The organism is Elizabethkingia occulta (genome assembly GCF_002023715.1).
GTDB lineage: Bacteria > Bacteroidota > Bacteroidia > Flavobacteriales > Weeksellaceae > Elizabethkingia > Elizabethkingia occulta.
Map to the genome: position 1 here is coordinate 115,343 of NZ_MAHX01000016.1, position 57,671 is coordinate 173,013.

The 57,671-nt window shown below is 37.1% G+C and carries 49 protein-coding genes and 4 tRNA genes (1 of these 53 cut by a window edge); 24 read left to right on the plus strand and 29 right to left on the minus strand.

The window, feature by feature from the left end:
- Positions 1 to 125: 125 nt before the first annotated feature.
- The 4 genes from BAZ10_RS11235 to BAZ10_RS11250 all read right to left on the minus strand — a co-directional run bounded on the left by BAZ10_RS11235 (position 126) and on the right by BAZ10_RS11250 (position 2,493).
- Positions 126 to 686, minus strand: coding sequence for a Maf family nucleotide pyrophosphatase (locus BAZ10_RS11235; RefSeq protein ID WP_078772133.1), 561 nt, complete (start codon positions 684 to 686; stop codon positions 126 to 128).
- 135 nt (positions 687 to 821) lie between these two features.
- The gene (locus tag BAZ10_RS11240; protein WP_078772134.1) at positions 822 to 1,340 is read right to left on the minus strand and encodes a KdsC family phosphatase; all 519 of its coding nucleotides are present in this window, start codon (positions 1,338 to 1,340) and stop codon (positions 822 to 824) included.
- The gene (locus tag BAZ10_RS11245) at positions 1,330 to 2,082 is read right to left on the minus strand and encodes a Rossmann-like and DUF2520 domain-containing protein (protein ID WP_078772135.1); all 753 of its coding nucleotides are present in this window, start codon (positions 2,080 to 2,082) and stop codon (positions 1,330 to 1,332) included. The genes BAZ10_RS11240 and BAZ10_RS11245 overlap by 11 nt, the downstream gene beginning before the upstream one ends.
- A gap of 36 nt (positions 2,083 to 2,118) precedes the next feature.
- Positions 2,119 to 2,493 (minus strand): winged helix-turn-helix transcriptional regulator, encoded by a 375-nt coding sequence (locus BAZ10_RS11250; protein ID WP_078772136.1) that lies wholly within the window; start codon positions 2,491 to 2,493, stop codon positions 2,119 to 2,121.
- Positions 2,494 to 2,578: 85 nt separating this feature from the next.
- Here BAZ10_RS11250 and BAZ10_RS11255 point away from each other — a divergent pair, with 85 nt between their 5' ends.
- The 8 genes from BAZ10_RS11255 to BAZ10_RS11290 all read left to right on the plus strand — a co-directional run bounded on the left by BAZ10_RS11255 (position 2,579) and on the right by BAZ10_RS11290 (position 10,726).
- Positions 2,579 to 3,775, plus strand: a complete 1,197-nt coding sequence (locus BAZ10_RS11255; protein WP_078772137.1) for an MFS transporter — start codon at positions 2,579 to 2,581, stop codon at positions 3,773 to 3,775.
- 142 nt (positions 3,776 to 3,917) lie between these two features.
- Entirely contained in the window at positions 3,918 to 4,475 is a 558-nt protein-coding gene (locus BAZ10_RS11260) for an RNA polymerase sigma factor (RefSeq protein WP_078772138.1), read from the plus strand.
- Between the two features lie 18 nt (positions 4,476 to 4,493).
- On the plus strand, positions 4,494 to 5,054 hold the full coding sequence (locus tag BAZ10_RS11265) for a hypothetical protein (RefSeq protein ID WP_078772139.1): 561 nt from the start codon (positions 4,494 to 4,496) through the stop codon (positions 5,052 to 5,054).
- Positions 5,055 to 5,056: 2 nt separating this feature from the next.
- Positions 5,057 to 5,530 (plus strand): hypothetical protein, encoded by a 474-nt coding sequence (locus BAZ10_RS11270; RefSeq protein ID WP_245803804.1) that lies wholly within the window; start codon positions 5,057 to 5,059, stop codon positions 5,528 to 5,530.
- A gap of 177 nt (positions 5,531 to 5,707) precedes the next feature.
- Positions 5,708 to 7,504 (plus strand): translation elongation factor 4, encoded by a 1,797-nt coding sequence (lepA, locus tag BAZ10_RS11275; RefSeq protein WP_059345794.1) that lies wholly within the window; start codon positions 5,708 to 5,710, stop codon positions 7,502 to 7,504.
- A gap of 166 nt (positions 7,505 to 7,670) precedes the next feature.
- A complete protein-coding gene (locus BAZ10_RS11280) occupies positions 7,671 to 8,213 on the plus strand; it encodes an RNA 2'-phosphotransferase (RefSeq protein ID WP_078772141.1) in 543 nt (180 codons plus the stop codon).
- Positions 8,214 to 8,945 (plus strand): metallophosphoesterase, encoded by a 732-nt coding sequence (locus tag BAZ10_RS11285; RefSeq protein WP_078772142.1) that lies wholly within the window; start codon positions 8,214 to 8,216, stop codon positions 8,943 to 8,945.
- Between the two features lie 59 nt (positions 8,946 to 9,004).
- Positions 9,005 to 10,726 carry a M14 family metallopeptidase gene (locus BAZ10_RS11290; protein WP_078772143.1) on the plus strand — a complete coding sequence of 574 codons (1,722 nt, stop codon included), beginning with the start codon at positions 9,005 to 9,007 and terminating at the stop codon, positions 10,724 to 10,726.
- A gap of 3 nt (positions 10,727 to 10,729) precedes the next feature.
- On the opposite strand, the gene BAZ10_RS19080 is transcribed toward BAZ10_RS11290, so the two are convergent.
- The 3 genes from BAZ10_RS19080 to BAZ10_RS11305 form a co-directional block, all read right to left on the minus strand.
- Positions 10,730 to 11,512 (minus strand): hypothetical protein, encoded by a 783-nt coding sequence (locus BAZ10_RS19080; RefSeq protein WP_078772144.1) that lies wholly within the window; start codon positions 11,510 to 11,512, stop codon positions 10,730 to 10,732.
- Positions 11,513 to 11,558: 46 nt separating this feature from the next.
- Positions 11,559 to 12,440, minus strand: a complete 882-nt coding sequence (locus BAZ10_RS11300) for a cupin-like domain-containing protein (protein WP_009089986.1) — start codon at positions 12,438 to 12,440, stop codon at positions 11,559 to 11,561.
- Positions 12,441 to 12,676: 236 nt separating this feature from the next.
- The gene (locus tag BAZ10_RS11305; RefSeq protein ID WP_078772145.1) at positions 12,677 to 13,441 is read right to left on the minus strand and encodes an amidohydrolase; all 765 of its coding nucleotides are present in this window, start codon (positions 13,439 to 13,441) and stop codon (positions 12,677 to 12,679) included.
- A gap of 74 nt (positions 13,442 to 13,515) precedes the next feature.
- Between BAZ10_RS11305 and BAZ10_RS11310 the strand changes: the two genes are divergently transcribed.
- The 6 genes from BAZ10_RS11310 (at position 13,516) to BAZ10_RS11335 (ending at position 19,421) form a co-directional block, all read left to right on the plus strand.
- A complete protein-coding gene (locus tag BAZ10_RS11310) occupies positions 13,516 to 13,965 on the plus strand; it encodes a DUF6646 family protein (RefSeq protein WP_078772146.1) in 450 nt (149 codons plus the stop codon).
- 41 nt (positions 13,966 to 14,006) lie between these two features.
- Positions 14,007 to 14,471, plus strand: coding sequence for a hypothetical protein (locus BAZ10_RS11315; RefSeq protein ID WP_078772147.1), 465 nt, complete (start codon positions 14,007 to 14,009; stop codon positions 14,469 to 14,471).
- A 105-nt stretch (positions 14,472 to 14,576) separates the two neighbouring features.
- Positions 14,577 to 15,911 (plus strand): RIP metalloprotease RseP, encoded by a 1,335-nt coding sequence (gene rseP, locus BAZ10_RS11320; RefSeq protein WP_078772148.1) that lies wholly within the window; start codon positions 14,577 to 14,579, stop codon positions 15,909 to 15,911.
- Between the two features lie 88 nt (positions 15,912 to 15,999).
- Positions 16,000 to 16,073: transfer RNA gene (locus BAZ10_RS11325), tRNA-Asn, on the plus strand.
- A gap of 231 nt (positions 16,074 to 16,304) precedes the next feature.
- Positions 16,305 to 18,527, plus strand: a complete 2,223-nt coding sequence (locus BAZ10_RS11330) for a TonB-dependent receptor (protein ID WP_078772149.1) — start codon at positions 16,305 to 16,307, stop codon at positions 18,525 to 18,527.
- 246 nt (positions 18,528 to 18,773) lie between these two features.
- Positions 18,774 to 19,421: a C40 family peptidase gene (locus BAZ10_RS11335; protein ID WP_078772150.1), complete on the plus strand. Its 648-nt coding sequence runs from the start codon at positions 18,774 to 18,776 to the stop codon at positions 19,419 to 19,421.
- A 325-nt stretch (positions 19,422 to 19,746) separates the two neighbouring features.
- On the opposite strand, the gene rodA is transcribed toward BAZ10_RS11335, so the two are convergent.
- Genes rodA through BAZ10_RS11360 form a run of 5 tightly spaced genes read right to left on the minus strand, consistent with a single transcriptional unit; the run spans position 19,747 to position 25,360 of the window.
- Positions 19,747 to 20,976: a rod shape-determining protein RodA gene (gene rodA / locus BAZ10_RS11340; protein WP_078772151.1), complete on the minus strand. Its 1,230-nt coding sequence runs from the start codon at positions 20,974 to 20,976 to the stop codon at positions 19,747 to 19,749.
- A 1-nt stretch (position 20,977) separates the two neighbouring features.
- The gene (locus BAZ10_RS11345) at positions 20,978 to 22,966 is read right to left on the minus strand and encodes a peptidoglycan D,D-transpeptidase FtsI family protein (protein WP_078772152.1); all 1,989 of its coding nucleotides are present in this window, start codon (positions 22,964 to 22,966) and stop codon (positions 20,978 to 20,980) included.
- On the minus strand, positions 22,963 to 23,466 hold the full coding sequence (gene mreD / locus BAZ10_RS11350) for a rod shape-determining protein MreD (protein ID WP_059156113.1): 504 nt from the start codon (positions 23,464 to 23,466) through the stop codon (positions 22,963 to 22,965). The genes BAZ10_RS11345 and mreD overlap by 4 nt, the downstream gene beginning before the upstream one ends.
- Positions 23,456 to 24,304: a rod shape-determining protein MreC gene (mreC, locus tag BAZ10_RS11355; protein WP_034871861.1), complete on the minus strand. Its 849-nt coding sequence runs from the start codon at positions 24,302 to 24,304 to the stop codon at positions 23,456 to 23,458. Before mreC ends, mreD begins: the two co-directional genes overlap by 11 nt.
- A 30-nt stretch (positions 24,305 to 24,334) precedes the next feature.
- A complete protein-coding gene (locus BAZ10_RS11360; RefSeq protein WP_009089961.1) occupies positions 24,335 to 25,360 on the minus strand; it encodes a rod shape-determining protein in 1,026 nt (341 codons plus the stop codon).
- A gap of 460 nt (positions 25,361 to 25,820) precedes the next feature.
- Here BAZ10_RS11360 and BAZ10_RS11365 point away from each other — a divergent pair, with 460 nt between their 5' ends.
- The 6 genes from BAZ10_RS11365 to BAZ10_RS11390 all read left to right on the plus strand — a co-directional run bounded on the left by BAZ10_RS11365 (position 25,821) and on the right by BAZ10_RS11390 (position 35,368).
- A complete protein-coding gene (locus tag BAZ10_RS11365) occupies positions 25,821 to 27,416 on the plus strand; it encodes a DNA/RNA non-specific endonuclease (RefSeq protein WP_078772153.1) in 1,596 nt (531 codons plus the stop codon).
- Between the two features lie 28 nt (positions 27,417 to 27,444).
- Positions 27,445 to 28,884: a fimbrillin family protein gene (locus BAZ10_RS11370; protein WP_078772154.1), complete on the plus strand. Its 1,440-nt coding sequence runs from the start codon at positions 27,445 to 27,447 to the stop codon at positions 28,882 to 28,884.
- A gap of 146 nt (positions 28,885 to 29,030) precedes the next feature.
- Entirely contained in the window at positions 29,031 to 31,781 is a 2,751-nt protein-coding gene (locus BAZ10_RS11375) for a TonB-dependent receptor (RefSeq protein ID WP_078772155.1), read from the plus strand.
- Between the two features lie 12 nt (positions 31,782 to 31,793).
- Positions 31,794 to 33,149, plus strand: coding sequence for a DUF5689 domain-containing protein (locus BAZ10_RS11380; RefSeq protein WP_236709524.1), 1,356 nt, complete (start codon positions 31,794 to 31,796; stop codon positions 33,147 to 33,149).
- A gap of 11 nt (positions 33,150 to 33,160) precedes the next feature.
- Entirely contained in the window at positions 33,161 to 34,207 is a 1,047-nt protein-coding gene (locus BAZ10_RS11385) for an endonuclease/exonuclease/phosphatase family protein (RefSeq protein ID WP_078772156.1), read from the plus strand.
- Between the two features lie 21 nt (positions 34,208 to 34,228).
- Positions 34,229 to 35,368 carry a clostripain-related cysteine peptidase gene (locus BAZ10_RS11390; protein ID WP_078772157.1) on the plus strand — a complete coding sequence of 380 codons (1,140 nt, stop codon included), beginning with the start codon at positions 34,229 to 34,231 and terminating at the stop codon, positions 35,366 to 35,368.
- A gap of 58 nt (positions 35,369 to 35,426) precedes the next feature.
- On the opposite strand, the gene BAZ10_RS11395 is transcribed toward BAZ10_RS11390, so the two are convergent.
- From BAZ10_RS11395 to BAZ10_RS11420, 6 genes are all read right to left on the minus strand, one after another.
- Positions 35,427 to 36,929, minus strand: coding sequence for a RagB/SusD family nutrient uptake outer membrane protein (locus BAZ10_RS11395; RefSeq protein WP_078772158.1), 1,503 nt, complete (start codon positions 36,927 to 36,929; stop codon positions 35,427 to 35,429).
- Positions 36,930 to 36,940: 11 nt separating this feature from the next.
- Positions 36,941 to 39,892 carry a SusC/RagA family TonB-linked outer membrane protein gene (locus BAZ10_RS11400; protein WP_078772159.1) on the minus strand — a complete coding sequence of 984 codons (2,952 nt, stop codon included), beginning with the start codon at positions 39,890 to 39,892 and terminating at the stop codon, positions 36,941 to 36,943.
- 411 nt (positions 39,893 to 40,303) lie between these two features.
- On the minus strand, positions 40,304 to 41,944 hold the full coding sequence (locus tag BAZ10_RS11405) for a glycoside hydrolase family 43 protein (RefSeq protein WP_078772160.1): 1,641 nt from the start codon (positions 41,942 to 41,944) through the stop codon (positions 40,304 to 40,306).
- 309 nt (positions 41,945 to 42,253) lie between these two features.
- A tRNA-Leu gene (locus tag BAZ10_RS11410) sits at positions 42,254 to 42,337 on the minus strand.
- Positions 42,338 to 42,343: 6 nt separating this feature from the next.
- A tRNA-Gly gene (locus tag BAZ10_RS11415) sits at positions 42,344 to 42,419 on the minus strand.
- 4 nt (positions 42,420 to 42,423) lie between these two features.
- Positions 42,424 to 42,505: transfer RNA gene (locus BAZ10_RS11420), tRNA-Leu, on the minus strand.
- Positions 42,506 to 42,681: 176 nt separating this feature from the next.
- Between BAZ10_RS11420 and BAZ10_RS11425 the strand changes: the two genes are divergently transcribed.
- The 3 genes from BAZ10_RS11425 to BAZ10_RS11435 all read left to right on the plus strand — a co-directional run bounded on the left by BAZ10_RS11425 (position 42,682) and on the right by BAZ10_RS11435 (position 44,639).
- On the plus strand, positions 42,682 to 43,065 hold the full coding sequence (locus BAZ10_RS11425; protein ID WP_009089942.1) for a DUF3127 domain-containing protein: 384 nt from the start codon (positions 42,682 to 42,684) through the stop codon (positions 43,063 to 43,065).
- A gap of 62 nt (positions 43,066 to 43,127) precedes the next feature.
- Entirely contained in the window at positions 43,128 to 43,763 is a 636-nt protein-coding gene (gene aat, locus BAZ10_RS11430) for a leucyl/phenylalanyl-tRNA--protein transferase (protein WP_078772161.1), read from the plus strand.
- Positions 43,764 to 44,639 carry a DMT family transporter gene (locus BAZ10_RS11435; protein WP_078772162.1) on the plus strand — a complete coding sequence of 292 codons (876 nt, stop codon included), beginning with the start codon at positions 43,764 to 43,766 and terminating at the stop codon, positions 44,637 to 44,639.
- A 319-nt stretch (positions 44,640 to 44,958) separates the two neighbouring features.
- Here BAZ10_RS11435 and BAZ10_RS11440 read toward each other — a convergent pair whose 3' ends face one another.
- The 7 genes from BAZ10_RS11440 to BAZ10_RS11470 all read right to left on the minus strand — a co-directional run bounded on the left by BAZ10_RS11440 (position 44,959) and on the right by BAZ10_RS11470 (position 53,892).
- Positions 44,959 to 45,348: a hypothetical protein gene (locus tag BAZ10_RS11440; RefSeq protein WP_078772163.1), complete on the minus strand. Its 390-nt coding sequence runs from the start codon at positions 45,346 to 45,348 to the stop codon at positions 44,959 to 44,961.
- 44 nt (positions 45,349 to 45,392) lie between these two features.
- The gene (locus tag BAZ10_RS11445; protein WP_078772164.1) at positions 45,393 to 45,917 is read right to left on the minus strand and encodes an NADPH-dependent FMN reductase; all 525 of its coding nucleotides are present in this window, start codon (positions 45,915 to 45,917) and stop codon (positions 45,393 to 45,395) included.
- 3 nt (positions 45,918 to 45,920) lie between these two features.
- The gene (mnmA, locus tag BAZ10_RS11450) at positions 45,921 to 47,105 is read right to left on the minus strand and encodes a tRNA 2-thiouridine(34) synthase MnmA (protein ID WP_078772165.1); all 1,185 of its coding nucleotides are present in this window, start codon (positions 47,103 to 47,105) and stop codon (positions 45,921 to 45,923) included.
- Between the two features lie 103 nt (positions 47,106 to 47,208).
- Positions 47,209 to 49,245, minus strand: coding sequence for a sulfatase-like hydrolase/transferase (locus tag BAZ10_RS11455; RefSeq protein ID WP_078772166.1), 2,037 nt, complete (start codon positions 49,243 to 49,245; stop codon positions 47,209 to 47,211).
- 87 nt (positions 49,246 to 49,332) lie between these two features.
- Complete coding sequence (locus tag BAZ10_RS11460) at positions 49,333 to 51,015, minus strand: sodium/sugar symporter (RefSeq protein WP_078772167.1); 1,683 nt, start codon at positions 51,013 to 51,015, stop codon at positions 49,333 to 49,335.
- 35 nt (positions 51,016 to 51,050) lie between these two features.
- Positions 51,051 to 52,379 (minus strand): xylose isomerase, encoded by a 1,329-nt coding sequence (gene xylA / locus BAZ10_RS11465; protein ID WP_078772168.1) that lies wholly within the window; start codon positions 52,377 to 52,379, stop codon positions 51,051 to 51,053.
- A gap of 31 nt (positions 52,380 to 52,410) precedes the next feature.
- Positions 52,411 to 53,892 (minus strand): xylulokinase, encoded by a 1,482-nt coding sequence (locus tag BAZ10_RS11470; RefSeq protein WP_078772474.1) that lies wholly within the window; start codon positions 53,890 to 53,892, stop codon positions 52,411 to 52,413.
- Positions 53,893 to 53,971: 79 nt separating this feature from the next.
- Here BAZ10_RS11470 and BAZ10_RS11475 point away from each other — a divergent pair, with 79 nt between their 5' ends.
- On the plus strand, positions 53,972 to 54,979 hold the full coding sequence (locus tag BAZ10_RS11475) for a LacI family DNA-binding transcriptional regulator (protein WP_078772169.1): 1,008 nt from the start codon (positions 53,972 to 53,974) through the stop codon (positions 54,977 to 54,979).
- Between the two features lie 80 nt (positions 54,980 to 55,059).
- On the opposite strand, the gene hemE is transcribed toward BAZ10_RS11475, so the two are convergent.
- The 4 genes in view from hemE to hemA are tightly spaced (at most 3 nt apart) and all read right to left on the minus strand, a layout consistent with a single transcriptional unit that may run on beyond the window.
- Positions 55,060 to 56,085, minus strand: coding sequence for a uroporphyrinogen decarboxylase (gene hemE / locus BAZ10_RS11480; protein ID WP_078772170.1), 1,026 nt, complete (start codon positions 56,083 to 56,085; stop codon positions 55,060 to 55,062).
- Entirely contained in the window at positions 56,078 to 56,740 is a 663-nt protein-coding gene (locus BAZ10_RS11485; RefSeq protein ID WP_078772171.1) for a uroporphyrinogen-III synthase, read from the minus strand. The genes hemE and BAZ10_RS11485 overlap by 8 nt, the downstream gene beginning before the upstream one ends.
- 3 nt (positions 56,741 to 56,743) lie before the next feature.
- Positions 56,744 to 57,646: a hydroxymethylbilane synthase gene (gene hemC, locus BAZ10_RS11490; protein ID WP_078772172.1), complete on the minus strand. Its 903-nt coding sequence runs from the start codon at positions 57,644 to 57,646 to the stop codon at positions 56,744 to 56,746.
- Positions 57,633 to 57,671, minus strand: the 3' portion of a protein-coding gene (hemA, locus tag BAZ10_RS11495; protein WP_078772475.1) for a glutamyl-tRNA reductase. The gene runs 1,233 nt beyond the window's last position; 39 of the gene's 1,272 nt are visible here — the last part of the coding sequence; its start codon lies off the right edge, out of view; the stop codon is at positions 57,633 to 57,635. Before hemA ends, hemC begins: the two co-directional genes overlap by 14 nt.

Consider the following 57,671-nt stretch of genomic DNA (forward strand, 5'->3'; position numbering starts at 1 on the left):
CTGATAAATTGTTCTTTTGCGTTGGATTATTGTAATTTTATAAATCGTTTTAAAACATAAAATCAAAACTACAATAGGTATTACAGAACCACTCCTTTGGAGAAGAACCTGTATAGAATTTTGAACTATAAACCGAATTCCTTCAGTCCTTTATAAACCAAATGTGTTGGAAGCCCCATTATGGTATAAAAACTTCCATTAATACGCTTTATTTTAGCCATACCTAACCATTCCTGTATTCCGTAGGCTCCGGCTTTATCCATTGGCTTGTAATTCCTGATATAGAAATCTATTTCCTCGTCCGAAATATCTTCCATTTCAACATCAGCAATATCTGTGTATGTAAAGAATTTTTCATTTGAAGAAATGCGGACAGCTGTAATTACCTGGTGTGTTTTTCCGGAAAGTTTTCTCAACATTTTTTTTGCACCCTCCTCTCCTTTTGGTTTTCCCAGTACTTCCCCATCTTGTACCACAATAGTATCTGCAGTAATCAGGATTTCGTCATTTTGTATGGCTGTATAAGCTTTAGCTTTTAATTCAGCCAAATAAGCGGGTATTTTAGTAACTGGTAAAGATTTCGGATAGATTTCCTCACAATATATTTTTACAGTGCTAAAATCGTAGCCAAGAGCCGAAATAAGCTCTTTTCTTCTCGGAGATTGTGAAGCTAATAAAATCTTCATATTTCTTATTCTCTATTTTTTCGTGTTTATTATTTCTGATTTAGTACTTCTAATTTTAAGTTAAATAGGTCAATCGCTGAATTGTTTATTTTACGTTTCGTATCTCTAACTTCATATTTCGTACTTCGCACTTTATCAGATGCTTTGGGTATTATCATCATGCCATTTTCCCTGGGCTTTCATCACCTGCTCTACAACATCACGGACACACCCTTTTCCTCCATGGATATTGGAAATATAATGAGAGATCTCTTTCACTTCCGGGACTGCATTGATTGGACATGCTGCAATTCCTACCTTTTCCATGACATATTTGTCTGGAATATCATCACCCATAAATAAAATTTCATGATTCTCAAACTGATATTTTGAGACAAAATCTTCAAAATCCTCCATTTTATTATGAGATTTCATATAAATATCTGTAACTCCAAGATATTGCATTCTGTTTTTTACCATAGGATCATTCCCACCGGTAATAATACCAATTACAAAGCCTTCTTTTATAGCTTTTACAATGGCATATCCATCCAGAACATTCATAATGCGGCTCATGCTTCCATCTGGTTGCAGGATGATTGATCCATCAGTGAAGACACCATCTACATCGAATACCAATGCTTTTATATTTTTCAGATTCTCTTTATAGCTCATACATTTTGGTTATAGATTCAGTAAGTATTTTGTAAATATTAAGCTGATTATCATTATCAATCAGGTTTTCCTGGAACCGGATTACATTCTGATCATTTCTTACGGCAGGACCCGTCTGTGCATCTTTAGGAGAAATTGTTTTTATTTTGTCAGCAGTTTCCTCTATTAGTGGTAAAAGGTAATTGAAAGGAATATCATTCTGTTTACAGATTATCTCGGCCTGAGCGTAAAGGTGGTTAACAAAGTTGCAGGCAAATACAGCAGAAAGATGCATCTGTTTTCTCTGTTCATGATTGATGCGCATCACATTAGTACTGATTTTATTTGCCAGATCAGTTAACAGAATATTGTCACTCTCCCACCCCGCATCTACAAAAAGCGGAATTTTTGAATAGTCTAATTTTCTGTTTTTAGAAAAGGTCTGCAATGGATAAAAACTAGCTTTTCGGTATGGCCCTTCAAGTACATCACGTGATAATGATCCTGATGTATGCGCTATAAGAGCTTGTTCATATGGTATTTTTTTAGAAACTTCAGCGATAGCTTTATCACTGGTACAGATAAGATAAAAATCTGCTTGTTTCAGATTCTCCGTAGAATATTCAACATTAATTTCTTCTGATAATTTTTTTAGGTCCTTTTCATTTCTTCCATAAAGCTGAATAAGATCTATTCCTGCTTCTTTAAAGGCTTTAGCCATGTGCCAGGCAACATTCCCTGAGCCTATTATTACTGTCGTCATACTACAAATATAGGTATAAGATTTTAGGATATGGTCTTAATCTTCTGAAGATTCTTCTTTAGTAACTTTACGAATTCTGGCGCCCCAACAGCCTAATTGCTTTAGAATAGGAACCAGCTCCAAGCCCATTTCAGTATATTCATATTCCACCCGTGGCGGAACTTCAGCATATACAGTTCTTTTTATAATACTACTTTTTTCCAGTTCACGAAGTTGTGTTGTTAGCATTCGTTCGGTAATATTACAAATACTCTTATGGAGCTCTCCGAAGCGCTTTTTTCCACCTTCTAACTGACACAAAATAAGAAGCTTCCATCGTCCTCCAATTTGTGAGATAGCATATGGTGTATCGCATTCAATAATGTATTGTTTATTTATATTATTGGTTGATGTTTCTTTTATTTTCCCCATTACTTACTTTTTTTACAGTAGCATACAATTTAATGTACTATATGCAAATTTAGACGTATAAATTTAATTTTGAAAAAAAATTGGAATGAAAAAAGCAGCTTATATAGGGTGCCTTACATTAATTGGAATTATTAGTACTGAGTTTGGAGTTATAAGTATACTTCCTCAGATCTCAGAATATTATGGAGTTTCTATAGATAAAGCCGGAAGTCTTTTGAGTATTTTTTCGATTACAATAGCAGTTACCGGATCTGTAATTACACTTCTTACCTCCGGATTTAATCGGAAAAAGATAATGTTAGTCGCGATGGTTTTATTTTTATTATCAGATATTTTGTCGATTATAGCTCCTCCGTTTGGGGTTTTACTCGTTGTAAGAATGTTACCTGCCTTTCTGCAACCTACCTGTATTGCTGCAGCTATTTATGCAGCAGTGGCTCTTGGAGACGATAAACATAAGAATGAACTTATAGGTATAGTTATAAGTGGAATTGCTGTTGCTTCAGTAGTTACAGTTCCACTTTCAGGCTATGTATCAGGTGTTTTTCAGCAATGGCAGGCTGCCTATGTTTTACAAGCAATTATTAGTCTTCTTACTATTGTTATTATTTATAAAATGCTGCCATCAGTTCCGGCACCTAAAGAAACAATCTCACGGAAGAAACAGCTGGTTATTCTTAAAGATCCCATATTTCTACTAAGTATGGCTTTTAACTTGTTTCTTATCACTGCCTGGTTCTGTACCTACAGTTATATTGCGGAATATCTTCAAAAAAGTCTGGCAATGGATGAAAAAACAACCAGCTATATGATCTTTTTATTCGGAGTAATGGGAGTTGCTTCTAATTGGGTTGCCAGAAAAATGCTTAACAAGAGAATGATGCCGGCAGTAGTCTTGTTTTCTTTAGGAACTATTGTACTTCCTTTTTTATTGAATTTCAATACCAATCCGGTACTTACAATTAGTATTATTTCTATCTGGGGATTCTGGTATGGTCCATGTGTAATGATAGCTGTTGTTTATATGGTCTCTAATGCACCTTCTTATGCATTGGAGTTTGCCAACAGTTTGCAAAACTCAACAGGTAATCTTGGTGTTGCATTGGGAACCTCGATAGGAGGGTGGATTATTGTTTCAAAGGGAATTTCTGTTACACCATGGATAGGAGCAGCGTTTGGTATTATTTCTCTGCTTATTCTTGCTATTAATTCTTATCTGAAGAAAAACAGAGAGCAAAATTGTCATCATAAAATTCAAGAGTCGGAACTTCTTACAGAGTAGGAATTTTATGCAATTATTATTAAAACTTTATATTGAATTTTTAGGCCCTGGTTAGACAATGACCGGGGCTTTTTTATAAAATAAAGCATCTGTAAGAAAAAAATAATTTAACTTTTCATAGAATTTGATATCCAATAGAGGAATGAAAATCGATGAGGGGCTCATTATTGAACAAATGAAGTCTCCGAAGACCCGTGAAGAGGGACTTCGGATGCTTATGAGTGCCTATCAGAGTCGATTATACTGGCATATTAGAAGGCTGGTAGTTCAGCATGATGATGCTCAGGACTTGTTGCAGGATACATTTGTAAAAGTTTATCATAATTTTGATAAATTTAAGGGAGGAAGCCAGTTATATACATGGCTTTATCGGATTGCTACAAACGAAGCTTTGCAACACCTGAATAAGATAAAAAAGATGCAGCTGACTGATGAGGGAGCTGAGTATTATTTGCAGAATGCTGTTGCAGAAAACACAAAGCACGATGCAGAAGAATTAGAAATTATGTTGCAGAAGGCAATCCATTGCCTGCCTGAAAAGCAAAGATTGGTTTTCACAATGAAGTACTATGACGACCTTCCTTATGAAGAGATGTCTAAGATACTGGATATGTCGGTTGGAACTTTAAAAACAAACTATCATTACGCAAAAGAAAAAGTAACAGAGTATTTGCGGCAGAATATTGAGGAATTTGAATAAAAAAGGAAATAAATAAAGATGAAAAAGACAGATATTGAAGATTTTGAACGCCGTAATATTTACGATGTTCCTGAAGGCTTTTTCAAAGATATGCAGAGTAATGTCCTTGAAAGAGTGGCAGAACACAAGAAACCCAAAGGAAAATTACTTCCTATAAGGATGCTGTCCGGTATTGCAGCTTCATTAGCTCTTATTGTAGGAACTATTTTGTTCTACTATACAAACAACAATGCTGTACAGACACAGGAGAAAATAGTAGACAGGGAGATAGTGGCAGAGAATATACAGCCTAAGGTAGCTGAACATTCTGATAATAAAAAACAACCTTCTGATGAAGGTCCTGGTGAAGGAATAGCAGAAAATCAAAAAAAATCTGACGACGGATTTAACTTTGCGGAGAATTCTGCATCTAACTCTAAGAAAGCAATGCTTACAGATTCCAAAAATGCATATAGCAGACCAAAAGCTATTAATGCAGTTGATAAAAAATTTGATAAAGCAATAAGTAATCTAAGCTCTCAGGAGTTGGCTGAGCAGAGTAAAAAATATGAGATTGATACTTATTTAGACTTATATTAATAATGATAAAAACAGCACAAATATTAAGCTTCTTAGTATTGTTAGGAATGTTTTCTTCAACACATGCTCAGATTAAAAGCAACCTTTCTTCTGGTGGAAATACAGAATTGAAGGAGGAAAGAATGAATGATTATCATCAGGCAAGAGTTGATATTCTTGTTAAAAATCTTGGATTGAATGAAAATCAGGAAAAAGCGTTCAGAGAGGTTTACAATAATTATGAGGTAAGCCAGATGTTTGTAATGAAGGAGTTCAAGGAAAAATATAACAAACCTGAACTTTCTGAAGATGAAACAAAAGAAAAAATTTATACAGGATTTGATGTTTCACAGAAACTATTAAACAACAAAAGAACTTATGCTGATCGGTTTTTGAAAGTTTTGACTCCCAAGCAACTTGAAAAAATGTTTGAAATGGAGAAAAGAATGGGGCGGAGGATAATGGATAAAAAACATCAGGAAGAAGAGAAAAAGTAAATGTACCAAGTCAATGAGGAATGACTCTAACATATCCTCCTTATAAATTGGATAAACGCTTGTAAAATAGCATTTTTCATTAATAGTAGTTTTAGTGTTAGACCCTGCTTAGGCAGGGTTTTTTATTTTTAGGTTTTTGGTTCAAAATCAATATCTTTGCAGATACTAATAGATTCGATGAAGAATATAAGAAATTTTTGCATTATTGCCCATATTGACCATGGTAAAAGTACTTTGGCTGATAGGCTTTTAGAATATACAAATACTGTATCACAAAGAGAATTGCAGTCGCAGACTCTTGATGATATGGACCTGGAAAAAGAGCGTGGAATTACGATTAAAAGTCACGCAATTCAGATGGATTATGAGTATAAAGGGGAGAAGTTTATTCTTAACCTTATTGATACTCCGGGGCATGTGGATTTTTCATACGAAGTTTCCCGTTCAATTGCTGCATGTGAAGGAGCTTTGCTTATTGTGGATGCTGCCCAGAGTATTCAGGCTCAGACCATTTCCAACTTGTATCTGGCATTGGAGAATGATCTTACAATTATTCCTATTCTTAATAAAATAGACCTTCCTTCTGCAAACCCTGAAGAAGTAACAGATGAGATTATGAATCTTATCGGTTGTGAATATGAAGATGTACTTCGTGTTTCAGGTAAAACAGGAGAAGGAGTTCATAACCTGTTAGAGCAAATTGTTGAAAGAATTCCTGCACCTGTAGGAGATCCGGAAGCACCACTCCAGGCACTGATTTTTGACTCAGTATACAACCCGTTCAGAGGTATTGAAGCTTACTTTAAAGTTGTAAACGGAAGTATTTCTAAAAATGAAAAAATCAAATTCTTTGCTACTGGTAAAGAATATGGTGCAGATGAAGTAGGAACCTTGAAACTAAAACAGGTACCAAAGAAAACCATTCAGTGTGGTGATGTTGGTTATCTGGTTTCCGGTATTAAAGACGCAAGAGAGGTAAAAGTAGGAGATACCATTACTTCTTTTGACAGACCTGCAGCAGGACCGATTGAAGGATTTGAAGAAGTAAAACCAATGGTTTTTGCGGGTATTTACCCAATTGATTCTGAAGATTTCGAAGAGCTTAGATTTTCACTTGAAAAATTAAGGCTTAATGATGCTTCTCTGGTTTTTGAACCAGAAAGTTCAGCAGCATTAGGTTTCGGTTTCCGATGCGGATTCCTCGGAATGCTACACATGGAAATTGTTCAGGAGCGACTGGATAGGGAGTTTAATATGAACGTTATTACTACAGTTCCGAACGTGTCTTATTTTGGATATTCTAAAAAGGAGCCTGAAGTTCCGATTCTGATTAATAACCCTTCAGAAATGATGGACCCATCGATTATGGACAGGGTAGAAGAGCCTTATATTAAAGCATCTATCATTACTAAATCGGATTTTGTAGGTTCGGTAATGACTTTATGTATTGAGAAAAGAGGAGAAATCGTTAACCAAAGTTATTTGACTTCAGAGCGAGTTGAGCTAATCTTCAATATGCCATTGGCGGAAGTTGTTTTTGACTTCTACGACCGTCTGAAATCAATTTCCAAAGGTTATGCTTCATTCGACTACCATCCAATTGGATTCAGAGCTTCTAAGCTTGTAAAAATGGATATTCTGATCAATGGAGATATGGTGGATGCCTTATCTTCATTAATTCACGATAGTAACGCATACCACATCGGAAAGAAAATGTGTGAGAAGTTGCGTGAACTGATCCCTAGACAACAGTTCGATATTGCGGTTCAGGCAGCATTAGGAACTAAAGTTATCGCAAGAGAAACGATTAAAGCCCTTAGAAAAGACGTAACAGCAAAATGTTATGGTGGAGATATCTCCAGAAAACGTAAGCTCTTGGAGAAACAGAAAGAGGGTAAAAAGAAAATGAAACAGATTGGTAGAGTAGAAGTGCCACAATCAGCGTTCATGGCAGTATTAAAGCTTAATGACTAAATATAGAGAAGACCGGACATAGCTCCGGTCTTTTTATTTACTATATATCGGAAGGTTTTAGAACGCACTCCCTAATATATATCATAAAATCAGTTATTGCTGATTTAGAACAAGGATCATTCCTTAACTTTGGGTAGGATAGTCCGGAAATTAATTAACACAGAATATGAATGAAGTTGAAATAAAGAGGATAAGCAAATTTCTAAGTCTTATTCTCCGGCATCAGCCACAATCTATTAATTTAAAATTGGATGAAAATGGCTGGGCTGATGTACAGGAATTGATTATAAAATCTACGAAAAACAGAATTCGTTTTACAATAGAAGAGCTAAATGAAGTTGTTGAAAAGAACAATAAAAAACGTTTTGCTTTCAATGAAGACCATACCAAAATAAGAGCCAGTCAGGGGCATTCAATTGCAATTGACCTTGCTCTTGTCTCACAGCAGCCTCCCGAATTTTTATATCATGGTACTGCCAGAGCGAATATTTCTTCAATTCTGGAAACCGGAATAGAAAAGAGAAGCCGGCAGCATGTACATTTGAGTAGTGATAAAGAAACCGCTGTAAAGGTTGGATCTCGCCATGGTGAACCTGTTGTCTTAACCATTAGAACAGGGAAAATGCATAATGACGGAATTCTATTCTATCAATCTGAAAACGGGGTGTGGTTAACAGATTATGTAAATACAAAATACATTTCGAAATAAATGAGCAGAACATTAGTTGTAGGAGATATTCATGGTGGGCTTAAGGCTCTGGAGCAGATATTAGAACGTGCAAACGTTACAGATAAAGATAAACTGATTTTTCTTGGAGATTATGTAGACGGATGGAGCGAATCCTCACAAGTAATCAATGCTCTTATCGAGCTTTCACAAAAACAAGAGTGTATATTCATTAAAGGGAATCATGATCTTTATTGCGAAGAATGGCTAAGCTTTGGTCATAAACCTGAAATGTGGCTCTTAAACGGTGGCGTAAGTACTATGGAGAGTTACGCAGATTTTTCGGATAAGGAGATAGATAAACATCTGGAATTTTTCAGCCAAATGTATAATTACTATACTGATGAACAGAACCGGCTTTTTATACATGCCGGTTATTCTTCTATGCACGGACCCGAGAAAGAAATGCATTCCAGTAATTACAGATGGGACAGAACATTGTGGGAGACTGCAGTAGCTTTGGATACAAGAATTGAGAAAAGTTCTGTACAATATCCAAAAAGACTGCTTTTATTCAGTGAAATATTTATAGGCCATACACCTACGCTCCATTTAGGAGTATCTCATCCCCTGAATAAGGCTAATATCTGGAATGTAGATACTGGAGCAGCCTTTACCGGAGCTGTATCTATTATGGATATCAATACCAAGGACTTTTGGCAAAGTGAGCCACTTCCACATCTGTATCCGAATGAAAAGGGAAGAAATCCCTGATCTGTAAATAAATTATGATGACAATGTTGTAAATTTAAGTTTTGAAAAATAATAAATTCATGAAGCTTAAATTTCTTTTATTGTCTTGCTTTTCGGGGTTGGTGTTTGGACAAAATACTTACCTCACACCATATGAAAAGGGAAACGGCAATCAGTCCGTTACTTATGATGAGATGAATACTTTCTACAAGGATTTGTCTAAAAACTTCAAAAACATTCAGTACCTGCAAAAAGGAGAAGATGATAACGGAAAACCTATTTATGTTGTTGTTTTTAATCCGTTTAAAGAGAAAATAGAAAAACTAGGTAAGGATAAAACTGTCCTGATGATTAATAACGGGATTCATCCCGGAGAACCCGATGGTATAGATGCTACAATGATGCTGATGCGAGATCTGGCAACGCAGAAGATAAAAGCTCCTAAGAATGTTGTTATAGCAGCAATTGCAGCATATAATGTTAGTGGAATGCTGAACAGAGGCTCATATTCCAGAGCAAATCAGAACGGACCTGAAGAATATGGATTCCGTGGTAATGCTAGGAACTATGATCTGAACAGGGATTTTATAAAAGCTGATACAAAAAATGCCAGAAGTTTCCAGCAGATATACCAATGGTTAAATCCCGATGTATTTATTGATAATCACGTGAGCAACGGAGCGGATTACCAATATACTTTCACTTATATTTCTACACATAAGGAAAGACTAGGAAAATCACTTGGTGATTATTTTTTCAACGAATTTCAGGCTGACAATCTAAAGCAAATGCAGTCATTGGGATACGAAAGTACTCCTTATGTTAATATTCACGGAGATGTTCCGGAAATAGGCTTTGCTGCTTTCGAAGATTCTCCACGCTATGCTACTGGCTATACAAGCTTATTCAACTCTATTGGGACGGTTGTGGAAACCCATATGCTGAAGCCCTATGATAAAAGAGTAGATGCTACTTACAAATACATGCTGGTAAATCTTGAGAATATCGATAAGAATTATAAGAGAATAAAAGAGATTCGTAAAGAAAACCTTAAACAATATACAGCCGGGAAACAATATCCTATTCGTTGGAAAGTAGATTCTACAAAGTATTCAACAATGGATTTTAAAGGTTTTGAGGCGGGATATAAGCCAAGTGGAATCTCCGGACAGAAAAGATTGTATTATGACCGTAATAAGCCTTTTACAAAAAAGATAAAACTCTTCAATACCTATGCTCCAACCGGATTTGTAATTATCCCGAGGTATTATGTAATTCCACAATCGGAATATCGTGTAATAGAGGAATTAAAAAGAAATCATATTAAGATGAACATACTGAAGCGTGACAGTATTGCTACAGTAGAATCTTATAAAATCAATGACTTCAAGACTGTAAAGAATCCTTACGAAGGTCATTATGTTCACTATGAAACAGTTGTAGGGAAATCCAATAAACAAATTAAATTTCTGGCAGGAGATTATGTGGTACCAACACAGCAATCCGGCGTGAAATATATATTAGAAACATTAGAACCTGAAGCTTTAGATTCTTTCTTTAACTGGAACTTCTTTGATGCTATGCTGGGACAAAAGGAATACTATTCTGCGTATATATTTGAAGATACAGCAACAGACCTCATGAAAAATGATACAGCACTAAGAACTGCCTTTGAAGCTAAGAAGAAAATAGATAAAGATTTTGCAAAAGATGGCAAAGCACAGCTGGACTGGGTATATGAAAACTCTCCTTATTATGAGAAAAAAACTCACAGACAGTATCCAATTTACAGGATACTATAAGTTTTATTTTATAAAAATAGCTTCATGTTGCTTTTTGAAAATTTCAGGATCAACAGAAGTATCGAATTCATTAGAAATTGCGTATCCAAACCGGATACGCATTTTTGTTTTAAAGTTGCCGTGAAGGTATGGAATACTCATAATCATGTAAGCCTCCCTTTTGAATAAAAATCCAGGACCCGTTTCTCCACAGAAACAGCAGGATTCTGTAGTGTCATAATTAAAAATAATTTGCCATTTCTTATTATAATTTAATACTTCATAAGTTATAGACATAGCGTAATCATTTAATCTTAAATCTCTTGTAGATATATTTTTGATGATAACAGGAAATGAATAATAACTTTTTATGATGTTTTCTTCTAAAGGAATTGCATATTGTGGAATAGTATCTTTATACCTAGCCTCAACAATAAAGTTTTTATTATTTAAAGAATCATATTTGGTATTCTTATAATCCATATCAAAATCTAAATGTCCCTTAAAATATTTCTCAATTAAAGAATCTCTTTGAAGGCTTTTGCGAGTTGGTTTATAGTCTTGTTTTGCATATGGCGGCGCCGGTGGTGGCGCTATTCCACTGAAATAATATTTTACCGGAATTTTTGATGGTTTAACACCAATATAGAGTATTTTTCCCCCTATTTCTCCATAGCCTTCATCAAATGCCTGAAACGTCATCATAATACTTTTATCAAACTGAAATGTAATCCCGTCAGAAAGTTTTTCTTCCTTTTTACATTGAAGAAACAAAATTGAAAGTGAAAGAATCAGAAAAACCTTCATGTAATAAAGCTAAATAAAAAATCCCAGCATTGCTGAGATTTTTATTTTATTTCGGAAGACCTTTTTTTAGTGCGATATTTGCTCTTTCAACAGCCTTTTTTTCTTTCCAGTCCATGTAACGCTTTTTGTAGCGTGCTTTCATAAAGTTATCGAATTTACGCTGAACAGTAAGGTTCCAAAGAGAATGAGCTTTTACACCCCAGCTTTTATCCCATGCACGGAGTGAAATAGAGAATGAACCATCCAGATACTTCATCCAGTGCCACCATCCTGTTGGCATAAATAAAGTATCTCCATGTTCCAGATAACATTCAATTCCTTCAACACCGTCCAGAGCCGGAAACTTGCTGAAGTCCGGATTTTCGATATCATAATCTTCCAATGCATAAGTTGCATATGGAATTTGATATAAGCGCTCTTTCCACTTGTAGTCGAAAAGAAGGATATGCTTTCTTCCGTTAAAGTGTGTATGGAAGATGTGAGCCATATCGATATCAAAGTGTAAGAATGTTACAGAGCCTTTACCTCCGAAGAACATGTTTGGGTATTTATCCAGGAATCCACCCATTAAATCTTTTGGGGAGATATAGTCGTCCAGTAATTTCGGAGCAAACTTTATCGGATCAAAGAGGAAAATTCTAAGGTCGGTAGGCTCCTTCTGAATAAGGTCGATATAATCGCCAAATTTCATTTCTGCAGCTGATGAATTAATAGGAGCAGAAGGGTCTGCTTTTGAGCTATCATATAAAGGAACGGTTACATCGCCAACCACTTCTTTCATATATTCCATGGTCCACTTCTGGTAAGCAGGCCATTTTTTAGCCATATTTTTTATAACCACAGGCTTACGTGGCTTAAGATATTTTTCGCGGAAATCTTCCTGTGAAATGTCGTCTACAACATCAATCGGTTTAAGAATAAGTCCCATTTCATTTTATTTATGTTGCAAAAATATTAAATTTTCTTAACACAGAAGGGAAGAAAATAGTATTGTTTAGAACGATTATAAACAAATCCCAGTGAAAAAATCTATCACTTTTATAGGGTAATTTAATATTGTCTATTTATCTATGAAAAATATTATAATATCTTAATTGATAAAATAATACAACTTATTTTATCACATTGGTTTATAGTTGTTTATGTTTTATCTGTAGATTTTGTTTACACAGAAAGGCTGAAAATATCCTGATCTGCTAAAAACGGAAACTTGCGTCTGAATTCAGTCAATAAATCTTTATCTAATTCTGCATAAATAAGATTATCCTTTAGGAGTGCTATTTCTGAACCATCTGCAAAGAAACAATGAGAAGAACCGTTATAATGTAATTTATTACCATCATTTCCAACACGATTAAGACCAAAAACATAAGACTGATTTTCGATTGCTCTTGCTTTTAGTAATGTATCCCAGGCGTCTATTCGGGTAGATGGCCAACTGGCAATATTCAGAATCAGGTCGTAACTTTCCGTGTTTCTTACAAAAACAGGAAAGCGAAGATCATAGCAGACCTGTAAACATATTTTCCAACCGATATATTCTATAACTACTTTTTCTGTTCCCGGCGTATAAAACAGATCTTCTTTTGCATAGGAAAAAAGATGTCTTTTATCGTAATGGTGTACAGTTCCGTTTTTTTCTATAAAATAAAACCGATTATAGAACTTGCCATTCTCTTTTACGGCAACACTTCCGCCTACAGCAATATTATTATTTACAGCTAAAGATGTCATCCAGTTCAGAACTTCAGCATCCTGATCGGCGATTTCTTCCACATCCATACAGAAGCCTGTAGCAAACATTTCGGGGAGAAGAAAAATATCCGGTTTATCCTCTTTAGGTAAAAGTTTTTCGATAATTTCAAAATTCTTAACTTTATTTTTCCATTGAATATCATGCTGTAAGCCCAATATTTTTAAATTTTTCATAAACAGTAAGAATAAATTTATTAAAATTGCGTTAGTAAAGTTATTGATAATAAAAAGGAATATAAGATTATTTTATGAAAAAGGTATTGTTTTCTATAATAGGAATGTTTGCTATTCAGATGACCAGCGCTCAGGCTTGGAATGGGCAGGGTGACCAAAAAATACAGGCAGGCATGAATGTATGGGGAAAAGGCGGTTTTGGTGTTAAAGGATCTTATGACTATGGAATTGCTGATGCAGTTTCTATAGGTGCCGGAGTAGGTATTTATTCTGAAGGAAAGACTGTAGACGGAAATAAAAAAACAGGGATATCTGTATACGCACGTGCGAATTACCACCTAAAGGATGTCTTGGAACTTCCGGATAAATTCGATATTTATCCAGGTATAACAATGGGAGTTCTTGGTGATACGTTTGATTTTGGAGCACATATAGGATTCAGATATTTCTTTACTCCTACAATAGGAGCTTTCGCCGAAGTAGGTAACAGAGGTGGTATTGGAGTAGTATTCAACCTGAAATAATAAAATGAAACGTAAAACAAATAAATAAACTATAGACGATTATGAAAAATTTATTGAAATCTTTATTTGCTGTTGCTTTTTTAGCAATTGGAGCAACTCAGGCGAAGGCACAGATCTACAAAACGAGCTTAGGACTTTCTGTAGATTTTGGAGATGGATCTACTTTGGTAGGACCGGCTGTAAAGCACTTCTTCGATGGTAACAATGCCGGACAGGCAGAAGTGGTATTTGGTAATCATGTTACTATGCTACAGGCAATGTACTCCTATAACAAAGGTATTTCCGGAGCTAAAGGCCTTAACTGGTATTTAGGTATCGGACCGGCTTTAGGTTTTGTTAAAGGAGGAGATACTCAGTTTGCAATCCGTCCGATGGCAGGTTTAGAGTACAAGATTAGCGGAGCACCTATCGCATTTTCATTCGACTGGAGACCAGCATTCTGGCTTTCAAATGGTGGAGATTCTAACGTAGGTAGATTCGGATTTGGATTCAAGTTTACATTGTAATCCATAAACACCAAAAAATAGTATAGTTGCCTTATTTTAAGGCAACTTTTTTATTTCCCCTCAGGCTCGAATATTATTCCTATTTTTGCATTTCAAATATTACAAATGGAGTTATTTAATCAGATATTTCAATTCGTTTTAAGTATTTCAATCTTGGTGATCCTACACGAATTAGGACACTTTATCCCGGCTAAACTTTTCAAAACCAAAGTTGAAAAGTTTTACCTGTTCTTTGACCCTTGGTTTTCTCTTGTAAAAAAGAAAATCGGAGAAACGGAATATGGTATAGGCTGGCTTCCTTTCGGTGGTTATGTAAAAATTGCCGGAATGGTAGACGAGAGCATGGATACTGAACAATTGAAGAAACCTGCTGAACCATGGGAGTTTAGATCTAAACCAGCTTGGCAGCGTCTTATTATCATGCTGGGTGGGGTAACAGTTAACTTCTTTTTAGCTTGGTTAATATATTCATGTCTTTCTTTCTTTAATGGAGAAACTTACCATGATAATGCTAAATTCGAAAACGGTATAGCTGTTTCCGAAGAAGGCCGTAAAATGGGCTTAGAGACGGGTGATAAAATCCTTAAAATAGACGGGAAGCCAGCTGAAAGAATGGAAACATCCATGATCAATATGCTTTTCGCGAATGAGGCTACAGTATTGCGTAACGGAAAAGAAGTAACTTTTCCGGTTAATGAGAACGGCGTTGCAGAAGTTATTAAATCTAATGAGGCAAAAGCTTATTTCTCCCCAAGATTTCCTGCTGTTATAGATTCTATTGCACCAAATATGGGCGCACAGAAGGCAGGTTTATTAAAAGGAGATAAGATTATCTCTGTAAATGGAAAATCTGCACTCTTCTTTGACGAAGTTTCGGGAGAGGTAATGGCTAATAAGAACAAAACCATTACTATAGGAGTTGAAAGAAAAGGTGAAAAGCTGGAACTTCCGGTAAATGTAGATGCTAAAGGGAAAATAGGTTTCACTCCGGATTTTAAAGTAATGATGGCTTCTTTTGAAAAAACAAGTGTAACAAAAGAATACGGATTCCTTCAGGCTATTCCAAGAGGGTTTACCAGAACTATAGATGTACTGGTAATGCAGATAAAGCAGTTTAAAATTATCTTTAATCAGAAAACAAAAGGTTATACTAAAGTTTCCGGTCCGATTGGTATTATAAAGCAAATGCCTGCACAGATTGACTGGGTTGCATTCTGGTCGTTTACAGCAATGTTCTCTGTATGGTTAGCGTTCCTTAACCTTATTCCTATTCCAGGATTGGATGGGGGGCATGTCTTATTTACTCTTTGGGAAATGGTAACAGGGAAGCCTGTTCCACAGAAAGTATTGGAAAATGCGCAGATGATAGGTGTGATATTCCTCTTAGGACTTATGATTCTTATTTTCGGAAGCGATATTTATAAGCTGATTTTCAATTGATAGAGAATTTATTGCAAAAAAATATAAAAAAATATTTGCAGTGAATATAAAATGTGTGTATATTTGCACCACTTAAAACAAAGGACATTCCTCCTTAGCTCAGTTGGTTAGAGCATCTGACTGTTAATCAGAGGGTCGCTGGTTCGAGCCCAGCAGGAGGAGCTTCTTATAAAGCACTTACAGAAATGTAGGTGCTTTTTTTATGTCCTTATTTCTTTAATCTTTCTGGTCTTATTTTGCTTTTGATGCTACAGAATCTGATTAGCTGATATTATCGGTTAGTTTCTTAATTCTTAGAATAGCCATCCTGACAAATTTCACTATTATTTTGTTTTAATTTAGAATTAATAAAAACTATATTTACTGCCAGTTAAAATATATTCAGTTCTGTTTATGAAAAAACAAATAATATTATCTGCTATAGCTGTACTGGCTTATTTCCCGGGATATGCGCAAAGTGTAAAAGATTCCGGAAATACTAAGAATATAGACGATGTTGTGATTGTCGCTTCTAGGAAGCCTACGAAGATATCGGATATTCCCGGAACAGTTTGGGTAGTGCCAAAAGATAAAATTGAGTTACAGGCTAAGAATGGAGTTCCTATTAAAGAAATGCTTTCTATTCTTATACCGAGTTTAGACATAGGACCACAGGGTAGAACTAATTATGGTCAAAATATGCGTGGCCGTTCTGCATTGGTAATGATTGATGGAGTTTCTCTAAACAGTATAAGAACAATCAGCCGTCAGCTGGATGCCATAGATCCTTTTAATATAGAGAGAATTGAGGTTCTGTCCGGAGCAAGTGCAATTTATGGAGGTAATGCTACAGGAGGCATTATTAATATTATTACCAAAACACCTTCTAAAAAAGGATTAAGTGGAGAAACAGAGTTAGGAGTCCGTACCGGGTTTATGGGGAAAGATGATCACGACTTTCGTGCTGCTCAGTCTATCGCCGGAAAAGGCGAAAAGTTATTTGGAAGACTAGGTGTTGCTTATCAGCAGAATGGTGGTGTATATGGAGCCGATCAGAAGCAGCTGATTACTGATATCACTCAAACGGATTTACAGTATAATCAGTCCATAGATATCTTGGCAACAGGAGGCTACAAGTTTAACAACAAGCATAAGGTTACAGCATCGGTACAGTATTATAATTCCAAGTTCAATGGAGACAGAAGTGTTTTTCTTGGAGAGAATCTTAGTGCTTTTACAAAACGTGATCCTAAAATCTTATCTATGAGAGACGGATTCTCTTCCGATAAAAATATAGGAACGGAGCGCTATATGGGAACTTTAGCGTATACCGGCAACAATATATTAGGAGGACAGGATCTTTATGTACAGGTAGCTACAAGGGGCGAAAAATTAGGCTTTTATCCTTTTCCGGGGAATCTGAAGTTACAGACAGGAACAATAAGTTATATGTCGTCATCCCAACAAAATACTTATTATACAGGTATAAAAGCATTGCTTTCCAAAAACTGGAATAAACTAAATATTACTTACGGGGTTGATATAGATTTTGAAAAATTCGACGCAAACCAGTCGGTATACAATCTTGAGAAAACAATGTCAAGTGGCGGATTGATTAATACAACGCAATACGAGCTTGGCAGATATCCAACCAACCATTCCAGAAGTTATGCAGGATATGCTCAGGTAAAATATGATATCATTCCTAAATTACAACTTAATGCAGGAGTGCGTTATCAGAGAATTAATGTAGAGGTGGATGATTTTGTAGGGGCAACACAGCAAGTACAAGTAGCAATGGGCTATGGTAAGTCAGCTTCAGCCATTCCTGGTGGAAAAAGCGATTACAATATGACGCTAGCCAATGCAGGACTTTTATATAAGATTAATGAAAAGAATCAGGTATGGGGAACTTTCTCTCAAGGGGTAAGCCTTGCCGACCCATCCAAATATTATGGTGCCGGAACTTACAAGCTAGATCAGAAAACGGGAAACTGGAATGTAGTATCCAGTATTAACGTTAAAGAGCAACCATTACAAGGGATTAAAACAAATCAGTATGAAGTTGGTTACCGTGTTAACAGTAATGGTTTTAAAGCACAGGTTTCAGGCTTCCTAAGCAATTCCGATAAAAGCATAACGGTAGACAAACAAACATTTCAGTTAATTGTAAATGATCTGAAGCTTAGAAATATGGGAATAGAGGCAGAAATATCTTATTATATGCCTAACGGAGTATATTTTGGAGCCAGTGGACTTTTAATAAAGTCTGAAGTAGATAATAAAGGAATGTGGAACAAGCAGGAAGTCTATAATGCCTCGCCTTCCAAAATGATATCATATATAGGATATCAGATTAAAAATTGGAACTTCAGATACCAGCATTTGCAAAACTTTAAACTTAAGGACGACTTAGGAAATGTAATCGATTCATACGATACTGCAGATCTTATGATTGGCTATCAGCTACCATGGGGTAAATTTAATCTTGGTATTCAGAACCTTTTCAATACCGATTATCAAACGATATGGAGTAAGCGTTCGCAGATACTATATGGCGCTTATGGTCTTCCGGATCTGTTCTATTATAAAGGAAGAGGAAGAACATTTAATCTTTCATATACCTTTAATTTCTAGTATCAATGGTATTTATAGACAGATTGAAATAAATTTGTTAAAGAATCTTAATAAAAAGAAACCGCAAATCGCCAAAAAAGGCAGTTTGCGGTTTCTTTTTTTTTAACACTCTCTGTATAAACGTTAAAAAGTGTTAAAATGTACAGGGTGTATGGTGGTTGAGCAGTGCTCGAAAAACACCTTTGTCTAAATTTGTGAAGCAATTTTCAAAAAAAGAGTACATTTTAACACAGTAATTAAATATATATGAAGAAAAGAATTTCACTTTATTTAATAGCAATTGTAGGAGCTATGTCACTACAATCGTGTGTTTCTAATTATGTTGTTTCCAGTCCTGTACAATACAAAACCGATGCCAAACTGGCGAAACTAAGCCCGAAAAAAATAGCAGAAGCTAAAAAAGAAATCAAAGAAAATGTAGGTGAATCTGTGGCTACATTTGCGAGCTTAGAGAAAGCAGGAATGGAAGAAGCATTAAACGCATCAGTAAAAAGAAATAATACAATCGATAATGTGCTGAAGCAGGCATATACATACCTTGGTACACCGTACCGTTTAGGCGGTACAACTAGAAGCGGAATAGATTGTTCTGCTTTTGTTTTGTCAGTGTATGAAGAAGCTACAGGTGTAGAACTGCCAAGAGTAGCTGCTTCTCAGGCTCATGAAGGGCAGCCTATAGCAAAAGAAAACTTACAGAAGGGAGACCTTATTTTCTTTGCTCATTCAGGAAGAGGAAGAATTTCTCACGTAGGAATTGTTGAAGAAGTAACATCTTCGGGTGAAATTAAATTTATACATGCTTCTACATCAAGAGGAGTAATGGTATCTTCACTGGATGATTCATATTGGAGAGGAAAATACAGATCAGCAAAAAGAATTATTGCAGAGAACTAGTATTTTGTAGAATAAATGAAAATAACAAAAACAAAGCCTTTAGATTTCTAAAGGCTTTGTTTTTTATGGGGTGTATTTAAGCTCTAATCTTTATAGTTGATATTCTTTCCCGGAAAAACAATGTTATTGACTGTAAACGGCTTTTATGTTCGTCATTAAGCTTTGTGATAATTATAGTATCATAATCTTTTATATTCTTTTGGTGAGGAAAAGCTAGAATTCCTTACAAAACTATACTAACAGATAACTCTGATATTGCATATCTAAGTAGGAGTTATTAATCCCGATTGTAAGGGAGTGTAATATAAGATTGAAATAAAATGACTTATACCAGACTATTGCGGTCCGCGTAGTTTAGTTTGAAGAATATAAATGTCATCATAGAGAAGGCAAGTAAGGAACTACCACCATAACTGAAGTAAGGCATAGGAATACCAACAGTTGGAAATAAGCCCATAACCATGCCTAAATTGATACAAAAGTGTAAAAGTAATATAGAGGCAAAGCTGTAGCCAAAAACCCTGTTAAAGGTGCTTTTCTGCTTTTCAGCCAAATAGTATATCCTTCCTATATACAAAACATAACAAATAATAAGTGTAGCACTTCCTATAAAGCCCCATTCTTCACCTACTGTACAGAATATGTAATCGGTTTGCTGTTCAGGTACAAATTTACCCTGGGTTACAGAACCTTCTTTATAGCCCTTGCCCCATAGTCCTCCGGAACCAATAGCGGTCTTGGAATATAAAAGGTTGTAACCAGAAGTATCACGAAACATTCTTTCACCTTTATAAAGTACTTCAATTCTTTCTCTCTGGTGTTTAGGTAGCTTTTCAAGGATTTTTGGAGAAGCCAAAGCCAGACCGCTCAGAACAAGTACTGAACCTACAATAGAAGCTATGGAAATAATATTCCAGGATATTTTATAATAATTGAAAAAGATAAGTAATCCGGTAATAATAAGAATTCCTGAAACCACATAAAGTGGATTTATAGCAAGTGATACCAGAAAAACCACAGCAAAAAGAAAACCTAAACCAAATAGCCATCCACTGAGTCCTTCACGGTATAAAGCGATAAAAAATGCACCAAATACCAACAGTGATCCTACGTCCGGAATTGCAAGAACCACAACTGCAGGAATCGCAATAATACCAAGAGCTGTCCATAGAGATTTCTTATTTTTTATATTAAAATCTGGCCCGGCAACATAGTTCGCCAGCATAAGAGCTGTACCAATTTTGGCAAATTCTACAGGCTGCATCGTAAAGCTCCCAAATTTATACCAGTTTTTCTGCCCTAGAATTTCTTTTCCAAAAGGAAATAGACCAATAAGTAATAATACTCCGCCAACATAGATAATTGAGGCCATATTCTCAAAAAACTTGTTTCTGGTAAAAAATATGATAATACCAACAAACACAGAAATACCAAAGAATACCAATTGCTTCTTACCCAATTCGGCGTCTACACTATTGATATTTGCAATAGCGAAAATACAAAGCAGGAAGTATAATCCTAGTCCCAGCTTATCAATTCCTTCGGCCCACTTCATACTAATTTTTGGTTTTATTTTGTTGTTGCGGCTTCGGTTGCTCCGCGGATATTTTCAATGCCTTCAGGCTGTCCTCTGTTTTTTTTCTTTTCTGGATAGAGTCCTGTTTGTTTGGCTCTACATAAAGGCCTTTTCTCTTCAGGTCAACAATCCATTGTCTTTTATACTCCGGCATAAAGCTGGAAGTTATCATTTTTTTGTACAGGTGTTCACGTTTAAGCTCACCGGTTATATATTTTTCAGCAACTACTGTTGCGGCAGGTCCAGCCCATGTAGCGCCAAATCCGGCATGCTCCATTACGGCGGCTACCACAATTTTTGGCTTGTCTGCAGGAGCAATCAGTACGAAAATAGAGTTATCCTTACCTTGTGGAACCTGTGCTGTACCTGTCTTGGCCAGCTGTGTAAAGTCTGAAGATCTTAAACTTCTTGCGGTACCCGCTAATACCACCTGTTCCATACCTTTCAGAATTGGTTCAAAATGCTTAGGATCTACAAGAGTTTTATGCTTTACCTTAAAGCGAGGGTCTGGGTTAGGCTTTCCATTGACAAGCTTTACAATATGTGGTGTTATATACCATCCTTTGTTGGCAATTGCCGCAACGGCATTGGCCATCTGAAGAGGTGTAAGAAGCACGTCTCCCTGCCCCATACCATTGAATATAGCACCGTTTCTGGTAATGTCGGAGAACCAGTTTTTAGTACCACTTCTTTTTTCATAAAACTCTCCGGATGGAATACGTCCCTTGGAGCCAACAGCTAGGTCATTGTTTAAAAATTCTCCAACGCCAAAGCTATTCATTATTTTTTTCCATTCGTCAACTCCTTTGGTGGGATCTCCCGGATATTTATTCATAATTGAAATAAAAGCATAGGAGAAATAACAGTTACTGGAAACCCGTATTGCAGGAATCAATGGATCTGCTCCGCCATGTCCCTTAATTCTCAAACCTCTATAATTGAAGCCTCCGCCACAAGGGTATACTGTTTTTTCATCCATTACGCCCATTTGCATCCCGGCCAAAGCTGTAAGTAATTTGAAAGTAGATCCCGGAGGATAGGCTGCCTGTAATGATCTGTCGAAGGTTGGCTTGTTATCGTAAAGTGTATCTACCTGTAATTTGTACAGGTTTTTATTTTTCTCCGGACCGGTAAATAGATTCGGATCGATATCCGGACCAGAGGCTAAAACCAGAATTTCTCCGTTATTAGGATCTATAGCGACAATAGCACCATGTTTGTTAACCAGCATTTCTTCAGCTATTTTCTGAAGATCGTAGTCTATTGTCAGGGTTAGATCATCTCCGGGAACAACCTGCTTATCCAGTTTGCCATCTTTATAAGAACCAATATTCCTCAGGCGTATATCTTTTTGGATATACTTCATCCCTTTAACACCACGAAGCTGCTTTTCATAGGATTTTTCAACTCCGGTCATACCGGCAATATCTCCAGGAAGATAGTAGGTGGAGTCTCTTTTGATATAAGACGGGTTTACCTGATTGGTGTACCCTAAAAGGTTTCCTGAAGTATTGATTTCGTATTGTCTTTGTGGTCTCGAAACAATTGAAAATGCAGGATATTTAAAAATACGTTCCTGAATTCTGGCAATATCCTCTCTGCCTAAATCTTTAATAAAGGTCATTGGAGTAAGTTTAGAGTAATATTTTTCGGCCTTTACTTCTTCTATACGTTTAATAAACTGTGTTTTGTTCATTCCTACGAGGCTGCAGAAAGAAATAGTATCAAAATCCGGCTTCATAAGTGCCTGAGTGAATGAAATTTCGAAGGATGGCTGGTTGCCCACCATAATTTTACCATTTCTGTCAAATATAACACCGCGCTGAGGGATAATATATTCTATTTTGATAGAGGTATTGGCAGCATTCAAAGCATACCTGTCTGTAAACAACTGTAAATAAGCCAGGCGCGCAACGAAAATGCACGCTATAATACTAATAAAGGCCAATATTCTGAAGTACGGTTTCACACTTTTTGTTTGATTCTAAAAATTAAGGCATACAGGAGGATAAATACAAATGAAATAATTGTAGTAAAAATAACATTTATAAAGACTTCCAGAATTCTGCTCAATTTAAAAAATTCAAGATATTGTACCAATAGCTGATGAATAAAAATATTGATAAATATAAAAAACAAAAATTGTGTCCACTGAATGGACTGAAATGAAAAGCTATCAGCTTCATTGGATATAGAAGACTGAAATAATTGTGTTCTGAAATAAGCTATAAGGCATGTAGCAAATGCATTAATTCCCCAGGTTCCAAGGAAAGCGTCGATACCAAGACCTAATAAAAAGCTTGAAAATAAATAAATATAATTATTACGATAGAATGGGTAGAACATTACAAAAATAGGGTATACCACGGGGATATATCCGGAAATTGAAAGTCTGTTAAACAGAAATATCTGCAATGCAATAAGCAATGCAATCATTAAAAGGTCTGTTATAACATTTCTACTTACCATTCTGCACTTTGATTAAAGTATCCTGAATTTGTTTTGCAGGCATTTTTTTAAGGTTGTTCACGATGAATACCTTTTGGGTCTGCCCCAGTTTTTCACTCAGTTCTACTGAGATATCCCAGAAACCGGTTTTAGGATCTACATCGTAACCGGCAATTTTTCCAATCATAATTCCTTTCGGGAAAATAGAAGATTTACCATCGGTAACAACAGTATCTCCGATTTTCAGAGGAACATATTTAGGTACATCTGAAAGATGCATTGTTCTGGAATCTTCACCTCTCCATGTTAGTGTACCAAAGTACCCCGAATTTTTAAGAGAGGCATTAATTCTTATTTTGTGGATACTCAGTACAGATTGCACAAGAGAATAATTGCTGGTTGTATTAATTACAATTCCGGCAATCCCTTGTGGTGAAATTACACCCATTTCTGGTGCAATTCCCTGCTGAGATCCTCTGTTTATCGTAAAATAGTTGTCACTCCTGTTGATAGAGTTAAAGACAACATCGGCATCTACAAATGTGTAAACCTGTTCTCCTTTCACAGAGTCATTTACCTTTGTAAGTTTTGCAGGACCCGAATAATCCTTTCCGTAAAGCTCTATCATAAGAGCTTTGTTTTGGGCAACGAGATCCTCATTTATCTGTTTTAGTTTCAGATAATTGGTTCCTTCGTCTATATATCCGGATATCCGGGAGTTAAAAGCAGAAGTTTGTGCAGCAATAAAAGACTGCTGCATAGAATTTTTTCTGAAAATTAAGATTACAGCAATAATCTGCAAGACGATAAAGAAGACGAAGAATCCATTCTTCGAAAATAATCTTATCAGAAAGCTCATTTAATTTTCAGAGGGAATATAGGGTTATAATTACTTAATCAGGAAGTTAAATTTATCCATGTTCTTCAATGCGATACCAGTACCACGAACTACAGCTCTTAGCGGGTCTTCTGCTACGAATACAGGTAAACCTGTTTTTCTGTGAATTCTGTCGCTTAGACCTCTTAGTAAGGCACCACCACCAGCTAAATAAATACCAGTTTTATAGATATCAGCAGCCAATTCCGGAGGTGTAAGAGATAGCGTTTCCATTACAGCATCTTCAATGCGGATAATAGATTTGTCTAATGCACGTGCAATCTCTTTGTAGCCTACCATAATTTCTTTAGGCTTACCAGTGATAAGGTCTCTACCTTGTACCGGAATATCTTCAATTGGCATATCCAGTTCTTCAACTGCGGAACCAACCTCAATTTTAACTCTTTCAGCTGTTCTCTCTCCAATATACAAATTGTGGTGAGTTCTCAGGTAATATGCAATATCGTTAGTGAATACATCACCTGCAATTTTTACAGATTTATCACAAACAATACCTCCTAATGCAACAACTGCAATTTCGGTTGTACCACCACCTATATCGATAATCATATTACCTTCAGGCTTTTGTACGTCAATACCAACTCCTATTGCAGCGGCCATTGGTTCATAAATCAGACGAACTTCTTTAGCGTTCACTTTTTGGGCAGAATCTCTTACAGCGCGTTTTTCAACTTCAGTAATACCAGAAGGGATACAGATTACGATACGTAAAGCTGGTTGGAAAAGTTTTCCTTTGATTCCAGGAATTTTCTTGATGAATTCCTTAATCATATGTTCAGAAGCCTGGAAATCTGCAATAACCCCATCTTTAAGCGGACGGACGGTTTTGATATCTTCGTGGGTTTTTCCCTGCATATGTTTAGCCTGCTCTCCGACAGCAATTGGCTTCCCGGTGGATCGCTCTATTGCAACGATAGAAGGCTGATCGATTACAATTTTATTATTATGGATGATCAGCGTATTCGCCGTCCCAAGGTCAATAGCAATTTCTTGCGTGAACATATCAAATAAACCCATTTCTTTCTTCTGATTTTTAAGTTGACAAAGATACAAATTAAACAAGCAGACTTTCTGCCTGCTAGAATAATTTTAGCATAAATTTAACGCAAAAAAACAAAATTTCTTGCGTTTTACTGCAAATGTTTTAATATTAAAATTTTCTAATCTTTTATAAAGGTTCACTGATAGGACAATTAATATTAAATTTTTATAAATAAGAAAATTCAATAAATTTTTCACTTATAGGTGGATTATATATCTGTGAAGAGAAAATGATGAAGCCCCTGACAGTGCCACAAAAGTAAAAAACATGTAATTATTTTCGTGTAGCATTGAATATTTTAATTTATATAAACTTAAACGGTCTATTAATGTGTTTTTTTTCTTTGTTAACACATTTGTAATAGAGAGTTAACATCCATATTTTCTTTTTGGCTTATTTTCGCTGAGTTAATTATGATAATTTTTTATAAATAGGATGAGTAGTTTATTTAGTGATTTTAAAAAGCTGATTAAAAAGGGATGGCTTTGTATGTTGGGTGGAGTAGTATTATCTATGTATTCTTGTAGTAAGGAATATGAAGCTGTTTCTAATGATAATACCGAAAAGAGTGTTTATTTCTCAAGCTCGATAGCAGGAGGATATAACACGAAAGCTCAGGGTACACAATGGAGTCAGAACGATACCATTGGTATTTTTATGTATAAAAACGGCAGCACGCTAAATGAATCTACTGTTATAAATAACGGATTTAATAAGTCTTTTATTACTTCGGGTAATGGAAACTTCTCTCCAAAGAAAGCTTCAGACCGTTTAGAATTTACTGCGGGTGTAAAAGCAGACTTTATCGCTTATTATCCATACAGAAGTGCTAATGGATTAACACTGAATCTTGATGTTTCGGATCAAAAAGATCAACAGCTTCTTGACTTTATGTATTCTAAAAATGCATCGGGTTCCGAGGCCGGACAAGGTTCTGTAAAGTTAGCATTCGAAAGACAAATGGCTAAGCTGGAACTTAAGATAAAAGGAACAGATCTTAACGGTTTGAAAGCTTCATTTACGGCAATGCCTTCATCTGCTTCGTTCGATCTTTCTTCCGGAGAATTAAAACCAAAAACAGAAACTAAAGATATTCCGGCAAGAGTCTACCTGAATGCTTCTAATGAAACTATTGTTGAATGGACATTGTTCCCGGGAGCAATAAGTGCACAACAAAAAATAGTATTTACAAAATCAGATGGTAAAACATTTACATGGCAGCTTGCAGCAAATACTACTTTCCAGAAAAGCTACCGCTATCAATACGATGTTACACTAGGTAAAGATGGAACTGTAGATCCAACTCCTACTGTGAAATATATGGAGCAACCTGTGATCACTGCAGGAGAAAATATGCAATATAATTTGAAAATGTTCTCGCCGAGCAGAAGAAACTTTTCAATGCTATATGATACAAATTATAAACTGGCATATTGGGTGGCTTATCCAATAAGCAGTAGTTATTTAGGGTCTGCTAAAAGAACAGATGCATGGGCGTATGATCCATCTATTAATCCTATTTATCAGGCAAACTTATCTAGAGGATATCCTACTAATGGATTAGACCGTGGGCATCAAATGCCAAGTGCTGACCGTACAGCGAGTACTGCTGAAAATGCAACAACTTTCTACTATACGAACATGACTCCGCAAAACAGTACCTTGAATCAGGGGATCTGGGCGCAGCTTGAAAACAAAATAAGAACATGGTCTGCACAGACCGATACACTATATGTTGTGACAGGAGCTATGGTTACAACAAAGACGGATAAAAACGTTGACTTCGTAATGGATAATAGTAATAAACAGGTTGCAAAGCCTAAATATTACTACAAAGTACTGGCCATGAAGCAAGGAGGAAGCTATTATACCATAGGCTTCAGAATGGATAATGCAGCACCGGCTAATTCGGATTACATGCAGTACACAACAACCGTTAGTGCATTGGAGGAAGAAACAGGATTTACTTTCTTCCCGGCACTAAGTAAGGATGTTAAAGGAACGATAAATACACAGATCTGGCGTAAATAATAAATTTAGTAACAATCAACCTTTAAAAATGGGAAAAAATCAACTTTTTGGGCTAAGCACAGCTTTTGCCCTGGCACTTCTTGTGCAATCATGTAAGAATGATGACTATCGTGATCAAGGTCCGCAAATGGGAGGAAATGGGAAGGCTCAATTCACTTCTTCTATCGGAGGAACCCCTACAACACGTGTAACAGGTAATACCTGGGATAGTAAAGATGCTATTGGTGTTTTTATGAAGCAAGGTAATGGTTTATCCAATGTTTTGGCTTCGAATAAAAAATATACAACAGAAGGTAATGGTAATTTCTCCGGAGACGGATCAGAAGTTATCAATTATCCTGATACAGGATCGGTAGACTTTGTTGCTTACTATCCGTATACTACAAACTTATCAGGTACTACATTGCCTGTTTCTGTTGCGACACAAACCAATCTTTCTGCTATCGATGTATTGTATTCCAACAATGCAACTGGTTTAAGCAAAACTTCTGGAACAGCTAATCTTAATTTTGCACATAAACTGGCTAAAATTGAGTTTACGGTTAAAGCCGGAAACGGAGTAGCAGATGTTAATGGGCTATCTGTAGCTTACAAGAATGTAAATACAACAGCTTCATTAGATCTTGCAACAGGAACATTAAGTGGTGCAGCTACGCCAAAAGATGTAACGGCTAAAACTACAGCAAAAGCTCCAGGCCAGTTTGTAGAAGCTATATTACTTCCGGGAGATTACTCTGCAAAAACTGTAGTGTTTACATTAGCTTCAGGAACATATACATGGACTTTACCGGCAAATACAACGTTTGATGCAACCAAAAAATATACTTTTGACATTACATTACAAACATCATCTACAGGTAATCAAGTAGCAGTAACAGGAGCTGGTACTATCACTGACTGGACTACTGTACCAGGAGGATCTGTAAATGTAGATCAGGATGGAGGTACAAACCCTGGACCTGGACCTGGTCCAGGCCCTGGTGGAACTGAACAAAATATTTTTGTAGAAACTTTTGGAAATCCTGATCCTAAGGCTACAACAAGAGACAGAATAGGAACATATACAGGCTATACAGCAACGGGTATCACTTATTCAGATTTATATACAGCAGCGTATGCAGATATCCGTGCAACTTCTACAATGGACGGGCATGTATGGTTACCTTCAGCAAAAGATACAGGATTTAAAATTGAGGGAATCAATGCTACAGGTGCTACTAACCTTAAGTTGTCTTACTCAATCGCAGCAAATGCAGCAGGGGCACCAATTGCAGCAATTAAAGTAAAAGTAAACGGAGTAGAGCAGACATTGCCTACAGGGGCGGTAAGTGCTTCAAATACATATGTTCCGGTTGAACTTACTGGGATTGCAAACAACAACAATCTTACGATTGAGTTCTATACTACAGCGACAGATAACAAAGCAGGTTATCGTGTAGATAACGTAAAAGTAGTAGGTACAAAATAATCATTATTCATTATTAGAGAAGATTAATAACATTTTTGCAAGGGGGTTAAAGAGAACCATTACTTCTGATACATCTGAAAACAGTGTTGATGAAGGTCTTAAAGGTTCTTTTAGACTCCCTTGTATTTTTATCTTAAACAATTACTATGCGTAAAAAACTATACGTATTGTCTCTTCTCCCCATTTGTGTTCAGATGGCTTATGCGCAGCAAAAAGCGCAATTGTCCGGAACGCTGGTGGATGAAAAGAGTAAAACACCGATCATCGGAGCAGTGGTTTCGCTTGAAAAAAGCAAGCAGAGAACCACAACCGGATCTGATGGCGGATTTGTTTTTGTAAATCTTGATGCCGGGGAAGACCAGCTTGTGGTGAACTCAGCTGGCATCAGACCATACAGAAAGACAATAACGATAAATACCGGAGAATCTAAAAAATTACCTGTAATATCTTTGGTGCTGGAAAACCAAATTGATGTACAGTCTATTTTAGGGGTTATTAATGATGATGTGCTAAGGGATGATGAAGATGTTAACGGTCAGGATATCCGGTCAACAGTTATTATGTCAAATGATCTTTACCTGAACAAAGCAGGATTCAAACTTTCTCCTTTTCGTTTTAGAGTAAGGGGGTACGAACCTTTATTTGAACAGACTTATGTAAACGGAGTCGTAGCAAATGATCAATACCGCAGAGTATTCAATTATGCTTCTATCGGAGCATTGAATGATCTTACACGTAACGGAGATGCTGTTAATTATAATAATGGTGGAAGTTATACCTTCGGAGCGATTGGCGGAGCAGAAAATATTAATATGCGCGCCAGTTCTTATGCTAAAGGTGGAAAGGTGACAGGATCTTATACCAACAGAAATTATTATGCCCGTACAATGTTTAGCTATTCCACAGGGCTTATGGATAATGGATGGGCCTTTACAGGGGCTATTGGAGGGCGTTATTCCGATGAAGGTTTTATAGACGGAACTTCTTATCAGAATATATCTTATGCTTTATCTATAGAAAAACAATGGGCAAAAGGTGCACATTCCCTGTCACTTGTTACTTATGGTTCTCCTGTAGTACGAGGACAGCAAGGGGCCTCTTTTCAGGAAGCATATGATCTAACGGGTAATAACCTGTATAATCCTAACTGGGGTTATCAGGACGGAAAAGTGAGAAACTCACGTATGGTAACAGCTTATGATCCTACTGCAGTTCTTTCACACATCTGGAAAATTGATGAGAAAACATCCCTTACTTCCGGAGCGTTAGTGCATTATGGACGCTACGCAGGCTCTGCCCTGAACTGGTATAATGCCATGGATCCGCGCCCGGATTATTACAGATATCTGCCATCCTATTTTAGTATGGATGCCTCTAAAACAGATACAACAACATTCGATTATTATCAGAATCTCTGGAGATCAAAAGATCCAAATGTAACCCAGGTTAACTGGGCGGAAATGTACCGTCAGAATATGGATCCGGAGAACAGAAGGAAGTATAATGGCGCTGCACTTTATATGGTAGAAAAGCGTCACTCTGATCTATTGGAAGGAACGATCAGTTCAACTTTCAATAAGTTGTACGATAATAATATGCGTCTTACAGCGGGTGTAGAAGCACGTAGATCCCGATCGTATCAGTATAAGACAGTAGCTGATCTGCTTGGAGCAGATTATGTACTGGATAGGGACAAGTTTGCAGAAAGAGATTTTCCGGGAAATAATGATACAAAGCAAAATGACTTGCTGTATCCGGATCGTAAAGCATATGTAGATGATATTTTTGGTTACGATTTCAACATGGACATTAATGCTGTTAATGCCTGGGTAATGAACAGTTACCAGACACATGCTTTAGATTTCTTTTATGGTGCAAAATTCACTTATACAGATTTTCAGCGTCAAGGAAATATGATGAACGGACGTTTTCCGGATACTTCTTACGGAAAAGGTGCTAAATATAGCTTTACTGACTTTGTGTTTAAAGGAGGAGCTACTTACAAATTCAACGGAAGACACTTCTTAACGGCTAACATTAGTTACGGAACTGAAGCTCCTATACCAGACAGAGCTTATGTTATGCCAAGGGTTACAGAACAGGTTGTTAAAGGACTAAGCAGTTCTAAAATTTTTGCTACAGATATTAACTACGTATTCTCTATGCCACGCTTGTCGGGAAGGGTTTCACTTTTCCAGACCAATTTCTATAACCAATTGGAGCGTATGGCTTTTTATCACGACTCTCAGCGTACGTTTGTATATCATAACCTTGTAGGAGTAGACAAAGTGCATCACGGTATTGAGGCTGCTGCCACGTATCGACTAAATGACAACTGGAGCTTTGATTTTATGGGTACAATGGCGGAATATTATTACAATAATAACCCGACAGGTATTATGAACTCAGAGAATGGAAAAGTAGTAGATGCAGAAGAAAAAGTATACATGAAAAACCTTCATGTATCCGGAACACCACAATTTGCCGGTGTTTTGTCTGCACGTTATTTTCAGAATTACTGGTTTTTTGAGCTAAGTGCTAATGCTGTTGCAAGAAATTATATATCGGCTTCAGCAATGCGCAGGCTTGCATCTAACTATGAAAACGTGAATCCTAATGACGATGCCAGCTACAATGCCTACAAAGAGCTTACAACTCAGGAGCGCCTGACTGATGCTGTAACAATGGATGCTTCTATTGGAAAGCTGGTGTACCTTAAAAACAAGCAGGCTCTTAACTTAAGCTTGTCGGTGATGAACCTTTTGAATAACAAAAATATCCGTACAGGCGGATACGAACAGGGGCGTCTGGATGTAACCTATCCGAATCGCTTCGCTTCCCGCTATTTCTATATGCAGGGAATCAATGTCTTTTTTAATGTAAGTTATAGATTTTAATACGCTATGAATATGAAAACGATAAAATATTTGTTTTTTGCAATATGTATGCTGGTACTTCATGTATCGTGCGAGCGGGATTATACACCACCGCCACTTAATGAGGCTAAGTATACAGGTCCTTTGGATAATATTTCCATTGCACAACTAAAACAACGTTATACTAATATTACAACACCCCAACTAATCGAAGATAATCTTGTTATCAAAGGAATTGTTACGGGGAATGATGAGTCCGGAAATATTTACAAACAGATTTTTGTACAGGATGCTTCAGGAGGTATTTATCTGGGAGTAGACCAGAATTCTATATATGCCAGCTATCAGGTAGGACAAGAAGTCTATATTCAGCTGAAAGATTTGTTTATGGTTAAATACGGTGGCGAACTGCAAATAGGAATGGGATCTACTAATGCAAACCGTATCAGTTGGGAAATGTTCAAAGCGAAAGCTTTCCGTAATTCTTGGCCAAATGTAGCAAATGCAACACCGCAGGTAGTAGAACTGAATAAACTAACCGGTGATATGGTATATAAACTGGTAGAGATAAGAGGTGTATACTTTGTGAAAGGAGGCAAAAATGCATTTACGACTGGAGATGCTATTACAAGTGAGCAGGTAAAAGATGCATCCGGGACAACATTGGATGTACGTACAAGTAATTTCTCTGATTTTGCAAAAGATATACTTCCGATAGGTAAAGGTACAATTGTCGGAATGTTGGGACGTTATAACGGAACATGGCAGCTGACACTGCGTACAAAAGCAGATGTTAAAAATTTTGATGGTAAGCCTATTGAGCCTGAAAAGCCACAGACAGGATCATTCTTTAAAGAAACATTTGGTACGGGAACATATCCGTCCGGAAACAGACCAAAAATCAGTGAGTTCAAAGACTTTGATATGAAGGCTCCTGTTGTTTATACAGATGATTCCGGTGTAGCAGATATCCGTAGTGTGTCAGGTGATAATGGAGCACATATATGGCTTCCGGCGACCAAAGATGTTATAATTAAAGTAACGGGAATAAATACTCAGAATAAAGGTGATGTAAGCTTGAGCTTCCAGTTGGCAGCTAACTTATTCGATGCCGGAAGTGCAGCAAATATCAATAATATTCAGCTAAAAGTAAATGGAGTAGTTGTAGCGTTGCCAAATCAGCCATTGACGAATGCAGGAGGAGATAACAGTAAATTCTATACAGTAACAATACCGGGAATTGCTCAGGCAGCAAATCTGACGCTTGAATTTATTTCTGCAGCAGACGCTAACAAAGTAGGTTTCAGGCTGGATAATATTGAATTAACCGGAGGTTCTTCCAATGGTGGTAATCCCGGCGGACCTATTATTGTAACGCCAACAAAGTAGACTGAAGAACAATGATAAAGACTAAATCGTATAAAGCAGCATTAGTTTTTCTGATTCTTCTGGTGCAGTCAAATCTGATGACTGCTCAGCAAAAGCAGTATCAGGTATACACTGCGGCTTTTTATAATCTGGAAAATCTTTTTGATACAGAGGCGGACCCTGCAATCAATGATACAGAGTTTACGCCTGCAGGACCTAACATATGGACTGCTGAAAAGTACAATAAAAAGCAGGCAAATATGGCGAAAGTAATTTCGCGTCTGGGTAAAAAGTACAGTCAGACAGGTCCTGCTTTTATAGGTCTGTGCGAGTTGGAGAACAGAAAAGTTCTCGAAGATCTTGTAGCACAACCAGCATTGGCATCTGCAGGTTATGGTATTGTTCATTACGACTCTCCGGATCGACGTGGAGTAGATGTTGCTTTATTGTATAACCCTGCGTTATTCAAAGTAAAGGATTCAAAAACATTTGCTTACCATATTAAGGATATGCCGGAATATAGAACAAGAGATATTCTTCTGGTAAAAGGAGAATTAGCAGGTGAAGATCTGCACGTGCTTGTCAATCACTGGCCATCCCGTTATGGTGGCAAATCTTCTGAATTAAGAGAACATGCTGCAACGATGGTGCGTAAAGTAGTGGACTCCTTATATGCAGCGGATGACAAAGCTAAGGTTGTTATTATGGGAGACCTTAATGATGATCCGACAGATAAAAGCGTTCGCGTAGTATTGGGAGCTAAAAAATACCAGAATGAAGTAGAAAAAGGCGGCCTTTTTAATACCATGTGGCAACATTACGACCGCGGTATAGGTTCGCTGGGCTATCAGGGAAAATGGAATCTTTTTGATCAGATTATCGTTTCGGAGCCTTTGTTAGGAGAAGATAAAGCGTCTCTTAAATTCTGGAAATCTGAAATCTTCAATCCCGAATTTCTGATTACACAGGAAGGGCGCTATAAAGGCTATCCGTTCCGCACATTTTCAGGAAATGTATTCCAGAATGGATTTTCAGACCATTTCCCTACGCTTATTTATTTGGTAAAGGAATTAAAGTAGATTATTATTTTTGCAGGAATTATGCGTACAATTAAACTTATATATTTTTTCTTTACACTGCTTGTTGTAACAAGTTGTTCAAGAGATGATGACAGTCCTTCAGGCAACAATGCCGTTGCCACCCGCACCGTAATGGTTTATATGGCTGCTAATAACAGTCTGGCATCGGATGCCTATACCAATCTCAATCAGATGGAAGAAGGCTTTACTGGTATAGATGGAAAATTAATCGTTTATGCCCGTATCTTCGGACAGGAGCCTAAAATATATGAAATTGTCCATGATACAAGCCCTGACATTAAAAGCAAGGTACTGAAGAAATATGGAGATCATAATTCTTCTGATCCTGCGGTAATGAAAATGATATTTGAAGATATGAAAAGCCTGGCTCCCGCAAATTCATACGGAGCTATACTTTGGTCTCATGCTACAAACTGGGTGCCTGCAAATCTTGGCCAGCTGAAAACACGTTCTTTTGGTGATGATAATTCCAAAAGTATGGATGTGCAACAGCTGAAATCAGCTTTACCTGGAAATCTGGATTTTCTGATTTTCGATGCATGCTCCATGGCTTCTGTTGAGGTGCTTTATGAGCTTCGTAATGTAGCGCCTTATATACTGGCCTCTCCAACAGAAGTGCTTAGTGTGGGAATGCCTTATCACCAGATTGGACGTTTATTGTATACACCTGATGTTAAAACAGGACTTACAGAGACAGCTAAAGCCTATGTTGAATATTACTGCCAGAAATCAGGGTTAGAGCAGTCTGCTACTTTTTCTGTGATTGATACAAAGCAATTGCCATTGCTGGCTCAGGAAACAAAAAAGCTTCTGCAGAATAACCCGGATGTGATTGCTAAAATTGGCAGAAACGGAGTACAGCGTCTGGATTTGGATCCGAATACTCCTGTTTCTGCATATGATTATGCAGATATGCTGGATAAATATTTCCCTCAGGAGCAATTGGTATCAGTAAAGAGTGCTTTGTCAAGAGCAGTAGTGTATAAAGCGAATACACCGAACTTTCTGGGAAAACCCATTACAGCATTTTCAGGGCTTTCGTGCTATATTCCTGTTGAAGGAGAAGCCTATTTAGCTCCTTTTTACAAAACTCTAAGCTGGTCTCAGGACTCGGCTTACGGAATGTTATTACGTTGGTAATAAATAATCTTTTTTGATATACAGTAAAGGCTGCCTGAAAATTGGGCAGCCTTATTTATTAGTATCCCGGGTTTTGTTTAATTATACCATTGGTTTCATTTATTGCTTTTCTTGGAATAGGATATAATACAAATTCGGGTTTTGCAAATGTAGATCCATCATCCTGAGCTCTTTGTATATAAGCTCCCCATCTGATCATATCCTCTCTCCTGTTGCCTCCCTCAAACCAGAACTCGAATAGGCGTTCATCCATCAGTTTATTTCTGAATTGGTCTTTTGAAAGTCCTGAGGGTAATGCGTTCAGACCGGCTCTTTTTCTTACCTGTGCGACCAGATCATAAGCTTCGGTTGTAGGACCTGCAGTTTCATTAATAGCCTCAGCAAGAGATAGCAAAACATCTGAATAACGCCATACAACAATATCAACTCCTGTATTTTCGCCTGGAGCATTAGGATCAATACCGTATTTCATAGGGATGGCTCCTTTGTATCCATTGGCTCGGGCATCAAAAATTTGCCCTCCATAAGTTGGCCATTTTGCCATTAATCTTGTGAGTCTTTTATCATTCTGATCAAATTTATCATAAGTTTTCCATGGCATTTTGTAGCCTCCCCATTGTGTAAGTGCTTTTCCACTAGGATCTACATAATTGCCTGGTAAGGCATGAGCCAACCATATATTGGTAAAGGCAGCATCCATTCTACTGGAGATTGCAAATATTTTTTCTTGGTTATTTCCGTTATTTTCTACGGTAAAAATATTCGCGTAGTTTGGCTCCAGACTATGTCCCATGCCCTGCAAAATTCTACAGTTGGTAATAACCTCCGGCCATCTTTTCTCATGCATGTATAATTTTACCAGTCCCATAAGGCATATATCCTTTGTCATCCTTCCATAGTCGGCTTTATTTTGCTGCATAGCTGTGGGTAACCCTGCTATAGCCTCTGTATAGTCTTTTTCTATTTGAGCTATCATAGCTTCTTTTGTCATCCTCGGGATAGGAGCAGCATTAGGATTCGATGCTTCTTTAGCATCCAGACGTAATCCAACAGGACCATAAAAATTATAAAGCTGCCAGGCATAATGTGCCCGTAGGGCTTTTATTTCTGCAATATACCGGCTTTTCTCTTCTGTGCTCAAAGAGGTCATACCATTCAGTTTATCTATCGTAATCGTTGCATTGGTAACGGCAGGCATTAATGAGGAATACAATAATCCTAGTTTACCATTTGGAAAAGCTTCAGAAAAATTTAGTTGGTAATAAGGTATCCACTCCGGATCTCCCCATGAGCAAATTAATTCATCTGTTGTGGCACTGGATTGAACGATTACAGAACCAGAACCGGATCCATAAATAGCATCGTATCCATTTTGGTTAAGAGATGAATACACAGCTGTAACTGCCAGTTTAGCATCCGACGGGGTCTTGTAAAAAGAGGTTTCGGAAAACCTGTCGTATGGCATCTCTGTCAAATCTTTTTCGCAAGATGTTGAAAATATTAATATGCTCAATCCTATAATGGCAGATGTTCTTTTGGAGTATTTATTATTTAGTTTCATAGTTATTTAATTTAAAAAGTAATATTTGCTCCCATAATAAAGGACTTGGTAATCGGGTAAGAATAAAAGTTTTTAAGTTCAGGGTCTATACCTTTGAATTTGGTTATTACAAAAGGGTTCTGTACAGTAGCAAAAATCCTTATACTTTTTACAATTTTTAGCTTTTCCAGAAGGTTTTCCGAAAACCTGTAACCCAAGGTAATATCTCTTACGCGAATAAAGCTCGCGTCTTCAATAAAATAGTCGGAAGAGCCACCAAATGGATAGGTTGTATTAATAGCGGTTGGTATTGTTGTATTTGGATTATCATGTGTCCATGTATTTTTTATACCATTCAATGCATTCCATCCAAAACCTACCAGGCTACCATAACCACCCATCGTTAGTTCCCGGTTTTGTTTTTTCTGTATAGCTCCATAAGCAAAAATGGATAAATCGAAGTTTTTGTACCGGAATTCATTATTAAACCCGAATGTATAACGAGGAGCGGTGGAAGTATTGTCCATAATAACGGTCATATCTGCATCTGTAATTTTTCCATCAGGTTTTCCTGTCAGGTAACCATTGGCATCGTAACCATTAATGTCTTTCACAATAATCTCTCCTGGTTTAATACCAGGCATCCATTCTGGAGCACTCCTTTTAGCAGGATCATAGATACCATCCGACAGATAACCATATACTTCATTGAAATTTCCGGTTGGGTTAATGTATCTGGCAAGCGTTTTAAGAGCTTCCGGAGAGCGTTCTACCCACATGTTTTTAAAAGTGGTGAAGTTGAATGTGGTATTCCAGTTAAAACCATTGGGGTTTACAATATTTTTAGTTTGGATACTGAATTCGAATCCTGTACTTTTTGTTGTTCCTGCATTTCCTGCATACGCAGAAACAGGAAAGTCTGTTGCCAATGGTATGGCGGTCAATAAATCTCGGAAATTTCTTTGATAATAATCAACAGTACCAGTAATTCTGTTGTTAAACAATCCGAAATCGATACCAATATTTTTCTCTGCCTGTGTTTCCCAGGTAAGATTTGGATTGGCTAACTGAGACATAGCAACACCTTGATATAGGGTATTATTAAATACAGCATTATAGCCAAAAGAATAATAGGTAAATGCACTGGAACCGATATTAGAGTTTCCCACTTCTCCATATCCCAGTCTTAGTTTTAGAAAGTTAAGGGTTTTGGATCCTTTCAGAAAGTTTTCTTCTGAAACAATCCAGGCAGCAGAGAACCCGGGGAAAATTCCCCATTTTCTGTTTTCAGCGAAATGAGAGGCACCATCTCCACGTATAGAAGCCGTTAGGATGTATCTGCCATTTAGTTCATAAATAGCCCTACCAAAATAGGATTTCCATATTTTATCAGGATTACGATAAGATCCTACTCTGGGACGTGGAGCAGCTCCGGAACCAATATTGTTCGTGGTAAAAGCATCGGTTGGAAAATTATTATTCGCAGCAGAAAAACCATCCTTAGTATTGACCTGATAAGAATGTCCTGCAAGTAAGCTGATCTTATGTTTTTCTGCGAAAGTTTTAACATAGCTTAGAATATAATCTGCTGAAAGGGTTTGAGAATTGTTTTCAGCGATACTTGCGGACCCACCTGCTCTGGCTCCGTATAAAAATGTTGTTGGCAGGTAGTTAAATCTTTTTGCAGTACTTTGGTCATAGCTAATGCTGGCTCTCGCTGTTAACCCGGGGATAATAATCCATTCGGCATAGCCGGAAGTTAATAACCGGTTTGAAGTGGTATAATCCGTAATATCCAGAAAAGATAAAGGGTTAGGTGTATTTGCATATTTTGGATTTATAAGATAGTTACCTTTGTCGTCTTTAAAAGGCAATGTTGGTGGGTGGTAAAAAGCAGCACCAATCATTCCTGAATTTTCATACAAGCCATCTCCAATATTCCCGTTATTGGCTTTGGAGCCATTTATGATAATATTTACACCCACTTTAAAAGAGTCTGATATTCCCTGATCTATAGATAGCTTTCCGGAAAAATTTTTAAAATCAGAACCTTTAAATACTCCCTGCTGATTCATATAGTTACCGGACATATAATAACGGGTCCTGTTTACAGCTCCCGAAACCGAAATATTATGTTGCTCCGTAAGCCCCGGACGCATAATGGCATCAAAAGCGTTTTGGTAAGAAGGCTGATTATTAATCTGGTCCTGTGTATATATGGGCGCAAAAGGTTTTACTGAAGCAGGATCCTTACCTCCATATATTCCGATTTTGTTGTCCGACAGCCACTGTTCATATGAGATTCTGTTCGTTTGTGTCATATAATCATGTGTATTCATTAAGTCATAATATTTAATAGACTTTTGAAAAGCATTACTAAAATCATACTGAATAGTTGGTTTTCCGGATTTTCCTCTCTTTGTGGTAATTAGTACAACACCACCGGCAGCTCTCGCTCCGTAGATTGCTGTAGCACTGGCATCTTTCAAGATGTCAATAGTCTCAATGTCGTTCGGATTCAGGAAGTTTAATGAAGACCGGCTTATTCCTGAATTTCCATATCTGGTTCCGGAGCCAGGTTCTCCGGAGGCATCATTAATAATTACCCCATCTACAATATAAAGAGCTCCTTCTGATGCAAATGAGGCATTACTTCTTATAACAAGATCTGTGGTTGTGCCAGGCTGGCCGGATGTGGACATTACAGTTACACCAGCGGCTCTTCCTGCCATAGCCTGAACAAAGTTGGTATTGGTGGAGACATTCACATCTTCCATTTTGACAGAGGCAATAGATCCGGTTACATTTTTACGCTTTGTGCTTCCGTAGCCAATTAGGACAACTTCATCAATTTTTTTCGTATTTGCCGTGGTGTCATTTTTTTTGGAGCTGCTTTTCTGCGCATGCAATGATGTCCCGCTCCAAAAAAACACAGCTATTGCTAATGTAGAGCAATATTTGAGCTTAATTTTTTTTGATTTCATTAGGTTTTGTTTTTTATTTTATGTTAAATAGTGTTAATTCAGTAAAATAAAATTATACAAAAATGAAATCAAAATATATTTTTAATCATAATGGGATAAAATTTATAATAAATCTAAATAACAACCGGTTGTTTTATTTGCTATTTGTAAAATAATGTATTAATTATATAAATAATATTTATTTTTTATCTTTAAAAAGTTTCATTCAATTCAATATAATGCTCATTAATTAAGAATTTAGTGCCCTTTATTATGTGTTGTAAATATTAAAATTTTTCATAAAGAATATTTGTTTTATGAATTGTAGTTGCAGATAAAAAAGACCGGATGTCTCTTCCGGTCTTTTTTGAAAATTTCTGTAATATCCGTGTCCTTATCTGAATTTTAGGAAAAGCTTATAATGAGAGGTTTTTATTTGACCTTTAGATAATCAAAATAGGCCCATGTATTTTCATACATAATATCCTGAGCAAATAGCCCAACCATAGCTCCTGTAAATCCTTGTGCATAATCATCCGAGAGTTTACCAAAGTCCATAGAAGTCCCTATTGTGTTCCATTGCGCTCCGTCTGCGGAATAATAAAACTGTAGCTTGTCAGTATTTATTGATACCCGCATGAAAATTCTTTTTACTCTTTCCGGTATTAATTTTACATCAATCTGTTTATATTCTTTATCGACACCAGCTAGTATTAATTGAGGTTTACCGTTGTCGTCGGTAGTTAAGCCTAATGAGAAAAAATGTTTTGTATCATAATAACAGGTAAGACCCGCCATGTGACGAAAATTAGAAGGCTCAAATTCTAGTGCTGTTTCAATGGTTTGTTGGAATGATGTTATACGTATTGCTGCAAGGCTCTCGTCATATCTCGATCCTAATGCCCTTCTTCCTTTCAGTGCCAAATAGCCTTTACGCTTGCTTAAAGAAAGCCAGGACGAATTCCAGGGCTCTCGTAAAACCTGAAATTGCATTTTGAGTTTGTCGGAATCAAACTGATCTGTAAATACAGTTTTCATTTCTGATGAATTATTATTCTTTACTCCTATGGGTGCCGGAACTGACATCTCAGGAATGCCGCTTTTGTTGTCCAGTTCGGGCCAGCCATCTTTATTCCATCTGACTTTTTGTATAAAAGATTCGCGCCCTAATGGACAGTATCCTTTTGTAGACAAGGGTCTTGAGCCTAAGTGAGTTGTATACCATTCACCATTAGGTGTCGTAAATAAAGTTCCGTGTCCGGACTTTTGAATTTCAGAATGTGGATGATCCTTTGAAGTGTAAAATATTTTTGGAGCGCGCTCGTAAGGTCCATAGATGTTTTTAGACCTGGCTACGGCTTCATTGTGATCATATCCTGTTCCGCCTTCGGCTGTAAATAAGTAGTAATAACCATCTTTTTTTAACATTTTTGGACCTTCAGGTGTTTTCTGATCCCAGCCGGTATAGATTAATTCCGGTTTACCTTGTGGTTTTAGCGTTGCTAAGTCTAATGCATGTATACCTATACCCGGAGATTGCCGCTCACTTCCCGGGCGGTGGTCAAATATCCGGAAAATAGTATAAGCTTTGTCGTTGTCATCTATAAATAAGCTGGGATCGAAGCCGAGCGTGTTGATTAGTACCGGCTCTGACCACGGACCTCGGGGGTCTTTTGCCGTGACAATATAATTGGGGTATCCTTTTAGTGACCACGTTACACCATTTTGTACATTGGTAAAGAATAAATAATAAGTGCCTTTATGGTAATTAATAGACGGGGCAAATATTCCATCGGAATCATCGGTGCCACGCATATTCAGCTGGCTTTCTCTGGTTAGTACATGTCCGATTTGTTCCCAGTTGATTAAATCTCTGGAGTGGTAAATTGGAACTCCCGGAAACCATTCAAATGTAGAGGTAAAGATGTAATAATCTTTATTTACACGTACGATACAAGGATCAGGATTGAATCCGGGTAGTACAGGGTTCTTAATAAAATTTGTCTGGGCTTTTAAAGAATAGCTTTCCAAGAGGAGAATAATAAGAAAGCTGTACAAGTTAATAATTCTCATGTTTTAATATTTATCAGGTTGTGTGTTTTTAGTGTCAAATATTTTATAAAAACATTATTTTATAAAATATTATTTACCAAATGTACAGTATTTTGGATTGATAAAATTTAAAACTATGAAAGGATAAAAATCTAATTGTTTACTTGAAATTATAAAGTGCAAGAACTTTACTCCAAAAATTGTTATTAATGTGATAAAAAAATAAAAGGTCTTTACTTTGAACTAGCTTATATATTGGCTGTATAATTATAAGAAAAGGGGCTATAAACGAAAAAAGCATTGTCAATCAAAGATTAACAATGCTTTTTGTACCCCAGACGGGACTTGAACCCGTACGCCCAAATGGGCACAGGATTTTAAGTCCTGCGTGTCTACCAATTCCACCACCAGGGTGTGAAGTGGAGCGAAAAACGGGATTCGAACCCGCGACCCCAACCTTGGCAAGGTTGTGCTCTACCAGCTGAGCTATTTTCGCATAGTGCGGATGAAGGGACTCGAACCCCCACGCCTCACGGCACCAGATCCTAAGTCTGGCGTGGCTACCAATTACACCACATCCGCTTTATTTAAAGAACTTCTCTGTCGTTTTTGTGAGTGCAAATATAGAGACAATATGTATTCCCTCCAAATCTTTTTCAAAAATTTTTCATTTTTTTTTAAAATCAACAAAATTTCACTTCCGTTCACCACTCTTCATTCCAATTTTATTACCTTTACAATTCGTAAAAAATATTGAAATGGAATTAATAGGTACAGTAAAGAAATTATTTGATGTTCAGACTTTTAACAGCGGTTTTCAGAAAAGAGAATTGATTCTTCTGACTCAGGAACAATACCCGCAGCCTATAAGTATAGAGTTTTTATCAGATAAAATTGATTTGCTCAATACTATTTCAGAAGGAGAGCAGGTAAAGATCGGAATCAACATTCGTGGTAGAGAATGGCAGGCACCGGATGGTCAAATCCGTTACTTCAACTCTATTACAGGATGGAGAGTAGAAAAAGCAACAGGTGATTTTAATGAGCCGGTTCAGGCTGCTCCTATGCAGGCTAATCAGTCAACTGCAAGTCAGGATACCAATGTATTTGGTAACGATGACGATGATGATTTACCATTCTAATCAGAAATCTTTATACCATCATATAAATCCTACTGTTTATTGAGTAGGATTTTGTTTTTCCTATGTATCAGCTAGACCCTAATGATATTTCTTTCCCGGACCCGGCATTGTATAATCCGGAAGAGGGGCTAATGGCTTTTGGCGGAGATCTTTCTGTCGAAAGAATTTGGTTTGCCTACCAGCTTGGGATTTTTCCATGGTTTAATGAGGGCGAAGAAATTCTCTGGTGGTGCCCGGATCCGCGATTTGTTTTGTTTCCGAACGAAATAAAGATTTCAAAATCTATGCGTAAGGTTTTTCGTGATGAAACATTTTCTTTTACCGAAAACCAGTGCTTCATCGAGGTAATCAGGAACTGTAAAGATATTTACAGAGAAGATCAGGATGGAACATGGATAACTGATGAGATGGAGGAGGCTTATATAGAATTACACAGACTTGGAAAGGCAAAAAGTATTGAGGTATGGCAGGGTGAAGAGCTGGTTGGTGGTTTGTATGGGCTTGACCTGGGAAATGTTTTCTGTGGAGAGAGTATGTTTGCGAAAGTAAGTAATGCTTCGAAAGCCGGATTTATTTATTTCGCAAAAAAATATCAAGAGACGTATGACGTGATAGACTGTCAGGTATATACAGCACACTTGGAAAGCCTTGGAACAAGGATGATAGATAAGCAGGACTATTTAAATTTTTTAAAATAAATGGATACAAATAGGGAAAAATGGGTTCTTCTGATGGTGCTTACCCTAATATGGGGTTCGTCATTTATCCTGATCAAAAAATCTTTACAGCATTTTAATCCATTTGAGGTGGGAGCACTGAGGATTCTAATAGCCTCTCTGATACTGATGCCTATTGCAATAAAACATCTGAAGAGCTTTCCTGTAAAACAACTTAAATGGGTTGTGGTAGTAGCGCTTTGTGGTAATTTTTTTCCAATGTTTCTGTTTCCGATTGCAGAAACCAGAATCAGCAGCAGTATTGCCGGAATTATTAATTCTATGCTGCCTATTTTTGTTATTATAGTAGGGCCATTATTATGGGGAATTAATTCGACAAAAAAACAGATGATTGGCGTTGGAATTAGCTTTGTAGGAGCCTGTATTCTGATGCTGGCTTCCAAAAATGAAAGTGGTTCCATTGAGATAATCCCTATTTTATTGCTTTTGCTGGCTACAGTATTCTATGCTATAAATGTTACAACGGTTAAGGCAAAATTAGGCTCAATTCCAGCGAAAATGCTATCAGCTTATGTTTTTTCATTGGTCTTATTTCTACCCTCGCTTGTTACGCTGGTCTTTGCAGGCTTTTTTAATAACTTCAAGTCAGATGTCAGCTTCTGGGAAGGATTGGGCTTCGTATCTCTGTTATCAGTATTTGGAACCGGATTGGCTATGATGCTGAACTATCGCCTGGTAAATATCTCCACACCTTTGTTTTCTTCTTCAGTAACTTTATTAATGCCTATTGTGGCTGTAGGTTGGGGGATTGTAGATGGTGAAACTTTAAATATGGTACAGGTAGCGGGGGCTGTACTAATTATTTCTGGTCTTATTTTTCTGAGAGCCAATAAATAAAAATAAAAAAAACTGCGAGCGGAACGCCGCTGCAGTTTGAAATAAATCTAATAAAAAGTAAAAATGAAAGGCGACAAAGGTAAGTATTTTTTTATTTACCCTCCAAATTTATTTTTCAAATTCTGAATTGTACTAATAATAAAGAAGTTCGGGGACTTAGATTGCGCTTAAGAAGCATTATAAACAAATATCATTATCCCTAAAATGCTTAATAAGATAGTACGAATAGTATCCGGACATAATAAATGGCCAAATACAACGGAGGTACTTTTCTTTACGGACTAATCAAAGAATGTTTTTTTCTAGTAAAGAAAGAAGATTATTTTTTTACTTCCGAAATTTTGACTGTGGGAGATGTAGTATATCCTTTTTCCTGTATATAGGCATAGAATTGTACATTCCCGTTTACAGAAGTTGTATTCTCTATTATAATTCCATTAAAGGATGTATTATTAAAGCGTGCTTTTTCACCTTTTTTGATGATTTGATATAATTTGCGATCAGACGTATAAATCTTAAAAGTGGAATCCTCAGTGGAGGTATTAATTAAATCAAATTTGTGATTTCTAGAAGTGTTAGAAGTCAGTATATATTCTTTTTGGCTATCAATATTCCAAAGCTGGGCATAAACTCCCCTGAAACCAAAAGTTCCTGAACATGATGAAAGAATCGTAGTGGCTAGAAAAGTAGTGTAGAGTAATTTTTTCATAGATTGCTGCTCTTTATTATAAAGACAATCTAAAATAAAAAAAGTTACAACAGGTTTTTAATATTTTCCGATAATTTCTGAAGAGCTTCGATAGTATTGGGATCTGTAAGTTGTCCATCAGTATTAAATCTGCCTTTTACACCCGAAATTAGAAGAGTAGATTCTTCAGAAAATCTTGCCCCCAAAGTCTTCATAATGAGGTGTAATTCCTCTTGTCCCTTTTCTCCGGATGCAGAGGCTGTAATAAGCACGGATGGTTTCTGATGGAATATATCTGTTGCAACAAACCATTCCAGAGCATTTTTCAGTACTCCCGGAATACTAAAAATGTATTCCGGTGTACAGATCAGAACGATGTCTGCATATTTTATTTCTTCCCTGAATGCGATCACCTTTTCAGGCGTATTTTCAAAGGCCTGATCCGGCGCGAAATAGGGAAGGCTCGTTAGTCCATTAAAATAAGAGATTGTAAAATTCTGATGAAGAAGCTCTTCAATCTTTTCTACAATCTTCTGGTTTGAAGAATTGGGTCTTGTACTGCCAATAACAGCTAAAATCCGAGGTTTCATGTCTTATGAGATTACACCACTTCCAAGTGTTTCTTCTCCGTCGTACCATGCTGCAAATTGCCCCTCAGCAATAGCCGATTGAGGTTCTTCAAACTCTATATAAAAAGCGTCTTCAAACTGATAGATTGTAGCTTTCTGTAAAGGCTGTCTGTAACGGATTCTGGCCATTACTTCACGGCTTTCACCATTCTGAAGCTGCAAATCTTTACGAATCCATTTTACTTCGTCATTATTTATTTTCAGAGCTTTTTTATACAATCCCGGGAAGCTGTGGCTTTCTCCTACAAAGAGTATATTATTTTCCATATCACGGGAGATCACAAAGCAGGATTCTTTATGACCACCTATACCAAGGCCTTTACTTTGGCCAATTGTGTAATATTGAGCACCCTGATGTTTACCAATGACTTTTCCATCACTTTTCTGATACCTGATTTTTGAAGAAAGGTATTCCAGTTCTTCCTGTTTTGATGAGAATTCAGGTTGAGGCTGATTAAATCCCGGGAAGTCTCTGAAAATTTCTACAATTTCACCTTCTTTTGGCTGTAACTGTTGTTTCAAAAACTCCGGAAGACTTACTTTCCCAATAAAACAAAGTCCCTGGGAATCTTTCTTGTCAGCAGTTACCAAGCCAATTTCTTTCGCAATTTCTCTTACCTGCGGTTTTGTTAAATGACCAATCGGAAACAGGGCTTTGGAAAGCTGATCCTGACTTAGCTGACAAAGAAAATAAGACTGATCTTTATTATTGTCGTTACCGGCTAACAGGCGGTAAATTGTTTCACCATCTTTTTCTACGGAAGAAAGTTGTGCATAATGACCTGTCGCCACTTTTTCAGCACCCAGAGAAAGTGCAACATCCATGAAGGCATCAAATTTTACCTCACGGTTACACAGAACATCCGGATTGGGCGTACGTCCTTTTTCGTATTCTTCAAACATGTAATCTACAATGCGTTCCTTATAAAGCTCGCTCATATCGATTACCTGGAACGGAATTCCCAGCTTTTGGGCAACCATTAGTGCATCATTACTATCTTCTATCCATGGACATTCATCTTCCAGAGTAACCGAAGCATCATTCCAGTTACGCATGAAAAGTCCAACAACATCATGTCCCTGTTGTTTTAGTAAATAAGCTGCCACACTGGAGTCTACTCCTCCGGATAGTCCGACTACAATTTTCATTCTACAAAAATTTTTTGCAAAGTTACAACAACTTAATCTATTGAAAAACGTATTGTTATTGAAAGCATCAAATACAGGTAATTGGAAAAACTATATTGTATTTTTAATAGAAATCTTCCGGAGAGAACTTTCTCCTGCTGAAGTTCTCGCTGCTCCATTCAAATACAAAATCCTTTGCATTTACATCTTTTTCAGGCTTTTTATAAGTGAGTGTAAAAGGATGAAGACCTGCTTTTAGTAAGATCTCTGCGCATTTTTCTGTTCCGGAAATGTAGTTGTAGTCAGCATCGATTAATGCTGCTTCATGTATTCTCAGAAAAGCCTTGCCAAATGCTTTAAGGAAAAATGTATAATTGTCATTTTGAGGAATATTTAGAACTCCTTTTATAGTAACAATATTTCCTTTTATACTTTTATTTGTTATAGTAGGAGTCGTAAGAGTGCCGTTGTTTATAGGTTTCAGATTATGTGTATCTGGTACCCATGGAGAATTTGTCTGATAGCTGTACCACTGAATACCTTTTTTTGCCGATTTAGGAAGAATTCCAGGTATATATGCTTTATCGTACGGGCGGGCTGCAGATGAGTCCGGACGGCGGTTTTGCAGAACAAAATCTTTCATATTTTGTTGCAGCGAAGGCATGGTTGCTGCTAAGTCTGTTTTCTGTTTAGGATCAGTAACTACATTATAAATTTCAAAGTTATCTTGCGCATCTTTAATATTGTAACGTACCCCACTGTATTTTCCGAAACGGACCAATTGCATTTGTCCCCGTGTTCTTTTACGTCTTTTAGCTTCAAAATCAACATAATTAGGGGTATGTCCTTCTTCGAAATATTCTGCGTAGACAATAGGATCTTTTTGTTGCTTGACCATTCCGGTAAGTATTGGTAAAATAGAAATCCCATCTGCGCGTTGCGGGATTGTTACTCCTGCAGCATCCAGAAAAGTAGGCATCCAGTCGGACAGCATGTTTGGGAGATCAATTTTCTGCCCCGGTGCGATTTTGCTATTCCATTGTATAAAAACAGGCATGCGCTCTCCTCCTTCCCACAGATCTCTTTTTATGCCGTCAAAAGGGCCATAGCCATCGAAAAATTCAGGTGTATAAGGTTCTTTTAAATAAGACTCCTGTGAAGGGCCGTTGTCTGAAGAGAATACAACCAGTGTGTTTTGATCAATTTTGAGATCTTTCAGGAGTTGTAAGAGGTCGCCAACCTGAGCGTCTAAACGTTGTATTACCGTTGCATATCTCTTGTTTACGTCTGGCCATGACTTTTCTGTCCCATCAGCTGTTTTATAGGTGGCATTTGCATATTCAGGTGCATACCAGGAATCTATTTCCCCGGATGCTGTATTAATCATTTGTCCCTTTTTACCTAGCCATTGCAACCCTCCATTTAGTCCACTTCCCTTTGGATATTCCTGTGTAGGAAGCTCTATCACAGCATGAGGTGTATCATAGGCCAGATACATGAAGAATAGTTTGTCTTTTTGCTTCTGATTGTGTTGGGTAATCCAATATTTTGCACGAGCTGTCCACAAGTCTCCCGTATAAGATTTGTCCAGATCTTCAGCTACATTGGTGTAATTATCATATACCTCCTTCTTGCCTCTGTATTTTCCTTCTTTAGGGTAGTGCTCATGACCATCGGAATGTCTGATATATCCGTAATATTCATTAAAGCCTCTTTTAAGCGGATGAGAGGGCCAGCTTGCCTCTGTTCCCTGTAGTCCCCATTTTCCTATAGCTATTGTTGTATATCCAGCTTTCTGCAGGGTATTCCCCATTGTGTAATTGTCTTCAAGAGCCTTATCGAACTGATTATCTCTTACCTCGGAATGTCCTTGCGTACGTCCTGTTAGTAGAGAAGCCCGTGAAGGAGCACAAACAGGAGCATTGCTATAGGATTGGGTGAGTATGGCTCCTTGAGCTGAGAGCTTATCAAGAAACGGAGTCGATATATAAGGCTTTCCTTCCTTTTTTCTTTGGTTCTGATTCAAAATACCAATATCTCCGTATCCTAAATCATCTACTAAAATGAAAATAATATTAGGCTTTGAAGTCTTTTTAACAGTCTGAGCTGCGAGACTGCAGGTGATAAAAAGCAGAATAAAAAGCTTAAGAAATTTGTTCATGGTTATAAGTTATTGATAAATATATAAAAATAACCCCAGAACAAGGTGCTTCCAATAGCATAAAGGATAGGGTTTTATATTCTCGATTTACCAATATATCATATAAAGAGCAGCCGTAATAAGGATTATAATTAAAGCACCGATAAAAAATCCCGGATGTACTCTGAACATTTTTGAATCAACTTTCAAACCTTTAGGAACCACACCGCGTGCATTCTCTGTTTTGCTTATCAGAACCATTCCGATAATACAAATTATAAATACAATAGCCATACGATCTAGAAAAGGAATTTCATACAATCCGGAAGCCTTGTTCCGTATAGCAAAACTGTATTTGCTTAGAAAAGATAAATCGGTATAGCCAGGTAAGAACTTAAGAAACACTGAGAAAAAGAAGCCCCCGATTGTAGCAAATAATGCCGCGTTTGAAGTCGTTTTTTTCCAGAAAAAGCCTAATATAAACATAGCGAATATTCCTGGAGAGACAAACCCGGTATATTCTTGGATATACTGAAAACCTCCTTTTTTGTCTATTCCGAGATGGGGAGCTATAATTACTGCCAGAATCATAGAGACAATTATTGTAATTTTCCCAACACGAATAAGCTTTTTCTCTGAAGCCTTCTTATCAAAGATTTTATGATAAACATCGAGAGAAAAGATAGTGGCAATACTGTTGGATTTCCCTGCCAATGATGCCACAACAGCAGCCGTTAATGCAGCAAAGGAAAGTCCTTTTAAACCTGCAGGAAGCAAATTAAGTAATACAGGGTAGGCTCTGTCGGGATTAGTTTCTCCATCATACAGCATTTCATTCTTAAACAATCCGTCTTTCCACAGCACATAAGCAGCAATACCTGGGAGTACAACAATTACCGGCATCAATAGTTTGAGAAAAGCAGCAAATAAGATTCCGCTTCGTGCTGTTTTAAGATCAGCTCCAAGTGCCCGTTGGGTTATGTATTGATTACACCCCCAATAGTTGAGGTTAACGAGCCACATTCCACCGATTAATACTGATAAACCGGGGAGATCCAAATAACTTTCATTATTTGGTTTTAGTATCATATGAAAATGCTCTGACGCTTTTTGAGTCATAATCTGATAGCCGTGGAAGATACCATTACCATTTCCGTAATGATCAGAAACAAGATTAAGAGCTAAATAGGTAGTTGCCAGACCACCTAGTATCAAAAAGAAAACCTGTATTACATCTGTATATCCTATCACTTTCATTCCGCCGAGTGTAATAATAATGGCAAAAATGGCTATACTATACATACAGAAGGTGATATTAAGTCCGGAAATACTGCTTACTGCCAAAGCGCCCAGATAAAGAATAGAAGTGAGATTAACAACAACATAAAGCAATAACCAGAAGACTGCCATAATCATTGCTACAGTACTATTGTAGCGTTTATGGAGGAATTGTGGCATTGTGAAAATTTTATTTTTGAGGTATACCGGAATAAAGAAAACAGCAACAATGATAAGAGTAATGGCGGCCATCCATTCGTAGGTAGCTATAGCCAGTCCCATTTTGAAACCAGAGCCACTCATTCCGATAAATTGCTCAGCCGAGATATTGGACGCAATAAGCGAAGCGCCTATTGCCCACCACGTCAAAGAACCTTCTGCAAGGAAGTAGTCTTTGGATCCACCTGAGTTTTTTGCTTTCTTTTTATAGAATACCCAAAGTCCATAACAGGAAACGATTATGAAGTAAATAAAGAATACAATATAGTCTTTTGTAGTTAATATATTATTCATGGCTTTGTGATGCGTTTAGATTGGAAATTAAGAAATCAGATGTATCTGTTGATGAGGTTTTCTAAAAACTCCTGTTTACCAGATCTTACTTCTGGCTCTCCATTTTCTGTTGCAAAATGATATAGATCTTCTAAAGATAAATTCCCCTTTTCAAATTCAGCGCCTTTACCTGTATCAAAAGACTTGTAACGTTCTCTCCTGAAATGTAAATAGGAAGATTCTTCCAAAATTTTATCTGCAGTTATCAAAGCCCTTGCAAATAAGTCCATTCCACCAATGTGTGCAAAAAACAAATCTTCTGTATCGGTGGAATTTCTTCTGATTTTTGCATCGAAATTTACTCCGCCACCCTGCAGCCCCCCGGCATTCAGAATAATAAGCATTGACTCCGTTAGCTCATTTATATTATATGGGAATTGATCTGTGTCCCATCCGTTTTGTTCGTCACCTCGATTGGCATCTATAGAGCCTAATAGTCCTGCATCTGCTGCTACTTGCAGTTCATGCTGAAATGTGTGTCCGGCGAGGGTTGCATGATTTACTTCGAGGTTGAGTTTAAAATCATCTGCTAATCCATACTGGCGAAGAAAACCAATTACAGTTGCAGCATCGTAATCGTATTGATGTTTTGTAGGTTCACATGGTTTAGGTTCAATAAAAAATGTTCCGTTAAAACCATTTTTACGTGCATAATCTTTTGAAAGATGTAAGAATTTGGCCAGATGTTCTTGTTCACGCTTCATATTTGTGTTCAATAGAGATGTATAGCCTTCGCGGCCACCCCAGAATACATAGTTCTGTCCGTTCAGAGTAATTGTGGCATCCAGCGCAGCTTTTACCTGTGCAGCACCGTGTGCAAGTACATGAAAGTCGGGATTGGTAGCTGCTCCGTTCATATAGCGCTTATGGCTGAAAAGATTTGCTGTTCCCCAAAGCAGTTTAATGCCCGTCTCTTTTTGTTTTTGCTGAGCATATGAAGTAATGATTTGCAGTCTTTTTTCATTATCCACAATGTTATCTGTGTAATCCACAAGATCGACATCGTGAAAACAGTAATAGGGGATTTGGAGTTTGGACATAAATTCAAAAGCTGCATCCATTTTATCTTTTGCGCGTTCAATAACATCCGACTTTTGATCCCAGGAGAATATATGAGTACTGCCTCCAAAAGGATCACTTCCGTTAGCATTGAAAGAATGCCAATAAGCACATGCAAACTTAAAATGCTCCGCCATACTTTTGCCCCGAACAATACAATCAGGATTGTACCATCTGAATGCAAATGGATTATCACTTTCAGTTCCTTCATAATGAATCTTTCCGATTCCTTTGAAAAATTCTTTTTGTTCTTTGATGTAGTTCATTATATATTAATTTTTAACTATTAGCTTATAATTATTGCTTTATCATATTGTGTAGCGTTGTTTTCCACTCCTCATACAGGTCTTCATATAGATCTTTATGCACTGGTTCTACAGTACGGATTTTATTAATGTTACTGAACGCTTCTTTGGGACTACTGTAGTAATGAATTCCGATGCCGGAGCCGAGAGCCGCTCCTTTGCTTCCGTCGCTTTCAAAAAGTTCTACGGGAGTAGAAGTTGTATTAACAAATGAGCTGCAAAATAAAGGGCTGAGGAAAAGATTGGTGTATCCGGCTCTGATTACAGAAGAGTTTATCCCGTTTTCACGTAAAATGTCGAATCCGTAGCGAAAACTAAATGCAATTCCTTCCTGACAGGCCCGGATCATTTCTGCTCTGCCATGTTTGTTAAAATCAATATACTGAATATGACTTTGAACAATTCGGTTATTGAGCATTCGCTCTGCTCCGTTACCAAAAGGAAGTATTTTTAGTCCTTTGCTTCCTATAGGAGCTTGTTGTCCTAAAGCATTTAGTTCGTCATATGAAAGATTTGGGCCGAGTATTTTTTTTATCCAGCTGTTTTGTATCCCTGTACCATTAATGCAAAGCAGGATACCGGTTTTAACATCTTCGGGTAAATAATTAACATGGGCGAAAGTATTGACTCTGGAGTTTGGGTCTGAGACCAACTGATTACTTACACCGTAAATAACACCAGATGTGCCGGCAGTCGCAGCGGCTTCTCCGGGATTTAGAACATTAAGGGATAATGCATTATTAGGCTGGTCTCCGGCTTTATAGCTGACTACAGTATCACGGGATAGCTGAAGTAAATCCGCTACTTCCGAGGTTAGAATACCGTGGTTGCTGAAGACAGGATTTATTTCGGGTATCATGTTTCTGTCGAATCCAAAATAATCAAGAACAATAGAAGAGATATTATTCTCTCTGAAATTCCAGAATATCCCTTCCGAGAGTGCACTAATTGTTGTATTAATCTCTCCGGTCAGCTTCATAGTAAGGAAATCGCCGGGAAGCATAATTTTAGCAATACGTTGATAAAGTTGAGGTTCATTGATTTTGATCCATGCAAGCTTTGCTGCAGTAAAGTTACCCGGAGAATTCAGGTGTGATTTTAGTATTTTATCTCTGCCCATCTCCTGCAGAGCTCTTTCTCCAATTTCAACGGCACGGCTGTCGCACCAGATAATGGCATTCCTTAGTATATTATTATCTTTATCTGCAACAACAAGGCCATGCATCTGGTAGGAAATGCCTATAGCTTTTATATCCTGCGGGTTATATTTTCTTGCTGAATGAGCCTTTTGTATAGCTTGTACGGTATGCTCCCACCATACATCGGGAGATTGTTCTGCCCAGCCAGTCTGCAGGGATATAATATCTGCTTCCTGCTCGGGATAGCTTACAGATACAATGGTTTCCTGAGTCTCTGCCGAGACCACCGAAACTTTTACCGATGAGGTTCCTAAATCTATTCCTAATAACAACATAATTAAACTTATTACAAATGCAACCGATTGCATAAATGTATTTGTTTTTTTTTATATTTACAAAAATAGTTTAGTCAAATTGGAAAAAAAACCTACAATTTACGATATTGCCAAAGCGCTCAATGTTACAACATCTACTGTTTCCAGAGCCTTGAAGAACAGTTCGTTAATTAGCGAAGAAACAAGAGAAAGGGTATGGGAATATGCAAAAAAGATAAACTATCGTCCCAATAAACTGGCATCTTCATTAAGTTCGGGTAAGAGTAATATAGTAGGTATAATTATTCCCAGTGCATTAATTCAGTTTTTTTCTGCTGTGATCAACAGCCTGGAACAGGAGCTACAGCAGGAAGGTTATAATGTATTATTATATCAAACCAATGAGTCATATAATTCTGAAGTCAATGGTATAAAAACGTTGCTTGAGGCTCAGGTAGATGGTATCATTATTTCTCCATCATTAGAAACCTATGATTTTTCACACATTAATAAAGCGCACCAGGAAGGAATTCCTGTTATTCAGTTTGACAGGATAGATGACAGATTAAATCTTCCTTCAGTATCTATTGATGATGAAAAAGCAGGGTATATGGTGACAAAACATCTTATAGATTCAGGAAATGAACGTATAGGTTATATTTCTACAAACTCTGAAGTTCAGATTTTTCGACAGCGTTTTGAAGGTTATAAAAGAGCTTTGAGTGAAGCGGGTTATCTATATAGAGAAAGTTTGGTTTTATTAGATGAAATGTCTATTAAAGGAGGTATGTATGGCGCTAGAAAAATGATGGAGTCCAAGCATAAGCCGGATGCCTTTATCGGGGGAGACGATTTTACAGCATTAGGCATTATTAAGGAGTTGTCCAAAATGAATATTGTTCCGCCACAGATTTCTGTTGTAGGTTTTGCCAATCAAACGTTTTCTGAATTTATAACTCCAAGCTTGTCTACAATAGATCAACAAGCTGTAAATATGGGTAAAGAATGTGCAAAATTATTTCTAAAAATCAGTAAGAAAAAAGGAGGTAGTAATAAACACGAAAAAATAGTTCTGGATCCTATTCTTATTGAAAGGGAGTCTTCATGATATTTATATAACCTGAATTATACAAAAATTAAGGCTATCTCTAAAAAGACAGCCTTAGTATATTTAATTCGTTATAACAATTATGCTTTATATTCTACAACAGCCCTTATGAAGGCTTCTGCATTTTCTACCGGAATATTAGGCAGAATTCCGTGTCCAAGATTAGCAATGTATTTATCTTTTCCGAAACGGTCAATCATCTCATGAACCATTTTACGGATCGTTTCTGGTGAAGAATGTAATCTTGCCGGATCGAAATTACCCTGAAGTGTAATATTTCCACCAGTTAACTTTCTTGCAATTTCAGGAGCTACTGTCCAGTCTACACCAAGCGCTGAAGCCTTAGATTTAGCCATATCCTCTAGTGCATACCAACATCCTTTGGCAAATACAACAACTTCGGTTAGTGGACTTAAAGCTTCCACGATCTGGTTAATATATTTCCATGAGAATTCCTGATAATCTGCTGGAGAAAGCATCCCTCCCCAGGAATCGAAAACCTGTACTGCAGAAACGCCTTTTTCTACTTTTCTTTTAAGATAAGCAATTGTAGTATCAGTTATTTTCTGTAAAAGCTGGTGTGCTGCTTCTGGCTGTTGGAAGCAGAAAGATTTCGCAATATCAAAAGCTTTACTTCCTTTTCCTTCTACACAGTAACACAAGATTGTCCAAGGGCTGCCTGCGAAACCAATTAAAGGGATTTCGTTATTAAGATGTTCTAGTGTTAAGGTAATAGCATCAAAAACATAAGATAAAGTATCATCTACATCCGGAACTACAATTTGTTCTACAGCTTCTTTTGTACGTATAGGATTGTCCAGCCAAGGGCCAACATTCTCTTTCATTTTGAAATCGATGCCCATTGCCTGAGGAACAACTAAAATATCAGAGAACAGGATTGCTGCATCCAGCGGAAATCTTCTGATGGGCTGTACTGTAATTTCAGCAGCCAGCTCAGGAGTCTGGCAACGGGTGAAGAAATCATATTTATCGCGAAGAGCAATAAACTCAGGAAGATATCTTCCTGCTTGTCTCATCATCCATACCGGAGGTCTTTCAACAGTTTCACCTTTTAGGGCTCTTAAGTATAAGTCGTTCTTAATCATTTCTATAAGTATCTTTTATTACCTGAAGCAAATCTTCGAGGGTTTCTTGTTCACTTTTTATAATTTCTTTATCTGTAAAAGATTTTAGATAGCTGGCGGTTGTTTCACCAATGGCAAATAACCTCTCATTTTTTACAGAATTGTTTTTCATAAAGCTTTCTACACCGGAAGGACTGAAAAATACAATAGCATCTGTCGGGGTATTCCACTCTGGATACAAAGGTATGGTTTCATAAACTATCTTTTCGGCAAAATCAAAGCCCGCTTCGGACAATTGATTCTTTAATGTAGTTAAAGCTTTTGAACTGCAAAAATGCATTATTTTTATGGGATTTGACTCCTGAATTTTATCAGAGAGTTCCAATGCATTTTTGGCTACAATTTCCACAGAAAATCCCATTTTTTCTAAAGCTTGTCGGGATTTTTCACCTACAGTATAGAATTTTGAATTTTCCGGGAAAATAATTTTTTCTTTAATTGCTTTTACTCCCTGAATACTTGTGAAAATAAAATGATGATAATCTTCGATATCAATTTGATCTTCAGTGTAACGGATTCCGATAACAGGAAGAAATAAGGGATCGAAATAATCACCCAATTGTTGTTGGATGTATTCTTTAGACAATTCCTTTGTGAAAAGAATACGGATGGCCATGTCTTATAGCTGGGTTTTTATCTCTTCCATAATGGCTTTTCCGCCATTGTCCAAAACCTGTTGTGCAAAACGTACACCCAGATCGTCATTCCATTCAGTAACTTCTTTCAGATCAATTTCTTTAGAGCCGTCCAAAGAAGCAATTCTTCCTTCAAATGTAATGTTGTTTCCGGAAATTGTTGCACGGGCACCAATTGGAGCTGTACATCCACCTTCCAGATGTCTAAGGAAATCTCTTTCAATCTTAGTACACTTATTGGTTTCTTGGTGGTTAATCCGGGCTAATATTGAAGTTAATTCTTCATTTTCAGCTAAAGATGCACAACAAACTACTCCTTGTGATGGAGCCTGAAGCAGAAATGGTAAATATTCGTATTCAATATCCATTTCCATCCTTTTTATCCCCGCCAAAGATAGCAATGTAGCATCTGCAAGTCCATCTTCCAGTTTTTTCAGACGTGTTTGTACGTTTCCACGAATATCTGAAAAGTGAGTGTTTGGATATTGGTTTAGCCAGAAAGCTTTTCTTCTCAGGCTGCTTGTAGCAACCGATAATTCGGAAATATCTTTATCTTTTGCTTTTGAATTTCTGATCAATACATCTTCAGGAAAATCTCTTTCCAGTACAGCAGAGATAATAACTCCAGTAGGAAGAGCTGTAGGAACGTCCTTTAGTGAGTGTACTGCAATATCTACTTCTTTATTAAGCAAAGCAATATCCAGATCTTTTGTGAAAACACCTGTTATTCCTAGTGCATATAAAGGTTGTTGTAAATTTTTATCTCCTGTAGAGACAACCGGAACGAGCCCTGTTTTGTGCCCCATAGTCTGAAGCTGAGAAGCAACTCTCTCTGCTTGCCACATAGCTAACGGGCTGTTTCGTGTACCGATTTTAATGGTCTTCATAACTGTCTTCCTTTGGTTGAAGGTT

Coding starts and splice junctions, on each gene's coding strand:
- BAZ10_RS11235 (WP_078772133.1), bottom strand. CDS start 686: ATGAAGATTTTATTAGCTTCACAATCTCCGAGAAGAAAAGAGCTTATT.
- BAZ10_RS11240 (WP_078772134.1), bottom strand. CDS start 1,340: ATGAGCTATAAAGAGAATCTGAAAAATATAAAAGCATTGGTATTCGAT.
- BAZ10_RS11245 (WP_078772135.1), bottom strand. CDS start 2,082: ATGACGACAGTAATAATAGGCTCAGGGAATGTTGCCTGGCACATGGCT.
- BAZ10_RS11250 (WP_078772136.1), bottom strand. CDS start 2,493: ATGGGGAAAATAAAAGAAACATCAACCAATAATATAAATAAACAATAC.
- BAZ10_RS11255 (WP_078772137.1), top strand. CDS start 2,579: ATGAAAAAAGCAGCTTATATAGGGTGCCTTACATTAATTGGAATTATT.
- BAZ10_RS11260 (WP_078772138.1), top strand. CDS start 3,918: ATGAAAATCGATGAGGGGCTCATTATTGAACAAATGAAGTCTCCGAAG.
- BAZ10_RS11265 (WP_078772139.1), top strand. CDS start 4,494: ATGAAAAAGACAGATATTGAAGATTTTGAACGCCGTAATATTTACGAT.
- BAZ10_RS11270 (WP_245803804.1), top strand. CDS start 5,057: ATGATAAAAACAGCACAAATATTAAGCTTCTTAGTATTGTTAGGAATG.
- lepA (WP_059345794.1), top strand. CDS start 5,708: ATGAAGAATATAAGAAATTTTTGCATTATTGCCCATATTGACCATGGT.
- BAZ10_RS11280 (WP_078772141.1), top strand. CDS start 7,671: ATGAATGAAGTTGAAATAAAGAGGATAAGCAAATTTCTAAGTCTTATT.
- BAZ10_RS11285 (WP_078772142.1), top strand. CDS start 8,214: ATGAGCAGAACATTAGTTGTAGGAGATATTCATGGTGGGCTTAAGGCT.
- BAZ10_RS11290 (WP_078772143.1), top strand. CDS start 9,005: ATGAAGCTTAAATTTCTTTTATTGTCTTGCTTTTCGGGGTTGGTGTTT.
- BAZ10_RS19080 (WP_078772144.1), bottom strand. CDS start 11,512: ATGAAGGTTTTTCTGATTCTTTCACTTTCAATTTTGTTTCTTCAATGT.
- BAZ10_RS11300 (WP_009089986.1), bottom strand. CDS start 12,440: ATGGGACTTATTCTTAAACCGATTGATGTTGTAGACGACATTTCACAG.
- BAZ10_RS11305 (WP_078772145.1), bottom strand. CDS start 13,441: ATGAAAAATTTAAAAATATTGGGCTTACAGCATGATATTCAATGGAAA.
- BAZ10_RS11310 (WP_078772146.1), top strand. CDS start 13,516: ATGAAAAAGGTATTGTTTTCTATAATAGGAATGTTTGCTATTCAGATG.
- BAZ10_RS11315 (WP_078772147.1), top strand. CDS start 14,007: ATGAAAAATTTATTGAAATCTTTATTTGCTGTTGCTTTTTTAGCAATT.
- rseP (WP_078772148.1), top strand. CDS start 14,577: ATGGAGTTATTTAATCAGATATTTCAATTCGTTTTAAGTATTTCAATC.
- BAZ10_RS11330 (WP_078772149.1), top strand. CDS start 16,305: ATGAAAAAACAAATAATATTATCTGCTATAGCTGTACTGGCTTATTTC.
- BAZ10_RS11335 (WP_078772150.1), top strand. CDS start 18,774: ATGAAGAAAAGAATTTCACTTTATTTAATAGCAATTGTAGGAGCTATG.
- rodA (WP_078772151.1), bottom strand. CDS start 20,976: ATGAAGTGGGCCGAAGGAATTGATAAGCTGGGACTAGGATTATACTTC.
- mreD (WP_059156113.1), bottom strand. CDS start 23,466: ATGGTAAGTAGAAATGTTATAACAGACCTTTTAATGATTGCATTGCTT.
- mreC (WP_034871861.1), bottom strand. CDS start 24,304: ATGAGCTTTCTGATAAGATTATTTTCGAAGAATGGATTCTTCGTCTTC.
- BAZ10_RS11360 (WP_009089961.1), bottom strand. CDS start 25,360: ATGGGTTTATTTGATATGTTCACGCAAGAAATTGCTATTGACCTTGGG.
- BAZ10_RS11365 (WP_078772153.1), top strand. CDS start 25,821: ATGAGTAGTTTATTTAGTGATTTTAAAAAGCTGATTAAAAAGGGATGG.
- BAZ10_RS11370 (WP_078772154.1), top strand. CDS start 27,445: ATGGGAAAAAATCAACTTTTTGGGCTAAGCACAGCTTTTGCCCTGGCA.
- BAZ10_RS11375 (WP_078772155.1), top strand. CDS start 29,031: ATGCGTAAAAAACTATACGTATTGTCTCTTCTCCCCATTTGTGTTCAG.
- BAZ10_RS11380 (WP_236709524.1), top strand. CDS start 31,794: ATGAAAACGATAAAATATTTGTTTTTTGCAATATGTATGCTGGTACTT.
- BAZ10_RS11385 (WP_078772156.1), top strand. CDS start 33,161: ATGATAAAGACTAAATCGTATAAAGCAGCATTAGTTTTTCTGATTCTT.
- BAZ10_RS11390 (WP_078772157.1), top strand. CDS start 34,229: ATGCGTACAATTAAACTTATATATTTTTTCTTTACACTGCTTGTTGTA.
- BAZ10_RS11395 (WP_078772158.1), bottom strand. CDS start 36,929: ATGAAACTAAATAATAAATACTCCAAAAGAACATCTGCCATTATAGGA.
- BAZ10_RS11400 (WP_078772159.1), bottom strand. CDS start 39,892: ATGAAATCAAAAAAAATTAAGCTCAAATATTGCTCTACATTAGCAATA.
- BAZ10_RS11405 (WP_078772160.1), bottom strand. CDS start 41,944: ATGAGAATTATTAACTTGTACAGCTTTCTTATTATTCTCCTCTTGGAA.
- BAZ10_RS11425 (WP_009089942.1), top strand. CDS start 42,682: ATGGAATTAATAGGTACAGTAAAGAAATTATTTGATGTTCAGACTTTT.
- aat (WP_078772161.1), top strand. CDS start 43,128: ATGTATCAGCTAGACCCTAATGATATTTCTTTCCCGGACCCGGCATTG.
- BAZ10_RS11435 (WP_078772162.1), top strand. CDS start 43,764: ATGGATACAAATAGGGAAAAATGGGTTCTTCTGATGGTGCTTACCCTA.
- BAZ10_RS11440 (WP_078772163.1), bottom strand. CDS start 45,348: ATGAAAAAATTACTCTACACTACTTTTCTAGCCACTACGATTCTTTCA.
- BAZ10_RS11445 (WP_078772164.1), bottom strand. CDS start 45,917: ATGAAACCTCGGATTTTAGCTGTTATTGGCAGTACAAGACCCAATTCT.
- mnmA (WP_078772165.1), bottom strand. CDS start 47,105: ATGAAAATTGTAGTCGGACTATCCGGAGGAGTAGACTCCAGTGTGGCA.
- BAZ10_RS11455 (WP_078772166.1), bottom strand. CDS start 49,245: ATGAACAAATTTCTTAAGCTTTTTATTCTGCTTTTTATCACCTGCAGT.
- BAZ10_RS11460 (WP_078772167.1), bottom strand. CDS start 51,015: ATGAATAATATATTAACTACAAAAGACTATATTGTATTCTTTATTTAC.
- xylA (WP_078772168.1), bottom strand. CDS start 52,379: ATGAACTACATCAAAGAACAAAAAGAATTTTTCAAAGGAATCGGAAAG.
- BAZ10_RS11470 (WP_078772474.1), bottom strand. CDS start 53,892: ATGTTGTTATTAGGAATAGATTTAGGAACCTCATCGGTAAAAGTTTCG.
- hemE (WP_078772170.1), bottom strand. CDS start 56,085: ATGATTAAGAACGACTTATACTTAAGAGCCCTAAAAGGTGAAACTGTT.
- BAZ10_RS11485 (WP_078772171.1), bottom strand. CDS start 56,740: ATGGCCATCCGTATTCTTTTCACAAAGGAATTGTCTAAAGAATACATC.
- hemC (WP_078772172.1), bottom strand. CDS start 57,646: ATGAAGACCATTAAAATCGGTACACGAAACAGCCCGTTAGCTATGTGG.